Here is a 44663-nt window from a genome sequence, read left to right on the forward strand (position 1 = left end):
CCTGGTCGTCTGCGATGAGGTTGGTGTAGCGCGGATGAAAAAAATCCCGGCTCATGCCGGGATTTTTATTGGGACATCGCGCCCCTGAACGGTAGATCAGTTCAGTTCGTCGACCAGTTGCTTGGCGATACGCTTGGCCGTGTTGGAGGTTGTGGGCTGACCGTTTTCCTTGAGAACGCTCACCAGTGCGCTGGTGCGACTCTGGCCTTGCACCAGCACCTTGTAACGGCTCAGGCCATCCTGATTTTCTGCCTTGGCACCAAACAGGCGCGCGAAGAAGCCTGGCTTGCTCGCATCAGGATCGTTGTCCGAGAGGCGAACTTCAAACGCACCTTGCTTGCGGTCACGGTTCTCAACGGTGAAGCCGCTGCGATCCAGGGCCAGGCCCACGCGGCGCCAGGCCGTGTCGAAGTCGGCATCCACGGTGATGGACAGGCCGTCGGCGTTCATGCGCGCGATGCTGGGGGCTGTGGCCGCAGCCTGAGCGGGCTTGTCGGCCGTCTTGACCGCTTCGGCCGTTTCCTTGCTGGCGCCCAGTTTCACCATCAGTCGAGACAGCATTTCAGCTTCGAGGTTCGGATCGCTGGGGCGGGCGCGCCATTGCGTCCGTTCTTTCTTGCTGTCTTCGTATTCTTCCACCAGGCCCTTGTGGCTGATGTAGATTTCGCTGCCGGTTGCCGTGCGCTCGATGCGCGTGCGGTACAGGTCGCGTTCGCCCGTGTCGTACAGCAGGTCGAAGACGCGGCCCAGTGCCTTGCGGACGGCGCCGTCCTGCGGAACCTTGGCCTTGTTTTCAGACCAGTTGGTTTCCATCACACCTGCTTCTGGTTGGTCGGTGGTCAACTCGAAACCCACTTCGCTCCAGAACGTGCGGACCTGGCTCCAGATTTGCTCGGGAGGCTGGTTGACCGACAGCCAGCGCATCTGGCCCTGGCGTTCCAGCTTGATGCCTTGGCCCTTGTTGGGGGCGATGGCGCTTTGAGGTGCTTCGGCCTTGTCCGTGCGCACCAGGCTGCTGGCCGTCACTGTCGAGGCGGGGGCCTGGCCGAAGCGGGTCTGGCCAGGCAACTGGCTCAGATCGGGCGGCACATCCAGGCGGACGCTTTGCGTACCGCTGGTGCGGTAATCGATCTTGTCGCCCGACAGGGTTTCACTGATGGAGGAGCAGCCGGAGGTGACGAGCGCAGAGGCCAGCGCAGCACTCAGAACGACGGTGGTCTGGTGACGTTGTTTGATCGACATGGGGTAATCAGGTTCTGGCCCCGGCGCTAACCGGGGTTGGTGTCAATAGCCGGGAGTGCTCAGAGCACGCCAACTTCACGCATGGCCGCTTCAACCACTGCTTGCGAGGACTCGCCCAGCGGTGTCAGGGGCAGGCGCAGCGTACCACCAACTTTGCCCATTCTGGCCATGGCCCACTTCACGGGAATCGGGTTGGGCTCGACGAACAGATGTTTGTGCAGCGGCAGCAACTTCATGTGCAGTTCGATGGCGCGCTTCGTGTCCTGCGCCATGGCCGCCTTGCACAGTTCAGCCATATCGCGAGGCGCCACGTTGGCCGTCACGCTGATGTTGCCGTGGCCGCCCAGCAGCATGAGCAAGGCGGCAGTCGGGTCGTCTCCTGAATAGATCGAGAAGCCCTTGGGGGCCTGCTTGATCAGCCAGGCGGCGCGTTCCAGGTTGCCGGTGGCTTCCTTCACGCCGATCACGCCAGGCAACTGGGCCAGGCGCAGGGTGGTTTCGGGCAGCATGTCCGCCACGGTACGACCGGGCACGTTGTAGAGCACCACGGGGATGTCCACGGCTTCCACGATGGCCTTGAAGTGCTGGTACATGCCTTCTTGCGTCGGCTTGTTGTAGTAGGGCACGACCTGGAGGGTGCAATCCGCGCCCACCTTCTTGGCAAACTGGCTCAGCTCGATGGCTTCCTGCGTCGAGTTGGCACCCGCGCCGGCCATGATGGGTACGCGGCCCGCAGCCTGTTCGACCGAGACGCGGATGATTTCGCAGTGCTCTTCAACGTTCACGGTGGGCGATTCGCCCGTGGTGCCGACCACGCCGATGCAGTTGGTGCCTTCGGCGATGTGCCAGTCGATCAGTTTGCGCAGGCCGTCGTAATCGACGCTGCCGTCTGCGTGCATGGGGGTAACCAGTGCAACGATGCTGCCAAAAATGGGTTTCATGCTGATTCCTTCAATCCTGCGATTCTACTGGCCGACTCGGGTATTGCCGGCCTGGCCGGGTACGGGAAAAGCCCCTGAATGCTCTCCCGCGCAACGGCGCAGGCCCTGACGCGTGTTGCGCCTGGCATTCACCCCCTATTCGGGCCGTACTTCGCGCTTGAGTGCCGCCAGGGCCAGTTTGTCGACCAGACGCGGGGCCAGCAGCTTCATCCAGCGGCCCATCTTGCCCTGGAAGGTCATGACGACGTCGCGCTGGCGTCTGGCCATCCCGACACGGATCAGCCGAGCACATGCTTCGACGCTCATGGCCCCGGATTCGTCCAGCCCGCTCTTGCCCGCCGTCTGACCATGGGCGTTGAAACCCCGGTAGCGGATGTCCGTGGCCACAACGCCGGGATAGGCGATCGTCACCGAGACACCTTGCGGCGCCAGTTCCACACGCAGGGCCTCGAAAAAACCGGTCATGGCGAATTTGGTGGCGCTGTAAGCCGTGCGTCCGGGTACGCCCACCAGACCAGCCAGACTGGACACGGCCACGATCCGGCCTCGTGTGACCTTCAGGTAAGGCAAGGCCGCATGCGTGCACCAGGCACTGCCCCACAGGTTGATGCGCATGAGTTGTTCGTACCAGGCCATGTCGCTGACTTCACTCAACAGGGCGTGTGCCGACATGCCGGCGTTGTTGACCAGGGTGTCGATGCGGCCGTATTGGGCGATCGATTCGGCGATCAGCGCGCGGCAATCTGCTTCCTTGCCTACATCGGTGGGGCGCACGAGGACCTTGCTGCCGTGCGTGCGGCATTGCTGGGCCACGTGTTCGAGCTTGTCCTTGCTGCGGGCGGCCAGCACCAGACTGACCTTGCTGCCGCTTTCTTGCGCCAGCTGACGCGCCAGTTCGGCGCCAATGCCCTCCGAGGCCCCCGTGATGATCACCACTCTTGTTGACATGTCAGATGCAACTCCAGATGCGGGTGGCCAGGTCGAAGGCCATGTCGGGTTGCCAATATAGGCAGAAGACGGCGGCCAGTGCGGCCAGCGCCAGAACGAACAGGCCGATTTGCCGCCAACGGTCACGGGTTTTCATGCTGCTTGCAGCCTGGCGCCGGGCTGACGCTGCTCCTGGATGGGCAGATTGACGAGTGCCGCCAGCACGCCCAGCGCGATGGCCAGCCACCATACCACCTGGTAGCTGCCGGTGAAGTCATACAGGCGGCCAGCCAGCCAGACGCCCAGGAAGGAGCCGATCTGGTGGGAGAAGAACACGATGCCACCCAGCATGGACAGGTGCCGCACACCATGCATCTGGGCCACGATGGCATTGGTAGGTGGCACGGTAGACAGCCACAAGGTGCCCATGGCCGCCGCAAAGATGCCCACGCTCCAGGCCGACAGCGGCACCATGATGAACAGCAGCATGGCCAGTGCCCTCAGGCCATAGATGCTCGACAGGATCCAGTTCTTGCGCAGGCGTGCGCCCAGGGCCCCGGCGGCGTAGCTGCCCAGGACATTGAACAGCCCGATCAAGGCCAGGGCGGTGGTTGCGACCTGGGGCGCCAGTTGGTGATCCTTGAGGTAGCTGGGCAGGTGCACCCCGATGAAAGCCAACTGGAAGCCACACACGAAGTAGCCGGCCGTCAGCAGGAGGTAATCGCGGTGGCCGAAGGCTTCCAGCAGGGCCTGCCCGGCGGTCTGCGTGTTCGCCTGTCCACCGGTGGGGCCCATGGCCAGCGCGGCCTTGTTGCCGGGTGCAAAGCGCTTTTCCCGCAATCCGAAAGCCAGGGGGCCGATGATCAGCGCCGTGGCGGCCAGTATCAGCAAGGCAGATGACCAGTCCGTGTTGTGAAGCAGCAGGCTGGCCACGGGCACCATGAGGAACTGCCCGAAAGAGCCGGCGGCGGCCGTGATGCCCATGGCCATGGAGCGCTGTTCCAGCGTGACGTTGCGGCCCACCACACCGAAGATCACCGTGTAGGTGGAACAGGCCTGCCCAAGGCCAATCAGCACACCGGTGGTCAACACGAAGCCGAGGTGCTGGCTGGTGGTGGCCATCCCCACCAGGCCCAGCGCGTAGAGCAGGGCGCCAGACCACAGCACCTTGAAGGCCCCGCTGCGATCCGCCCACCAGCCCACCACAGGGCCGGCCGCCCCCCACACCAGGTTCTGGACGGCCATGGCCAGTGAATAGTCTTCGCGCGTCCAGCCATGCGCCATGGTGATGGGCTGCAGCCACAGGCCGAAGCTGTGCCGGATGCCCATGGACATGGTGACGATCAGGGCGCCGCACAAAAGCAATTGCCCCATCGGGATGGGGCGATCAGGGTGATGCATCTCGGTGTTCCATGGTGGCCAGTGCGCCACCGCCCGTATGAGGCTACTCCAAACCAGCGCGAGGCGTGGCTAGACCTGCATATTCATGATGTCGGTGTACGCCTGAACAAGTTTGTTGCGTACTTGAACAGCCGATTGGAAGCCGAGTTGGGCCTTCTGCATGGCCACCATGGTTTCTTCCAGACTGACAGTAGGGTTATCGAACTGGACCTCGCGCTGCATGGTCGCCGCCGTGGCTTGCGACTTGCTGATCGAGTTCAGCGCGCTGCTGAAACTGGTCTGGAAGCTGGGCTTGTCGACGGCCGAACTTTGGCCAGCCGCCTCGGCGCGGGTCTTGGCCTCAACGCGCCGAGCGACGTCGGCCATGCCTGCCCTGGCGGCGGCTTGCGCGAAATCGAAGGGTTTGAGTTTCAGATCCATGATGCCGATAAGTCCCGACAAGGGTTGATTCAGTTCACCACGTTCTGGAATGTACGCATCCCTGGGCGGTGCCATGCTCGGAAGAGGGCGGCATTTGACTGGCTGTTTCCGGCACTTTTACCTCTCCTGACTCCGAATAATGGGGCTGTTACGGCGGGTTTGTTGCATCGTATGGTTTCGATGCGCGGCCCAACGCTTCGACCGCCCATGGAAGTCACTGTCGCTCAACCCACCTCTGTTGCTGTCGCCTCACCTGGCATGGTGATCGACAACGCTCAACCCCCTGGATTCGTTCAGCGGGTCATGGCCCTGCCGATGCAGCGCAAGCTGATGTTGGCCGGGGGCATCGCTGCGATCTTTGCCATCTTTGTGGCGATGATGATGTGGGGGCGTGACGGTGATTACCGTGTGCTCTACACGAATCTGTCCGACAAGGACGGTGGCGCGATTCTGGCCCAGCTGCAGCAGATGCAGGTCCCCTACAAGCATGCCGATGGCGGTGCGGCTATCCTGGTGCCGGCCGACAAGGTGCACGACGTGCGTCTGAAGCTGGCTTCTGCCGGCCTGCCCAAGGGCTCGGTGGTCGGTTTCGAGCTGATGGAAAACCAGAAGTTCGGCGTGACCCAGTTCCAGGAACGACTGAACTTCCAACGCGGCCTGGAAGGCGAGCTGATTCGTTCCATCCAGGCACTGGCCAGCGTGCAAAGCGCCCGTGTGCACCTGGCGTTGCCCAATCAGAATGGTTTCTTCCGCGAACAGCAGAAGGCTTCGGCTTCCGTGGTGCTCACGCTGTACCCCGGTCGTACGCTCGACCGTGGCCAGATCGCTGGCATCGTGCACCTGGTGTCGTCCAGCGTGCCGGAAATGTCGCCCAAGGCCGTGAGCATCGTCGACCAGAGCGGGGCGCTGCTGTCCGGGTCGCAAGAGGGCGCGGATCAGTCCGGCCTGGACGCCCAGCAACTGCAGTACGTGCGCCAGCTGGAGACCAATTACACCCAGCGCATCCGCGACATCCTGGAGCCCGTGGTCGGCAAGGACAATCTGCGCGCCCAGGTGACGGCCGAGCTGGATTTTTCCCAGGTGGAATCCACCGCCGAGGAGTACAAGCCCAACCAGGGCCAGCAGGCCAGCGCCTCGATTCGCAGCCAGCAGACCACCGAGCAGGTCGGGCAGGGCAGTGCAACGCCTTCTGGCGTGCCTGGTGCCGCCAGCAACCAGCCGCCGGTGCCCGCGACGGCACCTGTCAATGGTGCCTCCCAGCCCCTGCAGGCCGCTCAAGGTGGCAGTACCGGTGGCAGCAGCCGTCGTGAAGCGGTGACCAATTACGAGGTCGACAAGACCGTGCGCGTGGTGCGCAATGCCACCGGTTCGGTCAAGCGACTGAACGCCGCCGTGGTGCTGAACCATCGAACGGTGACCGATGCCAAGGGCAAGACCACCACCCAGCCTATCCCTCAGGAAGAACTGGATCAGCTCACCGCCCTGGTCCGAGAAACCATCGGCTTTGACGAGAAACGCGGCGACTCGATCAAGCTGATCAACACCCCCTTCCAGGTCACCAAGGAAGAGCCTGACAACACGCCCTTCTGGAAGCAGCCCGAGACGGTGGACCTGATCCGCACCCTGGCGGTACCCGGCGCCCTGACCCTGGCTGCCCTGATCGTGGTGTTTGGCGCCATCCGCCCGGCCATCAAGGCAGCGCAACCCGTGCCGCTGACCGAGGAAGAAGCTCAGAAGCAAGGCCTCAACGCCGTGGTCGACGACGCGGAAGAGTTGCCAGTAGCGCATGAGCCCGGTCACATGCCGCAACTGGAAGGCCCCGCTACCGACGAGCGCCTGGAAGCAGCCCGTGCCTTTGCCCGCGATAACCCGATGGCCATGGCCAACGTGATGCGCGGCTGGATGAACAACTGATCGAGAAGGACCCCGAGCCATGGACGAGCAAGGTGTTGAAGACGCTGCCATCCTGTTGATGTCTTTGGGTGAGGAAGAGGCATCCGAGGTGTTCAAGCATCTGGAGCCCAAGGAAGTTCAATGCCTGGGGGAGACCATTGCCAAGCTCAAGACGGTCAACAAGGACCGGGTCGGTTCGGTGCTGGATCGCTTCTCCAAGGAATCGACCGAAATGGGCATGCTGGTGCCCGACACCGACGAGTACATCAAGTCCGTGCTGCGCAAGGCGCTGGGCGATGAAAAGGCCAATCTGCTGATCGACCGCATCATCCAGGGCAGCGATGTCACCGGCATCGAGAGCCTCAAGTGGATGGACCCCGGTTCCGTGGCTGAATTGCTGCGCAACGAGCATCCTCAGATCGTGGCGGCCATCCTGGTTCACCTGGATCCGGACCAGTCTTCCTCGGTGCTCAAGTGTTTCACCGACCGTCACCGCAACGAGGTGATGGTGCGCATCGCCACGCTGGACGGCATCCAGCCTACCGCCCTGAAGGACCTCAACGAGGTGCTGTCACGCGTGCTGGCTGGTGGCACCCAATTGCGAAAGGCCTCTCTGGGTGGCGCCAAGCCCGCAGCGGAAATCATCAACCTGATGGGCTCCAGCCTGGAAACCTCGGTGCTGGATTACATCCGCGAGGCCGATGGCGATCTGGCGCAGAAGATCATGGACAACATGTTCACCTTCGACGACCTGATGAAGCTCGACGACAAGGGCTTCCAGGCCTTGCTCAAGGAAGTGCAGACCGAGTCGCTCATCATCGCGCTCAAGGGGGCGTCGCCCGAAATCCGCGAGAAGGTGTTCAAGAACATGTCCAGCCGTGCGGCGGAAACGCTGCGCGAAGATCTGGAGTCGCGCGGCCCGGTCAAGCTGTCCGAAGTCGAAGGCGAGCAAAAGGAAATGCTCAAGATCGTGAGACGCCTGGCCGACGAAGGCCAGATCACGCTGGCCAGCGGAGGCGACGATGAGTACGTCTAAGCCGACGACGCCGCCCGGTGGGGCAGCGCCACAGGCTGCAGGCAGTGCGGCAGGCGGATCGACGCCCAATCCCTACACGCGCTTCATCCCGCGCGAAGAGCTGGGCTCTTTTTCAGCCTGGGCACCCGAAACATTCGAGCAGCCGAGCAGGGCGGCCAACCCGGAGGAAGGCGGGGTGCGCAAACCCACGCTGGCCGAGCGGGCCGCCGCTGAGATGCGCCCGGCCATGAAGCCCAATCCTGCCCGGCATGCGCCACAGGCGACCGGAGCCCAACCGGCACCTGCCGCCAAGCCGGCCGCGATGGCCAGCAAGCCTGCGGCTGTCAAGCGCCCCATCGTGGGCGGCGTGCCAGGCCAGGCAGAGGCCGAAGCCAAGGCCGCCGAAGCACCGCCACCACCCCCGCCACCCAATGTGGACGAGCTGGTTCGCGAAGCACGCCAGACGGGCTACCAGGACGGTTACCGCAATGGCCTGGCCGCGCTGGAAAGCTACAAGCAGACTCAGGCGGCGCAAATGGCCGCCTACATGAGCGACCAGGTTGGCGCGCTGGCCTCGGATTTCCACCATCGCCTGGAATCGCTGGAGCAGCAGCTCGCGGGCCGCATCGCTGGTGTGGCGCTGGAACTGGCGCGCCAGGTGGTGCGCAGCGAGCTGCAACAGAACCCCGAAGTGGTGGTGGATGTGGCCGAGCAGGCGCTGACCACGCTGCTGGCTTCGGCCCGTCAGATCGTGCTGCGGCTGAACCCCGACGACCATGGCCTGGCTCAGGCACAACTGACGGAAGTCCTGGCTGCACGGGGCGCCCGCATGGTGCCTGACGCAAGCATCACCCGCGGTGGCTGCATCGTGGAATCCGACATCGCGGTGGTGGATGCCTCGGTCGAGGCCCGCTGGGAGCGTGCAGCGGCCTCGATGGGGCACAACGCACCGTGGAACAACGGCGTCGAAGCCCATGGCTCGACCGAGGTGCGCCTGCCCGAAGGCGAAGACGAACTGGATGAATGGCCGGAGAGCGAAACCGAAGCAACGGTGGCGCAACGTGAGGAGGGTGAAGTATGAACATGCCCATTCGCGTCCACAACGATGTGGCGATGGACCGCTGGAACCGTTTTCTGGACGACCTGGATGCCTGTGCCGGTGCGCGCTTGCCGCTGGAAAACCAGGGCAAGCTGGTGCGTGTGGCCGGTCTGGTGCTGGAGGCCGCTGGTTTGCGTCTGCCTGTGGGGGCGGTCTGTGAGATCCACTCCGAGACCCGCCTGGAGTCCACCCCCGTGCTGGCGGAAGTGGTCGGCTTCGCCGGTGACCGCGCCTATCTGATGCCCACGGCCGAAGTGCATGGCCTGTCCAGCGGTGCCCGTGTGGTGCCCCGCACCATCCCGATCAACCCGCCCATCCTGGGCCGCCCCAATCACCCCTGGCGCCGCAGCGAAGACCGCACCCGCCATCTGCCGGTAGGCAGTGGCCTGCTGGGCCGGGTTGTGAACGCCCAAGGCGAGCCTCTGGACCGCAAAGGCCCTCTGCACCATGTGCGCAGCGAGCCACTGGCCCGTCGCCCCATCAATGCGATGGAGCGTGACCCGGTTCGCCAGCCGCTCGATACCGGCGTGCGCGCCATCAACGCGATGCTCACGGTCGGCCGTGGCCAGCGTATCGGTTTGTTCGCCGGCTCTGGCGTTGGCAAGTCGGTGCTGCTGGGCATGATGGCCCGCTACACCCAGGCCGACGTCATCGTGGTGGGCCTCATCGGTGAACGGGGCCGCGAAGTCAAGGAATTCATCGAAGACATCCTGGGCGAGGAAGGCCTGGCGCGCTCGGTGGTGGTGGCTGCACCCGCTGACGCACCGCCGCTGACCCGCATGCAGGGCGCCAGCTACGCTACCGCCGTGGCCGAGCACTTCCGTGACCAGGGCCTGCATGTGCTGTTGCTGATGGATTCGCTCACCCGCTATGCCATGGCCCAGCGCGAAATCGCCCTGGCCATTGGCGAGCCCCCTGCCACCAAGGGCTATCCGCCCTCGTGCTTTGCCAAGCTGCCTCAGCTGGTGGAGCGCAGCGGCAATGGCCTCAACGGCCACGGCTCGATCACGGCGTTTTACACCGTGCTGTCCGAAGGTGATGACCAGCAGGATCCCATTGCGGATGCCGCGCGCGCCATCCTGGACGGCCACATCGTGCTGTCACGCGAGCTGGCCGAATCCGGCCATTTCCCGGCCATCGACATCGAGCGCTCCGCCTCGCGCGTGATGCACAACGTGGCCGAGAGCCAGCACATCGACGACGCGCGGCGCTTCCGGCAGCTGTGGTCGCGCTACAGCAAGGCCCGCGATCTGATTCAACTGGGCGCCTACACGCCTGGTGGCGACCACGATCTGGACCTGGCTGTGCGCCTGCACCCGCACATGGTCAACATGTTGCAGCAGGACATGAGCACGCCGGCTCACATGCACGACAGCGTGGACGAACTCCACCAGATCGTGACCGCTTGATGTTGGTCTGTGCAGTCAAACCCAACCAGTGAAGTAGCCCACCAGGGCAGGGGACAAGGTTCATGAGTGCCAATTCATCGCTGCTTGTAGTACTGGAGTCTGCGGAGAAGGCGAGAGACGAAGCCGTGGCCGAGCTCGAAGGCGGCAAACGGGCCTATGAGGCCGCGCGTCAGCAGGCGCAATCGCTTTTTGACTGGCGCAGCGAGTACCAGAAACGCTGGCAGTCTCAATTTCGCCAGGTGGGTGGAATGGAGATCATGCGGTGTTATCAGGACTTCATGCAGCGATTGGCCGAGGCCATTTCCGATCAGGATAAGAGGGTGGAGCAGGCACGTCTGTATATGGAGCGTTGCAAGGCTCTGCTGATTGAGCGCGAGCGCAAGGTGGCCGCGGTGGCTCAATTGATGGACAGAAGGCTGGTCGAGCTTCAGGCGAAGCAGAACCGGCAGGATCAGAAAGCCACCGACGAAATCGCTTCGCGCGCCGGTCGATCAGGTCTCGGGCTGGGTGCAGGCGGATCGCCGCTGGCGTCCGGTTCGATCGGCTGACAGCGGGTTGGACCGGCTTTTCAGACAAGGATCGCATCATGGCTACACCGATCAAATCGACGAACGCCTCTGCCAATGCGCCCGGCGTGAACGGCGTGTCTCCTGCCATCAGTGATTTGCTGGCGCGCTTTGGCGCACAGGGCGACGGTCAGAATCAACAGGCGGCGTTCTCCCAGTGGATGGAGAAGCACGCCATCGTGTCGCCGGGTGCGACCGCCTCTGGTGCAGGCAATACCACCAGATCCCCGGCGGCGGCGCACAACGGTTTGTCCGCTTCTGCGGCAGAGCAGGCCATGCTGAGAGCACGGCAGCAGGCCGCCATGGCCACACGCCCGGTACAGACACCGGCTCAGCCGACGTCGCAGGCCCGTGTCAACAAGCCGGACGATGAGGGCGCACGCGCCAGCGGGACGCCGCCCAAGTCGGCCTCGACGCTGGCCAACAAGAACACGAAAGCCTCGGACAAGACCGCCAGGTCGGGCAAGGCCGAAGGCAGTGACAAGGCCGAGAACAACAAGGATGCTGATGACAGCGTCAACTTCACGACGGCGCTGGGCGATGGTACGGCTGTGGTGCGTGAACTGACGCCGCCGCCTTCCATTCAACCGGGTGACTCCGCCGGGATGATGGCCTGGCTGGCCAGCCTGACGCACGGTGACCTCGCCCACGGCAAGGCTGCCGACACGGCCAGCGGCAGCACCGATACCGGCGCTCAGGCGGGCAGCGTGCTCAAAGCCGGAGATGGCCAGGCCGCTGATGCCGCCTTGCTGGACGCCAAGGGCGGAGGCGCCCCGGGCGCCGTGGCCCTGGACAATGCCTTGTGGCAAAACGTGAGCGCCAGCGCCGCCACCCAGGTGGAGGCCATGATGAACCAGTCCGGCAAGGGCCTGGAAGGGCGTGGCGATGGCGACCCTCTGGCCGGGCTGCTGCCGAGCGGTGGTCTGCCAGGTGCCGCCCTGGGCAACCCGCTGGAGGCCAAGGCTGGCGTGAGGCATGAATCTGCCACGCTGCCCACACCCGTGAATTCGCCGGATTTTGCCCAAGCCCTGGCTGAAAAAGTCAGCATGTGGGTGGGCGCGACCAAGGCGGATGGCTCGATGACGGCCGAGTTGCACCTCAACCCGGCAGAAATGGGCCCGATCAACGTGAAAATTTCACTGGATGGCCAAACGGCGCAGGTGGATTTCGCTGCCGCGGCGTTAGAAACGAGAAAGGCCATCGAAGCCAGCCTGCCCATGCTGTCGAGCGCCCTGAATGATGTCGGGTTGAACATGACCGGTGGTGACGTCTCCTCGCAGACGGCCCAGCAACAGTTCAGCCAGGGATCGGCACAGGCGCAAGGCGGTGCAGGCCGCGCAAATGGTGCCGCAGGCAGCGGCGACGCCGACACGGGTGTGGATCCCGCCGGCATGCGCCCTGTCAACGCACCTCGTCCCGGCCGCCTGGGCGGTCTGGACCTCTACGCTTGAGGGCATCCGAGGCCGCCGCTGGGAATCAAGCGTGTTTCACATCGTTTATTGATCCATTGCGACGGCGCTGACTTCGAATAATCCACTCATGACCTTGCGCCTTTCTGGCGCTGTGTCATGAACACCAGGAGATACGCGAATGTCAGCAGCCCCCGCCGCCGCCCCGGCTGAAGGCGAAGCCCCTAAAAAGGGTCCCAAGAAGCTCATCATCATCATTGCGGCCGTCGTCCTGCTTCTCGTTCTGGGCGGAGGCGGTGCCTTCTTCATGATGAAGAAGAAGGCCGCCGAGGCTGAAGCTGCTGCGGCAGCCGAAGAAGAGGATGGTGGTGGCCACGCCAAGCCTGCCAAGGAAGCCAAGAAGCCCGAACACGGCAAGGGTGACCACGCCGCTCCGCCGGCTTTTGTTCCGCTGGAACCTTTTGTCGTCAACCTGGCTGACCGCGATTCGGAGCGCTTCGCGCAAGTGGGCATCACGCTGCAGGTAGACGATGCCAAGATGAGCGAAGAGATGAAGGCTTACATGCCCGCCATCCGCAACGCCATCTTGCTGATCCTCTCGCACAAGTCCTCCGAGGAACTGCTGAGTCAGGAAGGCAAGCAGAAGCTGGCTGAGGAAATCCGCCGTGACGCTGCGCGCGCCATGGGCTACGAGATCGAGGATCCTGAAGAAGAGGATGCCGCCGCAGAAGACACGCCCAAGAAAAAGAAGAAGAAAAAGAAGAAGGTCGAGTCCTACAACCCGATTGTGCAAGTGCACTACGCGAACTTCATCATCCAGTGATGTCTTGCTGACCCTTTATTCAACGGTCCCGGAAGTCCTCAGGCCATGAACCAGCAGATCCTTTCTCAAGACGAAGTTGATGCCCTCTTGCAAGGCATCACGGGCGAGAGCCAGAAGCTGGAGCAGGAAGAAGCGCCCAAGGAAGGCATTCGCGACTACAACCTGGCTCAGCAGGAACGCATCGTTCGTGGGCGCATGCCCACGATGGAAATCATCAACGAGCGTTTTGCGCGCAATATCCGCATCGGCTTGTTCAACCTGATTCGCAAGTCCCCGGAAGTGTCCGTGGGCGGCATCAAGGTGCAGAAGTACAGCGCCTTCCTGCGCGAGATCGTGGTGCCCACCAACTTCAACATCATGGCCGTGCGCCCTCTGCGCGGTTCCGGCCTGATCGTGTGCGACCCGACCCTGGTGTTCGGCGTGATCGATGCGCTGTTCGGCGGCGTTGGCAAGTTCCACACCCGCATCGAAGGCCGTGATTTCTCGGCCACCGAGCAGCGCGTGATCCATCGCCTGGTCGAGGTCATCACCGCCGAGTACAAGAAGTCCTGGCACGGCATCTACCCCGTCGAGCTGGACTACCAGCGCTCGGAAATGCAGCCTCAGTTCGCCACCGTGGCCACGCCCAGCGAAATCGTGGTGTGCTGCTCGTTCACGCTGGAAATCGGCGACACCAGCGGCACGATCCACATCTGCATTCCCTACGCCACGCTGGAACCCATCCGCGACATCCTGTTCTCGTCCATTCAGGGCGACTCGGCCGAGCCTGATCGCCGCTGGGTGAAGCTGCTGACCCAACAAATCCAGTCCGCCGAAGTGGACCTGGTGGCCGAGCTGGCTCACGCCCCGGCCACGGTCGAGCAGTTGCTGGCCTTCAAGCCGGGCGACTTCATCGAGCTGGACCTCGAAAAAATCATCAAGGCCAAGGTGGACGGCGTGCCCGTCTTCGATTGCTACTACGGCACATCGAACAACAAGTACTCCTTGCGTATCGACAAGCTTCTGACCGCCGGCAACATGAGTTGGCTTGGAGACCAAAATGTCTGAAGAATTTCCACCTGAAGGCGGCGCGAATGCCGAGCAGGACGCCATGGCGGCCGAATGGGAGGCCGCGCTGGCTCAGCAGGCCTCGACACCTCAGCCAGACATGGATGAGTTCGCCAGCGCCGCGGCCAGCGAAGTGACCAATGCCCAGGCCCAGATGACGCCTGCGGCCTTTGCCAACTTCGCGCCCTCGCAAGCCAGCTCGGCCGGCAACGACATCAGCATGATCCTGGACATCCCGGTTCAGCTGACGGTGGAACTGGGCCGCACCCGCATTCCCATCAAGAACATCCTGCAACTGGCGCAAGGCTCCGTGGTGGAGCTCGACGCCATGGCCGGCGAGCCCATGGACGTGCTGGTCAACGGCTTCCTGATCGCGCAAGGCGAAGTGGTGGTGGTCAACGACAAGTTCGGTATCCGTCTGACCGACATTGTGACGCCGTCCGAACGCATGCGCCGCCTCAGCAAGGGCAACTGAACAGGATCGATCAGAGATGCCTTCTACCGGTTTGACCGTGGTCTGGTTTCTGGGCGTCGTGGCCCTGATCCCCTTGACACTCTGGGTTCTCAAACGCTCCGGCCTGGCCACCGGCACGGTTGGTGGCGCGACAGCGATGATCAAGCCTGTCGGGCAGCTCAACATCGGGCCGGGCCAACGCCTGGTGACCGTGGAAGTGGGCACCGGCGACAGTCGCACCTGGCTGGTACTGGGCGTGACCGCACAGCACATCAACACCCTGCACACGATGGCGCCGCAAAACGCACCCTTGGCCGAACAGGCCACCCCGTCCTTCACCAACCTGCTGCGCCGCTCATTGGGCCAGCAAGACAAGGGGCAGGCTTGATGCGCATCACCGTGAAACGCCTTGCCTGGCTGGGCCGTGTGGCTCTGCTGGCCATGATGCTGGGCAGCTCGGCCGCCATGGCGCAAAGTGCAGGTGGCAGCAGCACCTTGCCGCTGCTCGTGGGGCAGGGCGCGGGGGGCAACAGCTACTCCGTGCCCGTGCAGACCTTGCTGTTCTTCACGGCCCTGAGCTTCCTGCCCGCCGTGTTGCTGATGATGACGGGTTTCACCCGCATTGCGATCGTGCTGAGCCTGATGCGCCAGGCCATTGGCACCCAGGCGGCACCGCCCAACCAGGTGGTGATCGGCCTGTCGCTTTTTCTGACCCTGTTTGTGATGGGCCCCACGCTGGACAAGGTCTACAAGGATGCCTACGAGCCCTTTGCCACCAACCAGATCAGCTTCAACGAAGCACTGGAGCGTGGACAGGGCCCCATGCGCAGCTTCATGCTCAAACAGACCCGCCAGTCCGACCTGGGGCTGTTCGTCAAGCTCGCCAGGCTGGAAGGCGATGTCAAACCCGAGACCGTGCCGTTTCGCGTGCTGGTGCCAGCCTTTGTCACCAGCGAGCTGAAGTCGGCTTTTCAGATCGGCTTTCTGATCTTCATCCCCTTCCTGGTGATCGACATGATCGTGGCCAGCGTGCTCATGAGCCTGGGGATGATGATGTTGTCGCCAGTGATGGTGGCTCTGCCGTTCAAGCTGATGCTGTTCGTGCTGGCCGATGGCTGGAACCTGTTGCTGGGCTCTCTGGCCGCCAGCTTCGTGCAGTAAGGAAGAAGGTAGATCATGGATCCGCAACAAGTATTGACCTTCAGCCGCGATGGCCTGTTGACCCTGTTGACCGTCTGTGGCCCCATCGTGCTGGTGGTGCTGGCCGTGGGCCTGATCGTCTCGATCTTCCAGGCTGCCACGCAGATTCATGAGCAGACCCTTTCCTTCGTGCCCAAGCTGCTGGCGGCTTTTGCCACGCTGGCCGTGGCCGGCCCCTGGATGATGAGCAAACTGGTGGACTACATCCAGCAGGTGCTGCAGTCGATCCCGTCCGTGGTGGGCTGAAAGCCTGCCGCCACACCTGAGCCAGGCACATGGTCAGTTTTTCGGAAGCCCAGGTCCTGGCCTGGATCACGCCCTGGCTCTGGCCCTTTTTCCGCGTGCTGGGCCTGTTCACGTCGGCGCCCGTGCTGTCGATGCGGGTGATTCCCCGCCGGGTTCGCCTGAGCCTGGCCATCCTGATCGTGATCTGCGCACAACCCAGCCTGCCTGAGATGCCGCCCATCGAGCTCAACTCGGCTGGCTCGCTGATGGTGATCGCGCACGAGGTGCTGATCGGCCTGACCATGGGCTTTGCCGCCCGTGTGGTGTTTGCCGCCATCGAATTTGCGGGTGAACTGGTGGGCCTGCAGATGGGCCTGAACTTCGCCAGCTTCTTCGACCCCTTGAGCGGCACGCAGGTGACGGCGGTCAGCCGCTTCTACGGCACCACAGCCGCCTGGCTGTTCGTGGTCATGAACGGGCACCTGATGTTGACGGGTGCCGTGTTGGGCAGCTTTCACGCTTTTCCGGTGTCGCCGGAGCCGTTGGGCTTTCTCAACATCGTCCAGCCTCAGGTCTGGGGTGCCGAGGTGTTCAAGCTGGGTCTGTGGGTGTCACTGCCGGTGGTGTCCATGCTGATTCTGGTCAACCTGGTGATGGGGCTTGTGGCCCGCGTGGCGCCGCAGATGAACATCTTCTCCATCGGCTTTCCGATCACCCTGGCCGTGGGCTTCACCGGCCTGTGGCTGACGCTGCCCATGATGCAGGCGCCGCTGACGATGGCGCTGGAGCGGATGATGGGTTACTTCCAGTGAGCTGAGGCTTTTTTGGCGCTAACCTTGGCGCCCATGAAACTGCCATCACGCCGTCCATCGATTCGCCCTACGCCTGTGGCCAAGCGGGCGTCATCCCATGTTGCCACTCAGATTGAAGGCCCGACGCGCCGCCAAATCCTGGAGGGGCTCGTGGGGGCCGGTGTGGCCGGGGCGGTGGGGTTGCCAGCCTGGGCCGGCAAGGGCGATCAGGCAGACAAGAGCAAACCTGTTGAGCCCGTCTGGAAACCGGATCACACAGTCATCGTGATCCTGGAGAATCTGTCCGCCTTTGATGCCACCTCGGGGCAGCGCAGGGAGCGCAAGGCACCGGTTTTCGACCCAGTGGCGTCTGACTGGAAGTTCTTCAATGAGCTGGCAGACAAGGGTGTGCGTTTCACGAATGCCCATTTCGGCCGCACCCCTTACAACTCGAACCTGCCAACGCGCTCCAGCCAGCCCAACTACCTGTTTCTGTTTTCCGGCCACCACCAGGGCGTGCTGCCGGCGTGGTTCGAAGACGAACGTTCGCCCTACAAAGGTGTGGCCCTGCGTGATCGCCGCGGCCAGTTGCTGCCCTCCAGCAACGAGACCAATGTAGGCGTGGCCAACAGCAATGTGCCCCTCTCATGGCTGCCGTTTACCTCGCCCAACCTGGGGGCGGCCATCCTGCAAAGCGGCGGCACCTTCCTGAGCTTTTCCGAATCCCTGCCGTACCCGAGCTGGAACTGCGGCACGGACTCCAGCGTGGCGCCTTGCAGTGCCAACTTCGCCTTCACGGACGATTACCGCCGCAAGCACAATCCCGCGGTGAACTGGACGGACCAGATCAACCCCACCAGCCCGCGCGGGCTCAAGGGTGATCTGGCCAACCATGTGATGCCGGTGAGCGTCAACCTCGCTTTCGAGCCCACCAAGGACCCTGTGCTCAAGCAGAGCTTTCGCGGATTTGCCAAAGACGCCAACGGCAAGGCCTTGCCCTTTGACAGCCTGCCCAAAGTCTCGATCGTGGTGCCCAACGAGCAGCACGATGCGCACAGCAATTCGGCAAAGGTGGCAGACGACTGGCTGCGCCAGCACATTGGGCCTTACGCCGAGTGGGCGCAGAAGAACAACAGCCTGCTGATCGTCACATTTGACGAAGACGGCAGCACCGATGCCAGTCAGGGTGACGCCTACATGACCGGTACACACCGGATCCCCACGTTTTTCTATGGCGCGGGCGTGAAACAAGGCCTTGTCGAGCAGCGCATCGATCATCTCAACGTGCTGGCCACGGTTCTGTGGCTCAATGGGGCGCTGGACCGTTTCCGGGCCGATTTTCGTCAATTTCACAAGGTGGAAGACGGGTCTGGCTCCGAAGCGGAGAAAGAATGGCTCAATCTGGTGCCGATCACGACTGTGTTCGAGCGCACGCAGGCGAAATCGCTGGACAAGCCCGCGAGATAGTCGCCCGAAAGCCAACCGCCCTCAAATCGCCTGACGAAGTTCGTAGAATCGGCGCCCATGTCATCGAAGCCCCCCTCCAAAGCCTCCAGCACGTCCACCCAGCCCAGCGCCGCCTACGGCGAAGGCTCGATCCGGGTCCTCAAGGGCCTGGAACCCGTCAAACAACGGCCGGGCATGTACACCCGGACGGACAACCCCCTGCACATCATCCAGGAGGTGATCGACAATGCCGCCGACGAAGCGCTGGCCGGCTTCGGCAAACGCATTGCCGTGACGCAACACACCGACGGCTCCGTCAGCGTGGAAGACGACGGGCGCGGCATTCCTTTCGGGCTGCACCCGGAGGAGCAGGTGCCGGTGGTCGAGATCGTGTTCACGCGGCTGCACGCCGGTGGCAAGTTCGACAAGGGGTCGGGCGGCGCCTACAGCTTCTCCGGTGGTTTGCACGGTGTGGGCGTGAGCGTGACCAATGCGCTGTCGACCCGCCTGCAGGTAACGGTATCCCGCGACAAGCAGGTGGCGCAGCTCGCCTTCAGCGGCGGCGACGTGATCGAGCCCGTGACGGTGCGCCCCGCGGCTTCGGGCGACCGCAAGAACGGCACGACCGTGCGCGCCTGGCCGGACGCCAAGTATTTTGAAAGCGCCGAACTGCCCAAGGCCGAGCTGGTGCACATGCTGCGCAGCAAGGCCGTGCTGATGCCGGGCGTGACCATCACGCTGACGAACGAGAAGTCCGGCGAGGTGCAAACCTGGTTGTACAAGGGCGGCCTGCGCGACTACCTGACGCAGTCGCTCAACACCGATCCGATCATCCCGCTGTTCGAAGGTGAGCAGTACGCAGCCAATGCGGACGACAACTTCGCCGAAGGTGAGGGCGCCGCCTGGTGTGTGGCCTTCACGGAAGAAGGCTCGCCCATGCGCGAGAGCTACGTGAACCTGATCCCCACGGTGGCGGGTGGCACGCACGAGGCCGGTTTGAAGGATGGCCTGTTCAATGCCATCAAGGGCTTCATCGAGATGCACTCCTTGCTGCCCAAGGGCGTCAAGCTCATGCCCGATGACGTGTTCAGCCGCGCCAGCTTCGTGCTCAGCGCCAAGGTGCTGGACCCGCAGTTCCAGGGCCAGACCAAGGAGCGCCTCAACAGCCGCGACGCCTTGCGCCTGGTGGGCACCTTTGTGAAGCCAGCCATGGAGCTGTGGCTCAACCAGCATGTCGAGTACGGCAAGAAGCTGGCCGAGCTGGTGATCAAGCAGGCGCAGGCCCGCCAGCGTGCCGGCCAGAAGGTCGAGAAGAAGAAGGGCTCCGGCGTGGCCGTGCTGCCCGGCAAGCTGACCGACTGCGAAAGCCGCGACCTCAGCCTCAATGAAGTCTTCCTGGTCGAAGGGGACTCTGCTGGCGGCAGCGCCAAGATGGGCCGCAACAAGGAAACCCAGGCCATCCTGCCCCTGCGCGGCAAGGTGCTCAATGCCTGGGAGGTCGAGCGCGATCTTTTGTTCAAGAACAACGAAATCCACGACATCTCGGTGGCCATCGGGGTGGACCCCCACGGCCCCAACGATTCACCTGACCTGAGCGGCCTGCGCTACGGCAAGATCTGCATCCTCTCCGATGCGGACGTGGACGGCTCGCACATCCAGGTGCTGCTGCTGACGCTGTTCTTCCGCCATTTCCCCAAGCTCATCGAAGCCGGCAACATCTACATCGCCCGCCCGCCGCTGTTCCGTGTGGACGCGCCCGCACGCGGCAAAAAGCCGGCGGCCAAGTTCTACGCGCTCGACGAAGGTGAGCTGACCGCCATCCTCGACAAGCTGCGCAAGGAGGGCTGCCGCGAAGGTGCCTGGGCCATCAGCCGCTTCAAGGGTCTGGGTGAAATGAACGCCGAGCAGCTGTGGGACACCACACTGAACCCGGACACCCGTCGTCTGCTGCCTGTGGCTTATGGCGAACCCGGCTTTGCCGCCACCGAAGGCTCGTTCAACAAGCTGATGGGCAAGGGTGAAGCCGCGTCGCGCCGCGAGCTGATGGAGCTTCACGGGGACGCGGTCGAAGTCGACGTCTGATGTGATCAGTGCGTCAGTGCCGTGTGGGTGCGGCCTGGGTCGGCAGCGATCCCGGCCTTCACGCGCTCGCTCTTGAGCCAGCCCGTGGTGATGACGCCTGTGAGGGGATGGGTGTAGCGCACCTGAGTCCATCCGGGTAGCTGCGCCAGGATGGCCACCTTGTCGCCCTCCACAATGTGCTTGCCCATGAGACAGCCCTGATCAGGTGCCGTGTGGAGCAGGCTTCTGCCTGGCATGGCCACCACGCCAGGGCCAGGGGGCTTGCTGTCGCCTGAGCCCGTGGACGTGTCGTGGCAGGCGGGGGTGGCCGACGGTTGCCCGGTCTTGATGCCGGCCGTTGGCGGGTGATCTTCCAGCACCTTGATCGCATCGGCCATGATGGCGTCGGGTGACCGTTGCTGGCAGGCGGTATCGATCGTCATCTTCGGGCCCAACACGAGCCGCTCGGCGCGATCGACGCCCCATCTGGTACCGCGCTTGCTCAGTTGCACGCGCTTCATTTGCAGGCGGCCGTCCTGGATCAGCAAATCACCGTTTGCCTGGCGCGCGACCGCGCAGACCTTCGCTTGTGTGCCGTCCACCCAGGCACGACTCAGCGTGATGCGGGAATCGTCTGGCAGGCCTGAGGCGGGTGTGTTGCGGGCCAGATCGACCAGCGTGGCGCGAACCGGATCGCGTTGAGACAGTTCGCGGGCCTGGGTGAGGGGTGACACAGCCCACAGCAGGCCGGTCATCAGGGGGATGAACAGACGAGACATGCTTGTAGTACGGCCAGACACGCCGCGAACAGAGTTCAGGAGACTGCAAGATAGCCCGATGCTCAACCTCGCCATGTGCGCAGTCGACATGGTTCCTGCACCCTTTTCCCGCGATCAGGCCACGGGTGTGATGCTCACAAACGGTCCAGCCGCGCCTTGATGTCTTGCGACCGAGATTGAATGGCGTCGATGTCTGCCGGAGGCATCCTGTCGATCTGTTTGTAGACCATGCCAATACGTGGGTTGCGTCGCAGCCTGTCCGCATGGCGGATGTGGAAGTCCCAATACAGCGCGTTGTACGGGCAGGCGCGTTCGCCGAGTCGATCCTTCTTCCGGTAGTGACAGCCCGCGCAGTGATCCCCCATGCGGTCCAGGTAGGCGGCGCTGGACACATAGGGCTTGGTGGCCATCAGGCCGCCATCGGCAAACTGGCTCATGCCCAGTGTATTGGGCAGCTCGACCCACTCGAAGGCGTCGATGTACACGCCCAGGTACCAACGGTGCACGGCTTGCGGATCCAGGCCAGCCAGCAGGGCGAAGTTGCCGATCACCATCAGGCGCTGGATGTGGTGGGCATAGGCCTGCTCCAGCGATTGACCGATGGCCTGCGCCATGCAGGCCATGCGGGTGTCGCCCGTCCAGAACCACTCAGGCAGGGGCAGCTCGTGGGCCAGTTTGTTGTGCTGCACGTAGCCTGGCATGTGGTGCCAGTACACGCCACGAACGTACTCTCGCCACCCCAGAATCTGCCGTATGAAACCTTCGGCGGCGGCCAGTGGTGCGTGCCCCGCCTGCCAGGCCTCTTGCGCGCGCATCACAACCTCGCGAGGGCCGAGCATCTTCACGTTCAGCGCAAATGACAGCAGGGAGTGGAAGAGCCGCCAGTTGTGCTGGCTGATGGCGTCCTGAAACTGCCCGAAGTGAGGCAAGGCGCGCTGGATGAAGGCATCCAGATGCTGCAAGGCCTCTGCCCGGTTCAGGGGCCAGGCCAGTTGGCTGGCTTGAGGGTTGCCAAAGCTGGGAACGCCGCAGGCCACGATGGTGTGCCACAGCGCGCTGTGATCGTGTTGACGGCGCCAGTCGAGTGGTGCAGGCGGGGTGCCATGCCAGGCTTGCCGGTTGTCGTGGTCGAAGTTCCACTGGCCGCCGGCTGGCTTTTGAGGAGTGGCCATGAGCACGCCGTGCAGCCGGCGCATATGGCGGTAGAAGTGCTCCATCAACCAGCCACGCCGATCACCGAAGAGCCGAGCTGCTTCATCGCGTTGCGTGTAGAAGTGCTGGCTGCAGACCATTTCGCAGTGCACGCCGCGTTCCATGCATGCCTGGCGCCAGGCAGCGAGTTGGGCATCCAGGCGCCATTCGTCTGGTGCCTGGTATTGCACGATCTTGGCGCCGTAGTGGGTGATCAAGGCATCGAGGTTGTCGGTGATCGACTGGCGGTTGCTGGGCGAATCGATGGGCACATATCGAACCCGATGGCCCGTTTCGCGCAATTGCCGACTGAAATCCCGCATGGCTGCAAGGATGGCCAGGATCTTCTGGGCGTGGTGGCGTACGTAGTCGGTTTCCTGGCGCACCTCCATGAGCACGTAGACCACATCGTCGCGGACCTCGTCAAACCAGCTGTGCAGCGAGTTGAGCTGGTCGCCCAGAATGAGGCGGAGTGTGGGGTCGGCGGCTGCGGGCATGACCCAGTATTGACGCGGTCTGACGGCCAGGAAGGCGAGAATTCGGCGTCAAAGGCTGGTCGCCAGGATGTGCCCAGGACGCCAACTCTTCGCCTCAGGGCGGGCGGGAGGGGCGCCGGCACCCACTACACTCGGCACCGCAGATTTCCGTTTCTGATCCTGTTTTTTCCCGATGACCCAACAAACCATCGATTTCAACCCTCCGCCACCCAGTGACGGCGGCGAATCCCTGACCCTGGCCCATTACGCCGAGCGCGCCTACCTGGAATACGCCCTGAGCGTGGTCAAGGGCCGTGCCTTGCCCGATGTGTGCGACGGCCAGAAGCCTGTGCAGCGCCGCATCCTGTACGCGATGGACCGCATGGGCCTGAGTTTTTCGGGCAACAGTGGCGCCAAGCCGGTCAAGAGCGCCCGCGTGGTGGGGGATGTGCTGGGTCGCTACCACCCGCATGGTGACTCCGCTGCATACGAGGCCATGGTGCGCATGGCGCAGGACTTTGCGCTGCGCTACCCGCTGATCGACGGCCAGGGCAACTTCGGCTCGCGCGATGGAGACGGCGCAGCCGCGATGCGTTACACCGAAGCGCGTCTGGCACCGATTGCCCGCCTGCTGCTCGACGAAATCGACATGGGTACGGTGGATTTCATCCCCAACTACGACGGCTCGACCGAAGAGCCCAGGCAGTTGCCGGCCCGCCTGCCTTTCGTGCTGCTCAACGGCGCCAGCGGCATTGCCGTGGGCCTGGCTACCGAGATCCCCAGCCACAACCTGCGTGAAGTGGCTGCGGCCACGGTGGCACTGATCAAGAACGAAAAGTTGCCCGATGAAGAACTGTTCGAGCTGATCCAGGGCCCGGACTTCCCTGGTGGCGGCCAGATCATCTCCACCCAGAAGGAGATTCAGGATGCTTACGGCACCGGCCGTGGCAGCCTGAAGGTGCGCGCCCGCTGGAAGATCGAAGATCTGGCGCGTGGCCAGTGGCAACTGGTGGTGACCGAGCTGCCTCACGGCACGAGCGCGGCCAAGGTGCTGGAAGAAATCGAAGAGCTGACCAATCCCAAGGTCAAGGCCGGCAAGAAGGCGCTGACCGCCGAGCAGACCCAACTCAAGACCACGGTGCTGTCCGTGCTGGATGCCGTGCGCGACGAATCCAGCAAGGACGCTGCCGTGCGCCTGGTGTTCGAGCCCAAGACCCGCACGGTCGAGCAGCAGGAGCTGATCACGACCTTGCTGGCGCACACCAGCCTGGAGACGTCCGCCTCCATCAACCTGACCATGGTGGGCTCGGATGGCCGCCCCACGCAGAAGAGCCTGCGTCAGATGCTCACGGAGTGGATCGGTTTCCGCATGGAGACGGTCACGCGGCGTACGCGCCACCGCCTGGGCAAGGTGCTGGACCGCATCCACATTCTGGAAGGCCGCCAGCTCGTCTTGCTCAACATCGACGAGGTCATCCACATCATCCGCAACAGCGACGAGCCCAAGGCCGCGCTGATCGAGCGCTTCAAGCTCAGTGACCGGCAGGCCGAGGACATCCTCGAAATCCGCCTGCGTCAACTGGCGCGGCTGGAAGCCATCAAGATCGAGCAGGAACTCTCCGAGCTGCGCGCCGAACAGGCCAAGCTGGAAGACATCCTGAACAACCCCAGCGTGCTCAAGCGCACGGTGGTCAAGGAAATCGAAGCCGACGCCAAGCAGTTCGGTGACGAGCGCCGCACCCTGATCCAGGCTGAAAAGCGCGCCGTGGCCGAAGTCAAGGTGATCGACGAGCCGGTGACGGTCGTGATCAGCCTCAAGGGCTGGGTGCGCGCACGTACCGGCCATGGCCATGACCCTGCTGGCTTTGCCTTCAAGGCCGGTGATGGTCTGTATGGCACGTTCGAGTGTCGTACGGTTGATCCGCTGATCGTGGTGGGCAGCAATGGGCGCGTGTACAGCGTGCCGGTGGCGGCCTTGCCAGGCGCCCGAGGCGACGGGGCTCCGATCACCACCATGATCGAACTGGAATCGGGCACGCAGCCTGTGCACTACCTCGCTGGCAGCGTCGATCAGACCTTGCTGTTTGCCAATACGGGTGGTTTCGGCCTTTTGGCCAAGCTCGGTGACCTGATCACACGTCAGAAGGGTGGCAAGGGTTTCCTGACGCTGGACGAAGGTGACCTGGTGCTGCCGCCCGTGCTGGTACAGGCAGCGCATACCCATGTGGCCTGCCTGGCCCAGGGTGGGCGCATGCTGGTCTTCGGGCTCGATGAGCTCAAGCTGCAATCCAACGGTGGCCGAGGCCTGACCCTGATGGAAGTGGATGCCAAGAAGGATCCGCTGATCTCGGTGGCCACGGTGGCCGGCGGCGTGAAGGTCATTGGTGCGGGTCGCGGTGGCAAGGCCAAGGAAGATGATGTGCGCAACTCCGCCTACCTGGCCCACATCGGCAAGCGTGCCCGCAAGGGCAAGGCGGTCGACGCCTTCCAGAAGGTGATGCGCGTGCTGCCGCTGGCCTGATGGACCTGATGGACTTGGCGGCTGCGTTCAGTGAAAGATCACGGCCAGGGCTTTGAACTGATTCGGCTGCTCTGGCCCGGTCACGCTGATGAGCGTCTGGCTGGGCGATTCGACCTTGAAGCCGGCTTTTTGCAGGTCGGCGAGCAGGGCCTGGGCTGACTGCCCGGCCAGGGGCGCGATGTCGCTGATTGGCGCGTTCAACACCGCCATCGTGGCGCGCCGTCCTGGGTTGCCGCCCTTGCCATTTTCCTCTTCCTGGATGAGGGCAGAGCCCAGCAGGATCACCATGAACACGCCGATGATGGCCAGCGCCGCTGGCTTGGCGAAATAGCGTTTGAACGAAGCGAAGTTGGCCAGTGCGTGTGCGATCACGCCCGCCACCAGGGCCCAGCCCAGCCATTCGTGCACTTCCTTGTGGAGGCCCAGATCGGCATGGAAGAACATCAGGATGCCGGTACAAGCCATCAGCACGAAGGCGCCGATGGTGAGTGGGGTGGCCCAGTCGCGTGAAATCTGCATGATCTTGTTCCTGCTGAATGCGGAACCTCGTTGTTGGTGACGTGTTCAGTGTGTGGGGTTTGTGTTGCCGGTTTGTTGCCCGGTCAGCGCCGGGATTGATCGACCTCAAACCTGCTGCGCATTTGCCGCGTCAGCTCGGGTTGTGTCATTGCTTGACGTAAGCGTCATTGAAGGGCATGGGGGTGTTGGCGCTGGCAAGCAGGAAAACGCCAGCACAGCCTCACGCGCAGCCTGGGTTAGTCTTCCTGACATCGTTGACGCGTCTTTCAGGAGCCCACATGACGTCCCTCGCCGGCAAAACACTTTTCATCACCGGTGCCAGTCGCGGCATTGGCAAGGCCATTGCACTGAGGGCTGCGCGTGACGGTGCCAACATCGTCGTGGCGGCCAAGACATCCGAGCCCGACCCGCGTCTGCCTGGCACCATTCACTCGGCTGCGGCGGAGATCGAAGCCGCTGGCGGGCGTGCCTTGCCGCTGGTGCTGGATGTGCGCGACGAGGATCAGGTGCGGGATGTGGTGGCCAAGGCCGCCGCGCACTTTGGCGGCATCGACATCCTCGTCAACAACGCCAGCGCCATCAACCTCACGAAGACCCCCGAGGTCGCCGCCAAGCGCTACGACCTGATGATGGACATCAACGTGCGCGGCACCTTCATGTGCTCCCAGGCCTGCCTGCCGCACCTGGAGAAGGCGGCCAACCCGCACATCCTGGTGCTGTCACCACCCATCAATCTGCAGGAAAAGTGGTTCGAGTCGCACGCGGCCTACACCGTGTCCAAGTACAGCATGAGCATGGTCGCCTTCGGGCTGGCGGCCGAGTTGCGCAGCAAGGGCATTGCCGTGAATGCCTTGTGGCCACGCACGCTGATTGCCACATCCGCCTTGAATGTGGCCGGCTCACAGCTTGGCACCCTGGGGCGCACGCCGGACATCATGGCGGACGCAGCCTACCGGATCCTGACGCGTGCCAGCCGCGACGTGACGGGGCAATTCTTCATCGACGAGCAGGTGCTGCGGGACGCAGGCGTGACCGATTTCGACCGCTACCTGGTGACGCCGGGCTCGACACCCATGCTGGATCTCTACGTGGATGAGTGAGCAGCGAGTTTCAGTCCACCAGCCCGTGTGACACCGCGAATCGCGTCAGGCTGGCCACGTCGTGCAGATCCAGTCGCTGGATCAGCTCGGCGCGGTGGTATTCGACCGTCTTGATGCTCACGGCCAGATCGCGGGCGATTTCCTTGTTGGACTGGCCTTTGGCGATGCAGCGCAGCACATCCTTCTGCCGCGGGGTGAGCTTGTCGCTGGCGTCCTTTTCCTTGACGGACGCCAGGGCGATGTCCGGACTCAGGTAAACGCGGCCTTCACGCAGGCAGTGCAGCGCCATCGCCAGTTCGGCCAGCACGAAATCCTTGGACACGAAGCCTGAGACGCCCATGTCGATCGCGCGTTTGGCGATCTCGGCGTCCGTGCTGCTCGTGAGGATGATGATGCGGATGTCCGGCTGGGTCTGCCGCAGCACCCTGGCCACGTCCAGGCCGTTCGCGCCGGGCATGTTCAGGTCCAGCAACAGGATGTCCGGTGGGGTGGCGGCACACGCCTTCAGGCACCGGGGACCGTCGTCGACGGCGGCAATGCATTCAAAGCCGCCCAGATCTTCCAGAATGGCGACAATTCCGGCCCGAACCAGTATCTGATCGTCAGCTACGATGACCCGCATTGCTTGCATGATGCATTGTCGGCATCCTCGCCTCAAGCCTTCGGCTGGAATTTGTGACTTTGTCCCGTCGCGATCGCTCATCTATTCGGAGTCCGTCGCCGAACGCCTGTGTTCAGGCTGCGGGGGCGGGCTGCTTTGCGCTGAGCAAACAGACCTTGTGCGTGGATGCCGCAGCGCAGCACCTGCTGTTGCTGGAGGCCTGCACGGTGCCTGCCGATGCGTGGCTCTCGACCTTGCCTGAGCCGGCTGCGGCGCAGATGCGGCAGTTGCTGGCGAAAGAGCAAGAGCGAGACGATGCCCTGGCCAGCGATGCGGGTGCCCCGACTTTCGCCTTTGAGCTGAACAAGCCGGGGCAGATCCTGTTGATGCGCGGCAGCCTGCGAGCGCCCGGTCGTCTGGAGGGGATGATCGTGCCCCTGGCCTTGCCGGACATGCCTGCTGAAGTCGCCGCGTCACGACCCGCCGTGGATGCTCGGGATCAGTTCGTGGCGTCGATCAGTCATGAACTGCGCACGCCGCTGAACGCGATTCTGGGCTTTGCCCGGCTGGCCCGTGCCGATTGGCCGGACGGCGCAGACAGCCTGCATCTGGACCACATCGAACAAGCCTCGGGTCTGATGCTCCGGGTGGTCAACGATCTGCTGGACCTGACACGGCTGGAGTCAGGCAAGCTGGACATCGAGCCAGACCAGCCGCTGTTCATGGCGGCGGTTGTGTCGCGGGTGGGGGCGGTGGCCGCCAGCCTCAGGCAGGACAAGGCTGTGCGGCTCTATGCCACTGTGGACCCAGCCTGCCCGCGCAAGCTTCGGGGCGATGTCGGGCGCATCGAGCAGATCCTGCTCAACCTGGTGGCCAACGCCCTGAAGTTCACCGACCGAGGGCGGGTGGTGATCGACGTCAAGCGACGGGCCTTGCGCGAGCACAGCGTGGTGTTGCGCATGTCGGTGTCAGACACCGGCGCAGGCATCACGCTCGATCAGATCGAGCGCATCGGCCAGCCGTTCGAGCGTGCGACGGACCTGTCCTTGCCGCGGGTGGGTGGCACGGGCCTGGGCCTGGCGGTGGTCAATCGCTTGCTCGAATTGCATGGCACCGCCTTGCGCGTGGCCTCGGTGCCCGGTGGTGGCTCCATCTTCTGGTTCGACATCGAACTGCCGTTCGACGTGGACGAAGCCCCGTCTGCGCCAGTGGCCGACACCGTGGTGATCAGCGATGACGAGCGCCTTGTGCAGACGGTGGCCACGCAGTGGGCCGCGCAGGGGCGAGCGCTTCTGCCTGCAGGCCAGCTGGTGCTGGCCGATCGTGTGGTGATCGATACCGACTGCGCCACCGCGCAGGCTGCGATGGCGCAGGCCGCGCAAGCCGGCTGCACGGTGTACTGGGTGAGTGCGGGCCAGATGCTGCCGGGCAGCGATGTACAACCCTTGCCCTTGCTGGCAGAAGCAGTGTTCAGGACGCGTCGAGACGATACCCTCAAGGTCGATCCTGCCTTGCAGGGGCTCAAGGTGTTGGCCGTCGAGGACAACGCGCTCAACCAGCACGTGTTGCGCGAGTTTCTGCACCGCCTCGGTGTGGACGTCGCGATGTTGGGGGAGGGGCGATCGGTGGCCGAGCTCATCGGGCAGCGTCACTTCGACTTGATTCTGCTGGACATCCAGCTACCTGATCTGAGCGGATGGGAGATCGCGCGGGCCATCAGATCCTTGCCCAATGGCAAGGATCTGCCCATCGTGTTCCTGAGCGCGCACATTGATGCGTCGGACCAACTGGCCGCGGCCGCGCTGGGGGCCCTGGCCTGTCTGACCAAACCTTTCGACGCGGCACGGTTGCATGCCTTGCTCCGCGACGTGGCCGTCAAGGCCGGTGTGGCACGGCGCGCATTTCAGCCGGCCAAGCCTGTGAGCGAGCCAGCCCGGCAGGCAGGCAAGCCGCAGCTGGTACGCCTGTTTGCCAGCCAGTGGCCATCTCTCAAGCAGGGTATCGAGCACGCGCCAGATACGGCCGCCTTGCGCCAGGCCGTCCATGCGCTGCGTGGTTCTCTGGCCGTATTGGGCTTGCCCAGCCTGGTCGCCCAGGCTCGCGCCATCGAAGAGGCCATCCTGGCTGGCCAAAGCGTGACTTCCGACACCTGTGCGGCCTTGCTCCTGGCCATCGATCAGCATCTGCAAGGCTGAACGTGCCGCGTTTCCCGGGTCCAGACCCGGGGCGACCCCAAGGTGAGGCGCCGATGGGCACCCTGCGTGCCGCTCTCCACAATGGGAGCCATCGAATCGCACTGGAGAGCAAGCATGATCATCACCAGGTCCCGCAAGGACAGCGCCAAGGCCAGCAGAGCCGACGCCGCCGCAGCAGAAGTGATGGTCTACAGCGGCGGCATTCCCTATCTGACGTTCAGCGCCGGTCACACGACTTATGCGCTTTACATCGCGTCGACGACAGCCATCGTCGATTCACCCCTGATCGCATCCGATCCCCGCATGCCGGAATTCGTGAAGGGCGCGCTGCACCTGGATGGCCAGGTGATCCCTGTGATCGACCTGGCCAGCCGTCTGGGCTTTCCTGCCGCCAGGCCGGGACGCCGCAGCTGTGTGGTGCTGGTAGAGGCTCATCTGGCCGAGCAGGTGATTCACATCGGTGTGGAGGTTGATGCGGTTCACGAGGTGTTGAACCTCAGTGAGCCGGGCCTGGAAGCCCCACCCATCTGTGGTGCCAATCTCAACAGCCATTTCGTCGATGTCATGGCCAAGCGGCCGGGGCATTACGCCATGGTGATGCACGTGGAGCAGTTGCTCTTCAGCGAGGAGTTGACGGAGCTGGCCTGCCTGGGGGAGTTGCACGATGACCTCGTTCATCACTGATCTCCTGTCGGCGGATGTGGGCATCAGGGCGCCCATGCCCCTGTCTGGCGGTCATCAAACACCGCACGCCGATCTGCCCGGTTTCCTGGAGAGCAGCGGTGTGGTGAGTACCGACCCTCTGGGTGGACGCAGCGTGATGCTTCGTCCGGGAGACTGGCTGTTCGGACGAGGCAGCCTGCGTGTGACGGCCATGCTGGGCTCCAGCCTGGCATTGGTCATGTGGGTCCCCAGGTTTCGGCTGGGGGCCGTGTGCTGTTTTGCCCATCCCCAGCGCCCTGGCGGCGTCTACGGTCTGGAGGGGGCCACAGGCATGTATGGTGAAGACGCGGTGCGCTGGCTCGACGAACGCCTGCAAAGGACGTCTTGCGACTGGTCGGATGTGGAGCTCTCGCTGGCCGGCGGGGCTCAACAGCAGGATGGTTGCGCCGGCGAGCGCAATGTCAGGTGGGCTCAGACATGGGCCACCGACCAGGACATCGAGCCTGTGCAGCAGGACGTGGGTGGCCGCGTCTTGCGCAAGCTGAGCTTCAACCTGACTGACGGCAGCGTGACCATTGCCCATGGCGGGCGTCTGGGTTCACCTGAAGTCTGAGTGCCCCTTGCGCTGAGGGCGCATCAGACCCTCACCACGGTCACCGAGCAGTCGGCCTCGGCCACCACCTGTGCGCTCACGCTTCCCAGGTAGCGCCGCAAGGCCGAGTTGCCGCGCGCGCCCATCACGATGTGATCCACCTGGTTCTTGTTGGCAAACTCGACCAGGGCGTGGGCCGTATCCGGCGCTTCCAGTACATGGAAAGTCAGGCGGTGCTCGTCGAGCTCCAGTTGCTGCTGCAAGGGCCGGGCCCAGTGCTTGATCGCCACCAGTTGTTGCACATGCAGACTGTTGCCTTCTTCGTCGGTCAGCTTGTCCATGCCGACGCGGTTGATCTTCATGATGCTGACGCATGCCAGACGCGCGCCCGGCTCGATCTGCAGGATGCGCCGCACGGTGGCCAGCAGTTTCTTGTCCAGTTCGGGCGTGCTGCCCTTGGTGGCGATCGCCACCATGATGATCGGGCTGTGCTCGACGTGCTGCGTCGCATTGGCCTCTGCCTCCGGCTCCGCGCCCATGGCCTTGAACCAGCGCCGGATGCTGCTGATGCTGCCGCGAGGCGCCATGTGGTCAGCCCGTTTGGTCAGGGGAATCTGATCGGGGTGTTGCAAGTCCAGCGCGAGCTGCGCCCCGGTCTGGTAGCGCTTGGCCGGGTCCACTTCCAGGCAGCGCAGGATCACCTCCTGCAGCCATGGCGGGGTATCGGCTCTGTGGGCACGAGGCGGAATCGGGTCGGTATATAGCCGCTTGCGCAGGCCGGATACGGTGCTGGGGCTGCCGAAGGGGCGCTCGCCCGTGGTGAGGTGATAGAGCATCACGCCCAGGGCGAACAGGTCGCTGCGTGGGTCGTTGCGGATGAACTGCACCTGCTCGGGCGACATATAGGGCCCCGTGCCCATGGGCAGCGAAAACTCCTCTTCCAGCAGATCAGGCAGTTGCGCGTGCCGTGACAGACCGAAATCGATCAGCACGGCCTCCCCGCCAGGCCGGAACATGATGTTGCTGGGCTTGACGTCCAGGTGCACCAGGTGCTGCTTGTGCAGTTCATGCAGCGCAAAGGCGACACGCTGGCCAATCTCGGCCACCTCGTCAAACGGCAAGGGGGCCTTGTCCAGCCTGGGGCGCAGGGATTCGCCCTGGATGTGCTCCATCACGATGTAGGGCTGTTTGATGAAGTCACCCTTGGTGAGAAAGCGCGGCACGTGAGGCCCCTTGAGCATGGGCATCACCATCTGCTCGACCTCGAAGCCCACGATCGTGGCCGGATCCTCGCCGCCTTTGATGCGCGGGATCTTCATGATCAGCGCGTGGCCGACGTCTCCGTCCAGCGGTTCCACGTCCCACAAGGTGGCCATGCCACCCTGGTGCAGCTTTTCCTTGAGGCGAAACTGGTCAATCACATCGCCGGCTTGCAGTTTTCCTGGCGGGGTCATCATGCGCGGCTCCTGTTGAGCGTGGTGCGGTAGCTAGCGGCCGTCGCGCAGGCGATCGGCCAGGTGGCGGGGCAGACCCGCGTCGATGATGCGTTGCGCGGCACCTTCATGGTTGTACGGCACCCGGTGAAAGGTGATGTGGTGGCTGACGGTGTCGAACACCAGGTAGCAGGCCGCCGGGTTGCCATCGCGGGGTTGCCCGACCGAGCCGGGAATGGCCAGCCAGCGTCGCATGGGCGACAGGATGATCGGCGTGCCGTCCACCGGAGAGAACTCGCCTGCCTTGCCCGCCCCGGACAGGTGATACAGACACGGCTGATGCATGTGCCCGCAAAACACGAAGGGGTGCTGGCTGACCTGCATGCTGCGCACGGCTTCCATGCGGCCATCGAGGTAGCCCCACTGGGAGGGCGCGTGCAGATTCGCATGGGCGAACTGGCATTCCTCCAGCTCGGCGACCAGTGGCAGGGATTCGATGAAGGCCACGTGGGCCGAGCTCAGTTGCTGGCGCGTCCAGGCCAGTGATTCCTGGACGTGCCCGGCCATGTTGTGCGCGCCCTCGTGTCGAACGGCGTCGTCGTGGTTGCCCTTGATGGCAATGGCGCCTTCCTTGACACGTGCCTGCACGAAATCCAGGACCCAGACCGGATCGGCGCCGTAGTCGACATAGTCACCCAGCAGCACGGTCTGATCACAGGCCTGTTGCCTGGCGTGCTCCCAGACGGCTTCGGTGGCCTGGCGGTTGGCGTGCAGATCGGAGAGAACGGCGAGTTTCATGACGGGAGGACTTCTGGAATAAGCCAGTTTAGGCCTGGCTGCCCGCACGCCTCTACCGGGAGTATCAGGACTTGTGCATTTTCATTTCTTTTGCAGTTTTCTCGAAAATGCGAATTGGCGCGATGGGCGCCGGTGTTTGATACCATTGTGCGCAACGGCATGCCCGGATTCCCGGGTTCGATACCGAAGAGACACCATGAGATCAGCAGAACAAGAAGCCGTGCTGCGCTCGGTGCGCAAGCTCGTCGCATTCTGGCAAATCACAGCCGATGAACTTTCCGGTATTCCCGAACCTGAAAAGGTGGTGGAAGAGGTGAAGCCGCCTGCCGGGCCCAAATACAGGCATCCCCGTAGCGGAGAAACCTGGGACGGTGAGGGCTCTCAGCCTGACTGGCTGCGCGATGCCCTGACTCGCCAGGGGTATACCGTCGAGGAATTGCGCCTTCCTCAAGGCGCCAGCCCGGCCGAACAGGCCTGATTCTGTCAGGCGGCGGCCGTGAATGGTGCCTGGGCGCCCGGGGTTTGCTCGTCCTGGGCTGGCTCGGTGGTTTGTGGATCCCTGTAAGGCGTGACTCGACCCCGGCCGGATTGCTTGGCTACATAAAGCGCCGCGTCGGCCTGCTTGACCAGCATGTCCGATGGGTCTTCCATGCCGGGTACCTGGGCTGACACCCCGATGCTGCAACTCAGCAACACCGAATGACCATCCTGGCTGATGAAGGTTTGCTTGATCTTGTCGAGCATGGCCTGGGCCACCTTGAGCGCGCCCGCTTCGTCGGTGTTGGGCAGCAGGACCACGAACTCTTCGCCACCAAAGCGCGCCACCATGTCGACCGGGCGACGCAGCACGGACGACAGACCTTTGGCCGCCGCCTGCAGGCAGACGTCGCCGAAGGGGTGGCCGTGGTTGTCATTGATGTGCTTGAAGTAGTCCAGATCGACCATGGCGATCGCCAGCGGCTCGCGACGGCGGCGGGCATCGCGCCAGGCCACGCTGAGTGACTCCTGAAACTTCAGGCGGTTGGGAATCTGGGTGAGAGCATCCGTGCGGCTCAAGGCTTCGAGCTCGCGCGCACGTTGTTCAAGCAGCGCCTGGGAGCGTTGCCGAGCCCAATACTCGCGCCCGACCAGCCGGGAAATGCTCAGCGAGTACAGAAAGAACACGCCGATCAGCGCGGCCAGGGCCAGGTTCACCGACCCACCGCGAGGCAGAACGGCCAGCACGGTGGGCCCCAGCGTGCAAAACGGGTAGAGCAAGGGCAACACGGATTCGATGGCCACGATCACGGTGCCGCCCGCCGTGATGCCGACGGTGCTCATGAGCATCAGCCAGCGCAGGTTTTCGGCATCGGGTGCCACCAGCACGATGGCGCAGAGTGTTCCCCAATAGGCGTTGTAGGCCAGCGACTGCGCCCGAAAGACCAGTTGGGTGCGCCGGAAGTTGCGCTCCAGCCTTTCCTTCAAGCCCTGGTTGTAGCCCAGCCTCAGGGCAGCACCCGCCAGCAGCACCAGGCCATTGATCAGGGCGAAGTAGGGGTGGCGGGTGACGAAGTTGTCTGCCTGCATCAGCACGGCCCAGATGGCCGAATAGAGCAGCACGCCCTTGCGCATGCGCTGGGCGGCATCCAGAACACATTGCTTCTGGAAGGACAGTGGCACGTGCGTACCGGCATGCAAGGCATCGGTATCGTCGGATGTGTGTGTGGTGTGGGCAACCATATGGACCTTGGCTCGAAACGCGCCAGGCCACATCCGAAAGGCCTGACGTCTGAGCCGTTTTCGGATGATGGTGTCCGAACTTGAGGTGCAGGTGCTCATTTCTGAGCGCCTCAAGTGATCTCGCCGCCCGCACCGGGTGATGCAGTGGTCCCTCCGACAGGAATCGAACCTGTATTTGCCGCTTAGGAGGCGGCCGTTCTATCCATTGAACTACGGAGAGACGTGCGTGAAGGCGGCATTATGCCTTGAGCATGCCCTTGGTTTCGATGAAGGCGATGACGTCGGCCAGGCCCTGTTGTGTCTTCAGGTTGGTCATCACGAAGGGGCGGGTGGGGCGCATGCGCTTCGTGTCGGCTTCCATGATCTCCAGATTGGCGCCGACGTAGGGGGCCAGATCTGTCTTGTTGATGACGAACAGGTCGCTCTTGGTGATGCCGGGGCCGCCTTTGCGCGGAATCTTTTCACCGGCCGCGACGTCGATCACGTAGATGGTGAGGTCGCTGAGCTCGGGGCTGAAGGTGGCCGCCAGGTTGTCGCCGCCGGATTCGATGAAGACGATGTCCGCATTGGGGTACTTGGTCAGCATGCGGTCCACGGCTTCCAGGTTGATGGAGGCGTCTTCGCGGATGGCGGTGTGCGGGCAGCCGCCGGTTTCGACACCCATGATGCGGTCCGGATCCAGGGCGCCGGCCACGGTCAGCAGGCGCTGGTCTTCCTTGGTATAGATGTCATTGGTGATGACGACCAGGTCGTACTGCTCGCGCATGGTCTTGCACAGCATTTCCAGCAAGGTGGTCTTGCCGGAGCCCACGGGGCCACCGACGCCCACGCGCAGGGGAGGAAGTTTCTTGGTGCGGCCGGGGATGTTGTGCAGGTTGCTCATGATCGGAACAGACGTGAGTATTGGGTTTCATGCTGGGCGCTGAGGATGGCCAGCATGGGGGTGAAAGCCTGGCGCTGCGTATCGGGCAGGCTCATGGCGTGGTCGATGGCAGCCGGGATCTGGTCGATCAGGCTTTGCAGGATGCGTTGGCCGGCACTTTGGCCCAGGGGGACCACCTTGATGGCGGCCTGGGCCATGTTTTCGGCCCAGCCAAAGGCGAAGCTCAGCAGCGCCTCGCGGATGGCCTCGGCGTTGCCGCGCGGGCCGGGTGTGGGCAGGCAGTGCGCCACAGCGAGTGCGAAGGCGATGGGCCAGGTGGGGGTGGGCGTGAGGGCGGCACACTGGGTCAGTCGCTCGTCGCTGACTTGCAAGGTGGCCGCGCCCGTGCGGTTGCGCAGCCACTCCACCAGCGAGCGGCCCATCTGCTCGGTCTGCAGGCGCAGTTCAGTGGTCTCGCGCGTTTGCGTGACCCAGTTGTTGAGCTCGTTGAGGCGGGGCAGGTCGCCACGTTGCCAGGCCGGGATGGCGCGGGCCACCACGGCCAGATCGGCGCGGGCCACGCTCAGATGGAGCTGGTCAACCAGCCAGGCGGCGGCGTGATGCTCGTTGGTGACGCGACCTGACTCGACGGCGGCCTCCAACCCTTCCGAGTAGCTGAATCCACCTACCGGCAAGGCAGGGGAGGCCAGCCACATCAGTTGCAAGCGGGCGGCTGGGCTCAAAGGTTCACTGCGGGGAACAACGCGGGGCATGGATGGGGTCAGTGGTGGTGACCGTGGTCGTCGTCGTGGCCATGGTTGCAGCCAGGGCCATGAACATGGGGGGCCGCTGGTGCCGACTTGATGGCAATGCCGATGGGCTTGCCGCGTACAGGCGCTTGAGTCGCTTCAGCCGTTTGGGTGGTGGCCTGGGCCGGGGCCTCATGCGCATGCCCGTGGCTGCAGCCTGGGCCGTGTACATGGCCTGGCTCGCCATGAGCGGGGTTCGAGTGATCGTGGTCATGGCCGTGGGCATGGCCTCCGCCAGAATAAGCACCGCCTTCCGGCTCGAACGCCGCCGACGTCTCCTTGACCGTCAGGTGCATGGCGCGCAGCATGTCGGCCAGCACATGATCGGGCTCGATCTTGAGGTGATCGGGTTGCAGCTCGATCTGCACGTGGCGGTTGCCCAGGTGGTAGGCCGCGCGCACCAGGTCGAAAGGCGTGCCATGCTCGGCGCAAGGCGTGATCACCAGCACAGGTTGAGGTGCTGCCAGCACGCGAATCATCGAGCCGTCTTCGGCTACCAGCACGTCACCGCCGCGCACCAGCGTGCCGCGAGGCAGAAAGACACCCAGCGAGCGGCCCACGCTGTCAGTGGCGTCGAAGCGGCTCTTCTGGCGTACGTCCCAGTCGAGCTCGACAGACGAGGCGCGCTTGAGCAGCACGGTGGCCAGACCTTGGCCTTGGGGAAGGAGCTTGTTGACGGTCAGCATGGTGGCGGATGTGGCGCGATGGATGGGGTACTGGTTACTACGAGTATGTAGGGCAGGGTGACATGCTATCTTCAGAGTTGGTCCAGCCAAACTGGTGGCCCGACGGACTATTCACAAATAAATTCAGGAAGGGGCATCTTATGTCGTCACATCGACGGATTCTGATTTGCGCAACGTTGCTGCTGGGTGCGCTCGGCACATCAGCTCGAGCTTACGAGTCGATCGCTTTGCCTCAGCTAGAGGAAGGCAACATGCTGGGGCTGGCATATCGTCAATCGGATGGTCATTTCTTTGTGACTCAGGAAGCACTTGATTCAAGTACCTGGCCGCCAAAAGGTTTGGTGTATGAACTCGATCGTTCGGGGCGTCTGCTCCAAACTGTCAATTTGGGAACGCTGGTGCCTGGCGTTGCCGGCGCATCCGTGTTGCTTAACAACGCCTCCATGGACGGCTTCTATGTCTCTGCGAGCTCGTACCAGCAATCGACAGACACTTTTTCCCACAAGGTCTACAAGCTCTCGGCCGACTTGAAATCCATGACCGCCAGCGGCGTCCCGGAACTGCTGCAAAGCACTTATCCCCAAACGCCTTACATGATCACCGGCATGACGGATTCCGATTTTTACGCACATGATCATTGGGGTGGCACTGGCACAGGGGTCTTCATGATGTCGCGTGCGACCGGGACGGTCAGAGCTGTTGACCTGTCTGCTTACAAAGGGGCGGTCGCTGGATGCAGGGAGTGGGATGGGGCGCTCAGCATTTGTATCAACAGTGTTGCGCCATCCTGGAACGGCGGTTTCTTCGTGATCAATGAGGGGCGTACTACCGAAGACGATAACAGCTACGTTTCCAGACTGCTGGAGTTTGACAGTGAAGGCAAGTTGCTGCACGGCATGGAGTTCGATCCATCTGTATATGACTATCACCCACTTGCCATGGCGGTGGACCCCAGCACGCACTCCGTCTTCGTCAGTTTCAACAATCATTTCATCGCAACGGTGACGGAACAGGATCTCAAGGCTGGTGTCTTGTCCGTGCCTGAGCCTGGTACCTGGAGTCTGTGGCTGCTTGGTGGATTGATGATGATTGGCTCAGGTCGTCGCTGGGCTGGGCACCGCGTCGCTTGAGTTGGATGCCCCGATCTTGAGTTGTCGGGGCATGTAGAAGGCTGCTCAAAACAGGAAGTAGCGTTGCGTCATGGGCAGCGACGCGGCAGGCTCGCACACCAGCAACTGGCCGTCGGCGCGCACTTGGTAGGTCTGGGCGTCGATCTCCATCTTCGGCATGTAGTTGTTGAGCACCATGTCGCGCTTGGTGACGCTGCGGTTGCCCTTGACCCCCACTACCTGCTTCTTCAGACCGTATTCCTGGTGCTTGCCCGTGGCGATGGCCGCCTGGCTCATGAAGGTGATTGACGAGCGCGATAGCGCGCCGCCGAAGCTGCCGAACATCGGGCGGTAGTGCACCGGCTGCGGCGTCGGGATGGAGGCGTTCGGGTCGCCCATGGCGGCGGCGGCGATGAAGCCGCCCTTCATGATGATGCTGGGCTTGATGCCGAAGAAGGCTGGGCGCCAGATGACCAGATCAGCCCACTTGCCCACTTCGACGCTGCCCACTTCATGCGAGATGCCGTGCGAGAGCGCCGGGTTGATCGTGTACTTGGCGATGTAGCGCTTGACGCGGTTGTTGTCCGAGCGAGCGGTGTCGCCCGGCAGGCTGCCGCGCTGGGCCTTCATCTTGTGCGCCGTCTGCCAGGTGCGGATGATGACCTCACCCACGCGGCCCATGGCCTGCGAGTCGGAGCTGAACATGCTGATGGCGCCCAGGTCGTGCAGCACGTCTTCGGCGGCGATGGTTTCGCGGCGGATGCGGCTTTCCGCGAAGGCCAGGTCCTCGGCAATGGATGCATCAAGGTGATGGCACACCATGAGCATGTCGAGGTGCTCGTCCACCGTGTTGACCGTGAAGGGCATGGTCGGGTTGGTGGACGAGGGCAGGAAGTTGGCTTCACCCACCACGCGCATGATGTCCGGCGCGTGGCCACCGCCAGCGCCTTCAGTGTGGAAGGCGCACAGCGTGCGGCCCTTGGTCGCGGCCATGGTGTCTTCGACGAAGCCTGATTCGTTGAGCGTGTCGGAGTGGATGGAGACCTGGGTGTCGGTCTCTTCGGCCACGCTCAGGCAGCAGTCGATGGCCGAGGGCGTGGTGCCCCAGTCCTCGTGCAGCTTCAGGCCGACAACCCCGGCATCGATTTGCTGGCGCAGTGCCTGCGGCTGGCTGGCGTTGCCCTTGCCCAGGAAGCCGACGTTCATCGGGAAGGCCTCGGCGGCTTTCAGCATCAGTGCGATGTTGTCAGGGCCGGGCGTGCAAGTGGTGGCAAACGTACCGGTGGCCGGGCCCGTGCCACCGCCCATCATGGTGGTGACACCGCTCATGAGCGCCTCTTCGATCTGCTGCGGGCAGATGAAGTGGATGTGCGTGTCGATGCCGCCAGCGGTGACGATCATGCCTTCAGCGGCGACGATCTCGGTGCCCGGGCCGATGACGATGTCCACGCCGTGCTGCACGTCGGGGTTGCCTGCCTTGCCGATCTTCACGATGCGGCCGGCCTTGATGCCGATGTCGGCCTTGACGATCCCCCAGTGGTCGACGATCACGGCATTGGTGAGCACGCAGTCGCACGCGTCCATGGGGCCGGGGCCGTTGGGCACCTGGCTTTGGCCCATGCCGTCACGGATGGTCTTGCCGCCTCCAAACTTGACTTCTTCACCGTAGCCGCCAGCGCGCAGGGTCAGATCCTGCTCGACCTCGATGACCAGATTGGTGTCAGCCAGGCGCAGTCGGTCGCCCACGGTGGGGCCGAACATCTCGGCATAGGCGCGTCGGGGAATGCTTGCCATCTTGCTTTGTCCTTCTTGTTCGGGATGGGCGCTTCAGAGCTTGCCCTGGGTCAGTCCACGGAAGCCATACACCACACGTTCGCCTGCGTAGTCGACCAGTTCGACGGTGCGCTGCTGGCCGGGCTCGAAGCGCACAGCCGTGCCTGACGCGATGTTCAGGCGCATGCCTTTGGCGGCCTCCCGATCAAAGCGCAAAGCGGCGTTGGTCTCGGCAAAGTGGTAGTGCGAGCCCACCTGAATGGGGCGATTGCCCGCGTTCTCGACCACCATGGTCAAGGTGCGGCGGCCTGGATTGATGTTCAGGTCAGGGCCATCGGTGAGGAGTTCGCCTGGGATCATGGCGGGGTCTTTCCTGTTGGTGCGGGCTTCTGTAGGCGTCTGCAGGCTTCAGATGGCTGCGGCGATGGCTGGTGTGAGCATGCTCAGACCCAGCATGGTGACAGCGCCACCAGCAAGGCGGGACGCCCAGCGCTTGCTGCGATGGCCCTCATCACGCAAAACCAGGCCTGCTGCCATGCCAATGCCATGCAGCAAGGCCGTGCTGGCGACCATGCCGGTCAGGGCCGCAGCGGCGTGGCCACCAAGTTCGGCCCCGTGGGCGAGGCCATGGAACAAGGCGAACATGGCCACCAGGGCGCTGCCTGCTGACTGACCCAATTGCAGGCGGGTGGCCAACAGCAGACCCAGCACCAGCAAGGAGGCCGCGATCATGGGTTCGACACCTGGCAGGGTGATGCCGGCCAGGCCAGCCAGGGCGCCCACGAGCAAGGTGCCTGCAAAAGCGGCGGGTGCGCGGGCGATGGTCTTGATGTCAGGCTTGCGACCTGCTGGCGCCAGACTCAGGGCACTCCAGGCCCCCACGCTCACCATGGCGGCCAGGTGGTCCAGGCCGGTCAGCGGGTGCAGTGCGCCATCGATCAGGCTGCCGAGGATCTGATCATCATGAATATGGGGCGCGCCATCTGCGCCGAGGTGCGCCATGGCCATTGGGGATGCGAGGGCGATGGCGGCGCCCGCGGTGGCCATGATGGTGCGACGAGTCTGAGTGCTGAACATGGTCATTGTTCCAATCTGGTGAGAGGACGATAAATAGGCTGACGAGAGTGATGCTTTGATTGCACTTATATGGTGCGTAACTGCCGGCACCCAGAGGCTCATGCAATTGGTTGGTGCACTGTCACCAACTTGGTGCCATCCGGGAAGGTGGCTTCGACCTGGATGTCAGGGATCATGTCCGGCACGCCTTCCATGACCTGTTCGCGTGTGAGCACCGTTTTGCCTTCGCTCATGAGCGCAGCGACGCTCTTGCCGTCACGGGCGCCTTCCATGATGAAAGCGGTGATCAGGGCAACGGCTTCCGGGTAATTGAGCTTGAGCCCTCGCGCCATGCGGCGTTCGGCCAGCAATGCAGCCGTGAAAATCAGGAGCTTGTCTTTTTCGCGTGGCGTCAGTTCCATCGTGTGTCTCGGTGTGGACCGGGGCCTTTGGGTATGTGGGGCAGCGGCTTGGGCTGGGCAGGCGCCATCGGCATCGAAATTGCGATGACAAGGGCAGACGAATCCACACTATGCAAGAGCCAGACCAAAATCGTCCAGAGCTGATAAGCCGTTCGACGTATGCGCATGACGAACCCGCAGGGGAAGCCCTGCAGCGGGTGGTCAAAGTGCGTCGTGACTACAACACCTGGGTGGCCTCGGAGACCCTGGAAGACTATGCCTTGCGCTTCACGCCGCGTTCGGCCCGGCGCTGGAGCGACTGGCGAGTGGCCAATACCGCTTTCGGGGCAGCTGCGTTTCTGGTGCTGGAGGCGGTGGGGGCCACCCTGCTGGTGGATTACGGCTTCATCAATGCGTTCTGGGCCATTCTGGCAACCGGTCTGATCATCCTGCTGGCCGGTTGGCCCATCAGCGTGTATGCCGCTCGCCATGGCCTGGACATGGATCTGCTCACGCGCGGTGCGGGGTTTGGCTACATCGGCTCGACCATCACCTCGCTGATTTACGCGTCCTTCACCTTCATCTTCTTTGCGCTGGAGGCCGCCATCATGGCCTACGCGCTGGAGCTGGCTTTCGACATCCCGCCTGCCTGGGGCTACCTGATCTGCGCCCTGGTGGTCGTGCCGCTGGTGACGCATGGCGTGACCATCATCAGCCGCCTGCAGTTGATCACGCAGCCCTTGTGGCTGGTGATGCTGGTGCTGCCCTTCATCTATGTGTTCAAGGAGCACCCTGGCATCTTGCATGACCTGGCGGCCTACCCCGGCGAATCAGGTGAACACAAGGGCTTTGATTTGCTCTCTTTTGGCTCAGCCATGACCGTGGGGATCGCGCTGATCACGCAGATGGGCGAGCAGGCTGATTACCTGCGTTTCATGCCGGAGTACCGCGCCGGGCACCGAGCGCGATGGTTGACGGCCGTGTTCGTGGGCGGCCCGGGTTGGGTGATCCCGGGCGTGTTGAAGATGCTGGGGGGGGCCTTGCTGGCCTATCTGGCCATCAGCTTTTCCGTGCCGGTGGACCGCGCCCTGGATCCCAATCAGATGTACCTGGTGGCCTGGGAAAAGATCTTTCCCCATCAGTCCTGGGCGATTGCCGCGGTGGCCTTGTTCGTGGTGATCTCGCAGCTCAAGATCAACGTGACCAACGCCTACGCCGGCTCGCTCGCCTGGTCGAACTTCTTTGCGCGGGTCACGCACAGCCACCCCGGCCGTGTGGTCTGGGTGGTGTTCAACGCCGTGATCGCCTTGCTGCTGATGGAGCTCAATCTGTTCCAGGCGCTGGGCAAGGTGCTGGGGCTGTACTCCAACATCGCGATCGCCTGGATCATGGCGGTCGTGGCTGACCTCGTGATCAGCAAGCCAATGGGTTGGTCGCCCAAGGGGATCGAGTTCAAGCGCGCCTACCTGTATGACGTGAACCCGGTTGGCGTGGGGGCGATGGGCCTGGCCTCGCTGATCTCCGTGCTGGCCTATGTGGGCTGGCTGGGTGAGTTGGCGCAGGCGTTTTCGGCCGTGATCGCCATGATTGTGGCCTTCGTGACGGCGCCTTTGATTGCCTGGGCGACCAAGGGGCGCTACTACCTGGCGCGTTCGCCTTTGAAGCAGCCGCACGTGGGGCGCCCACCCTTCGTGCATGACGCCCCCGCCGAAGAGGCCGGCACACCCTTGAGCAAGGTGATCCGCTTGCGTGCGCTGCATCGCTGCACGGTTTGCGAGCGGGAGTACGAGGCCGACGATGTGGCCCATTGCCCTGCCTACCAGGGCTTCATCTGCTCCTTGTGCTGCTCGCTCGATGCCCGTTGTCAGGACCTCTGCAAGCCTGAAGCGCGCTGGGCTGAGCAGTGGCGTGGCCTGGGGCGCAAGCTGATGCCGGCGTTCATCTGGCGCCGCATGGACACGGAGTTGGGGCAGTTCATGCTGATCATGCTGGTCCTGGCGCCCCTGCTGGCTGGTGTGTTCGGCCTGGTCTATCAGCAGCAATTGCGGGATCTGGATGTGCTGGATCTCACCAACACCGGTGCGGCGGCCGACATGCTGCAAGCCGCCTTCATCAAGGTGTTTGCGGCCTTGCTGCTGGTGGCTGGCGTGGTGGCCTGGTGGGTGGTGCTCACGCACAAGAGCCGTCAGGTGGCGCAGGAGGAGTCCAACCGCCAGACCCATCTGCTGGTGCGTGAGATCGAGTCCCATCGCATCACCGATGAGAAGCTGCAGCAGGCCAAGCAAACGGCGGAGCAGGCCAACCAGGCCAAGAGCCGCTACATCACCACCATCAGCCACGAGTTGCGCACGCCTTTGAATGGCATCCTGGGCTATGCGCAACTGCTGGATGAAGATCAGCAACTGCCCGAGCATGTCAAGCACGGGGTGGGGGTGATCAAGCGCGGTGGCGATCACCTGTTGTCGCTGATCGAAGGCACGCTGGACATCGCCCGCATCGAAAGCGGCAAGCTGACGCTGGACGTCAAGCCCGTTCGCCTGGGCGAATTGCTGCAGCAGATCACGGGCTTGATCGAAAACGAGGCACGCGCCAAACACCTGCGTTTCGAGGCCGACATTGACCCTGCGCTGCCGGAGGCCGTGCGTGCCGACGAGCGACGCGTGCGCCAGATCCTCATCAACGTGCTGGGCAATGCCGTGAAGTTCACCAGCACAGGACAGGTGACCTTCAAGGTGCGCTATGCCCGTGAGATCGCCCAGATTGACATCACGGACACGGGGCCAGGCATTGCGCAGGCCGAACTGGACAAGATCTTCGAGCCCTTTGCGCGAGGCTCATCTGCAGCAGGCAACTCCGCTGCCGGGACCGGACTGGGCCTGACCATCAGCAAGATGCTCACCGACCTGATGGGCGGTGAAATGAGCGTGCAAAGCAAGCTGGGCCTGGGCACCACCTTCCGCATTCGCCTGTTCCTGCCGCAGGTGCGTGCCGCAGAGGTGCAACGCGCCAGA

43 protein-coding genes and 1 tRNA gene are annotated in these 44663 nt (G+C 63.5%); 23 read left to right on the top strand and 21 right to left on the bottom strand.

Annotation, left to right across the window (positions count from 1 at the left end):
- Positions 1–96: 96 nt before the first annotated feature.
- The 6 genes from bamC to fliE form a co-directional block, all read right to left on the bottom strand.
- Positions 97–1242: an outer membrane protein assembly factor BamC gene (gene bamC / locus VFW93_RS09495; protein WP_329693755.1), complete on the bottom strand. Its 1146-nt coding sequence runs from the start codon at positions 1240–1242 to the stop codon at positions 97–99.
- A 59-nt stretch (positions 1243–1301) separates the two neighbouring features.
- A complete protein-coding gene (dapA, locus tag VFW93_RS09500) occupies positions 1302–2183 on the bottom strand; it encodes a 4-hydroxy-tetrahydrodipicolinate synthase (protein ID WP_329693756.1) in 882 nt (293 codons plus the stop codon).
- A 135-nt stretch (positions 2184–2318) separates the two neighbouring features.
- Positions 2319–3131, bottom strand: coding sequence for an SDR family oxidoreductase (locus VFW93_RS09505; protein WP_329693757.1), 813 nt, complete (start codon positions 3129–3131; stop codon positions 2319–2321).
- Position 3132: 1 nt separating this feature from the next.
- Positions 3133–3267 carry a hypothetical protein gene (locus VFW93_RS09510; protein WP_329693758.1) on the bottom strand — a complete coding sequence of 45 codons (135 nt, stop codon included), beginning with the start codon at positions 3265–3267 and terminating at the stop codon, positions 3133–3135.
- Positions 3264–4511, bottom strand: coding sequence for an MFS transporter (locus VFW93_RS09515; RefSeq protein WP_329693759.1), 1248 nt, complete (start codon positions 4509–4511; stop codon positions 3264–3266). The genes VFW93_RS09510 and VFW93_RS09515 overlap by 4 nt, the downstream gene beginning before the upstream one ends.
- 69 nt (positions 4512–4580) lie before the next feature.
- Positions 4581–4931 (bottom strand): flagellar hook-basal body complex protein FliE, encoded by a 351-nt coding sequence (gene fliE / locus VFW93_RS09520; protein ID WP_329693795.1) that lies wholly within the window; start codon positions 4929–4931, stop codon positions 4581–4583.
- Between the two features lie 207 nt (positions 4932–5138).
- Here fliE and fliF point away from each other — a divergent pair, with 207 nt between their 5' ends.
- The 15 genes from fliF to VFW93_RS09595 all read left to right on the top strand — a co-directional run bounded on the left by fliF (position 5139) and on the right by VFW93_RS09595 (position 20390).
- Positions 5139–6845: a flagellar basal-body MS-ring/collar protein FliF gene (gene fliF / locus VFW93_RS09525; protein ID WP_414639635.1), complete on the top strand. Its 1707-nt coding sequence runs from the start codon at positions 5139–5141 to the stop codon at positions 6843–6845.
- A 19-nt stretch (positions 6846–6864) separates the two neighbouring features.
- On the top strand, positions 6865–7860 hold the full coding sequence (gene fliG, locus VFW93_RS09530; protein ID WP_329693760.1) for a flagellar motor switch protein FliG: 996 nt from the start codon (positions 6865–6867) through the stop codon (positions 7858–7860).
- Positions 7847–8920 carry a FliH/SctL family protein gene (locus tag VFW93_RS09535; RefSeq protein WP_329693761.1) on the top strand — a complete coding sequence of 358 codons (1074 nt, stop codon included), beginning with the start codon at positions 7847–7849 and terminating at the stop codon, positions 8918–8920. Before fliG ends, VFW93_RS09535 begins: the two co-directional genes overlap by 14 nt.
- On the top strand, positions 8917–10347 hold the full coding sequence (gene fliI / locus VFW93_RS09540; RefSeq protein ID WP_414639636.1) for a flagellar protein export ATPase FliI: 1431 nt from the start codon (positions 8917–8919) through the stop codon (positions 10345–10347). Before VFW93_RS09535 ends, fliI begins: the two co-directional genes overlap by 4 nt.
- A gap of 62 nt (positions 10348–10409) precedes the next feature.
- Positions 10410–10895 carry a flagellar export protein FliJ gene (gene fliJ, locus VFW93_RS09545; protein WP_329693762.1) on the top strand — a complete coding sequence of 162 codons (486 nt, stop codon included), beginning with the start codon at positions 10410–10412 and terminating at the stop codon, positions 10893–10895.
- 38 nt (positions 10896–10933) lie between these two features.
- On the top strand, positions 10934–12364 hold the full coding sequence (locus VFW93_RS09550) for a flagellar hook-length control protein FliK (RefSeq protein ID WP_329693763.1): 1431 nt from the start codon (positions 10934–10936) through the stop codon (positions 12362–12364).
- 139 nt (positions 12365–12503) lie between these two features.
- Positions 12504–13145 (top strand): flagellar basal body-associated FliL family protein, encoded by a 642-nt coding sequence (locus tag VFW93_RS09555; RefSeq protein ID WP_329693764.1) that lies wholly within the window; start codon positions 12504–12506, stop codon positions 13143–13145.
- Between the two features lie 45 nt (positions 13146–13190).
- Entirely contained in the window at positions 13191–14192 is a 1002-nt protein-coding gene (gene fliM / locus VFW93_RS09560) for a flagellar motor switch protein FliM (protein ID WP_290639550.1), read from the top strand.
- Positions 14185–14667 (top strand): flagellar motor switch protein FliN, encoded by a 483-nt coding sequence (gene fliN, locus VFW93_RS09565; protein ID WP_329693765.1) that lies wholly within the window; start codon positions 14185–14187, stop codon positions 14665–14667. The genes fliM and fliN overlap by 8 nt, the downstream gene beginning before the upstream one ends.
- 16 nt (positions 14668–14683) lie before the next feature.
- On the top strand, positions 14684–15034 hold the full coding sequence (locus VFW93_RS09570; protein WP_329693766.1) for a flagellar biosynthetic protein FliO: 351 nt from the start codon (positions 14684–14686) through the stop codon (positions 15032–15034).
- Between the two features lie 53 nt (positions 15035–15087).
- Complete coding sequence (gene fliP / locus VFW93_RS09575) at positions 15088–15807, top strand: flagellar type III secretion system pore protein FliP (protein ID WP_414639638.1); 720 nt, start codon at positions 15088–15090, stop codon at positions 15805–15807.
- Between the two features lie 15 nt (positions 15808–15822).
- A complete protein-coding gene (fliQ, locus tag VFW93_RS09580; protein ID WP_329693768.1) occupies positions 15823–16092 on the top strand; it encodes a flagellar biosynthesis protein FliQ in 270 nt (89 codons plus the stop codon).
- Positions 16093–16121: 29 nt separating this feature from the next.
- Complete coding sequence (gene fliR, locus VFW93_RS09585) at positions 16122–16883, top strand: flagellar biosynthetic protein FliR (RefSeq protein WP_329693769.1); 762 nt, start codon at positions 16122–16124, stop codon at positions 16881–16883.
- Positions 16884–16916: 33 nt separating this feature from the next.
- Positions 16917–18329: an alkaline phosphatase family protein gene (locus VFW93_RS09590; protein ID WP_329693770.1), complete on the top strand. Its 1413-nt coding sequence runs from the start codon at positions 16917–16919 to the stop codon at positions 18327–18329.
- A 57-nt stretch (positions 18330–18386) separates the two neighbouring features.
- Positions 18387–20390 (top strand): DNA topoisomerase IV subunit B, encoded by a 2004-nt coding sequence (locus VFW93_RS09595; protein WP_329693771.1) that lies wholly within the window; start codon positions 18387–18389, stop codon positions 20388–20390.
- Positions 20391–20395: 5 nt separating this feature from the next.
- On the opposite strand, the gene VFW93_RS09600 is transcribed toward VFW93_RS09595, so the two are convergent.
- Both VFW93_RS09600 and VFW93_RS09605 read right to left on the bottom strand, forming a co-directional pair.
- The gene (locus tag VFW93_RS09600; RefSeq protein WP_329693772.1) at positions 20396–21148 is read right to left on the bottom strand and encodes a hypothetical protein; all 753 of its coding nucleotides are present in this window, start codon (positions 21146–21148) and stop codon (positions 20396–20398) included.
- A 134-nt stretch (positions 21149–21282) separates the two neighbouring features.
- On the bottom strand, positions 21283–22836 hold the full coding sequence (locus tag VFW93_RS09605; RefSeq protein ID WP_329693773.1) for a cryptochrome/photolyase family protein: 1554 nt from the start codon (positions 22834–22836) through the stop codon (positions 21283–21285).
- Between the two features lie 172 nt (positions 22837–23008).
- On the opposite strand from VFW93_RS09605, the gene parC reads away from it, so the two are divergent.
- Positions 23009–25336 carry a DNA topoisomerase IV subunit A gene (gene parC / locus VFW93_RS09610; RefSeq protein WP_329693774.1) on the top strand — a complete coding sequence of 776 codons (2328 nt, stop codon included), beginning with the start codon at positions 23009–23011 and terminating at the stop codon, positions 25334–25336.
- Between the two features lie 27 nt (positions 25337–25363).
- Here parC and VFW93_RS09615 read toward each other — a convergent pair whose 3' ends face one another.
- Positions 25364–25855 (bottom strand): cytochrome b/b6 domain-containing protein, encoded by a 492-nt coding sequence (locus VFW93_RS09615; RefSeq protein WP_329693775.1) that lies wholly within the window; start codon positions 25853–25855, stop codon positions 25364–25366.
- Between the two features lie 278 nt (positions 25856–26133).
- Here VFW93_RS09615 and VFW93_RS09620 point away from each other — a divergent pair, with 278 nt between their 5' ends.
- The gene (locus VFW93_RS09620) at positions 26134–26955 is read left to right on the top strand and encodes an NAD(P)-dependent oxidoreductase (protein WP_329693776.1); all 822 of its coding nucleotides are present in this window, start codon (positions 26134–26136) and stop codon (positions 26953–26955) included.
- Positions 26956–26965: 10 nt separating this feature from the next.
- On the opposite strand, the gene VFW93_RS09625 is transcribed toward VFW93_RS09620, so the two are convergent.
- Positions 26966–27658 carry a response regulator transcription factor gene (locus VFW93_RS09625; protein ID WP_329693777.1) on the bottom strand — a complete coding sequence of 231 codons (693 nt, stop codon included), beginning with the start codon at positions 27656–27658 and terminating at the stop codon, positions 26966–26968.
- Positions 27659–27738: 80 nt separating this feature from the next.
- On the opposite strand from VFW93_RS09625, the gene VFW93_RS09630 reads away from it, so the two are divergent.
- From VFW93_RS09630 to VFW93_RS09640, 3 genes are all read left to right on the top strand, one after another.
- On the top strand, positions 27739–29751 hold the full coding sequence (locus VFW93_RS09630) for a hybrid sensor histidine kinase/response regulator (protein WP_329693778.1): 2013 nt from the start codon (positions 27739–27741) through the stop codon (positions 29749–29751).
- A gap of 114 nt (positions 29752–29865) precedes the next feature.
- Positions 29866–30435, top strand: coding sequence for a chemotaxis protein CheW (locus VFW93_RS09635; protein ID WP_329693779.1), 570 nt, complete (start codon positions 29866–29868; stop codon positions 30433–30435).
- Positions 30416–31027: a chemotaxis protein CheD gene (locus VFW93_RS09640; RefSeq protein WP_329693780.1), complete on the top strand. Its 612-nt coding sequence runs from the start codon at positions 30416–30418 to the stop codon at positions 31025–31027. Before VFW93_RS09635 ends, VFW93_RS09640 begins: the two co-directional genes overlap by 20 nt.
- 23 nt (positions 31028–31050) lie before the next feature.
- Here the strand turns inward: VFW93_RS09640 and VFW93_RS09645 are convergent, their stop codons facing one another.
- The gene (locus tag VFW93_RS09645; protein WP_329693781.1) at positions 31051–32463 is read right to left on the bottom strand and encodes a bifunctional serine/threonine-protein kinase/universal stress protein; all 1413 of its coding nucleotides are present in this window, start codon (positions 32461–32463) and stop codon (positions 31051–31053) included.
- 30 nt (positions 32464–32493) lie between these two features.
- A complete protein-coding gene (locus VFW93_RS09650; RefSeq protein ID WP_329693782.1) occupies positions 32494–33237 on the bottom strand; it encodes a metallophosphoesterase family protein in 744 nt (247 codons plus the stop codon).
- Positions 33238–33433: 196 nt separating this feature from the next.
- Between VFW93_RS09650 and VFW93_RS09655 the strand changes: the two genes are divergently transcribed.
- Complete coding sequence (locus VFW93_RS09655) at positions 33434–33715, top strand: H-NS histone family protein (RefSeq protein ID WP_329693783.1); 282 nt, start codon at positions 33434–33436, stop codon at positions 33713–33715.
- Positions 33716–33720: 5 nt separating this feature from the next.
- Here VFW93_RS09655 and VFW93_RS09660 read toward each other — a convergent pair whose 3' ends face one another.
- The 5 genes from VFW93_RS09660 to ureE all read right to left on the bottom strand — a co-directional run bounded on the left by VFW93_RS09660 (position 33721) and on the right by ureE (position 37313).
- Entirely contained in the window at positions 33721–34956 is a 1236-nt protein-coding gene (locus VFW93_RS09660) for a GGDEF domain-containing protein (RefSeq protein ID WP_329693784.1), read from the bottom strand.
- A 145-nt stretch (positions 34957–35101) separates the two neighbouring features.
- Positions 35102–35176 (bottom strand) — tRNA-Arg (locus VFW93_RS09665).
- Positions 35177–35194: 18 nt separating this feature from the next.
- Positions 35195–35839, bottom strand: a complete 645-nt coding sequence (gene ureG, locus VFW93_RS09670) for an urease accessory protein UreG (protein WP_329693785.1) — start codon at positions 35837–35839, stop codon at positions 35195–35197.
- Positions 35836–36591 (bottom strand): urease accessory protein UreF, encoded by a 756-nt coding sequence (locus VFW93_RS09675; RefSeq protein WP_329693786.1) that lies wholly within the window; start codon positions 36589–36591, stop codon positions 35836–35838. Before VFW93_RS09675 ends, ureG begins: the two co-directional genes overlap by 4 nt.
- Before the next feature lie 8 nt (positions 36592–36599).
- Entirely contained in the window at positions 36600–37313 is a 714-nt protein-coding gene (gene ureE, locus VFW93_RS09680) for an urease accessory protein UreE (protein ID WP_329693787.1), read from the bottom strand.
- 62 nt (positions 37314–37375) lie between these two features.
- On the opposite strand from ureE, the gene VFW93_RS09685 reads away from it, so the two are divergent.
- On the top strand, positions 37376–38443 hold the full coding sequence (locus VFW93_RS09685) for a hypothetical protein (protein WP_329693788.1): 1068 nt from the start codon (positions 37376–37378) through the stop codon (positions 38441–38443).
- Positions 38444–38488: 45 nt separating this feature from the next.
- Here VFW93_RS09685 and ureC read toward each other — a convergent pair whose 3' ends face one another.
- From ureC to VFW93_RS09705, 4 genes are all read right to left on the bottom strand, one after another.
- A complete protein-coding gene (ureC, locus tag VFW93_RS09690; RefSeq protein ID WP_329693789.1) occupies positions 38489–40216 on the bottom strand; it encodes an urease subunit alpha in 1728 nt (575 codons plus the stop codon).
- Between the two features lie 33 nt (positions 40217–40249).
- Positions 40250–40555, bottom strand: a complete 306-nt coding sequence (locus tag VFW93_RS09695; protein WP_329693790.1) for an urease subunit beta — start codon at positions 40553–40555, stop codon at positions 40250–40252.
- Between the two features lie 48 nt (positions 40556–40603).
- On the bottom strand, positions 40604–41272 hold the full coding sequence (locus VFW93_RS09700) for a HupE/UreJ family protein (RefSeq protein WP_329693791.1): 669 nt from the start codon (positions 41270–41272) through the stop codon (positions 40604–40606).
- 98 nt (positions 41273–41370) lie between these two features.
- On the bottom strand, positions 41371–41673 hold the full coding sequence (locus VFW93_RS09705; protein WP_290672401.1) for an urease subunit gamma: 303 nt from the start codon (positions 41671–41673) through the stop codon (positions 41371–41373).
- 110 nt (positions 41674–41783) lie between these two features.
- Between VFW93_RS09705 and VFW93_RS09710 the strand changes: the two genes are divergently transcribed.
- Positions 41784–44663 (top strand): ATP-binding protein (locus tag VFW93_RS09710; RefSeq protein WP_329693792.1); only part of this gene is annotated, 2880 nt, incomplete at its 3' end.

The sequence above is a fragment of the Aquabacterium sp. genome (assembly GCF_036279675.1).
GTDB lineage: Bacteria > Pseudomonadota > Gammaproteobacteria > Burkholderiales > Burkholderiaceae_C > Aquabacterium.

What these genes read in the sequence shown, in the direction of transcription:
- bamC (WP_329693755.1), bottom strand. Translation starts at nt 1,242, where the DNA reads ATGTCGATCAAACAACGTCACCAGACCACCGTCGTTCTGAGTGCTGCG.
- dapA (WP_329693756.1), bottom strand. Translation starts at nt 2,183, where the DNA reads ATGAAACCCATTTTTGGCAGCATCGTTGCACTGGTTACCCCCATGCAC.
- VFW93_RS09505 (WP_329693757.1), bottom strand. Translation starts at nt 3,131, where the DNA reads ATGTCAACAAGAGTGGTGATCATCACGGGGGCCTCGGAGGGCATTGGC.
- VFW93_RS09510 (WP_329693758.1), bottom strand. Translation starts at nt 3,267, where the DNA reads ATGAAAACCCGTGACCGTTGGCGGCAAATCGGCCTGTTCGTTCTGGCG.
- VFW93_RS09515 (WP_329693759.1), bottom strand. Translation starts at nt 4,511, where the DNA reads ATGCATCACCCTGATCGCCCCATCCCGATGGGGCAATTGCTTTTGTGC.
- fliE (WP_329693795.1), bottom strand. Translation starts at nt 4,931, where the DNA reads ATGGATCTGAAACTCAAACCCTTCGATTTCGCGCAAGCCGCCGCCAGG.
- fliF (WP_414639635.1), top strand. Translation starts at nt 5,139, where the DNA reads ATGGAAGTCACTGTCGCTCAACCCACCTCTGTTGCTGTCGCCTCACCT.
- fliG (WP_329693760.1), top strand. Translation starts at nt 6,865, where the DNA reads ATGGACGAGCAAGGTGTTGAAGACGCTGCCATCCTGTTGATGTCTTTG.
- VFW93_RS09535 (WP_329693761.1), top strand. Translation starts at nt 7,847, where the DNA reads ATGAGTACGTCTAAGCCGACGACGCCGCCCGGTGGGGCAGCGCCACAG.
- fliI (WP_414639636.1), top strand. Translation starts at nt 8,917, where the DNA reads ATGAACATGCCCATTCGCGTCCACAACGATGTGGCGATGGACCGCTGG.
- fliJ (WP_329693762.1), top strand. Translation starts at nt 10,410, where the DNA reads ATGAGTGCCAATTCATCGCTGCTTGTAGTACTGGAGTCTGCGGAGAAG.
- VFW93_RS09550 (WP_329693763.1), top strand. Translation starts at nt 10,934, where the DNA reads ATGGCTACACCGATCAAATCGACGAACGCCTCTGCCAATGCGCCCGGC.
- VFW93_RS09555 (WP_329693764.1), top strand. Translation starts at nt 12,504, where the DNA reads ATGTCAGCAGCCCCCGCCGCCGCCCCGGCTGAAGGCGAAGCCCCTAAA.
- fliM (WP_290639550.1), top strand. Translation starts at nt 13,191, where the DNA reads ATGAACCAGCAGATCCTTTCTCAAGACGAAGTTGATGCCCTCTTGCAA.
- fliN (WP_329693765.1), top strand. Translation starts at nt 14,185, where the DNA reads ATGTCTGAAGAATTTCCACCTGAAGGCGGCGCGAATGCCGAGCAGGAC.
- VFW93_RS09570 (WP_329693766.1), top strand. Translation starts at nt 14,684, where the DNA reads ATGCCTTCTACCGGTTTGACCGTGGTCTGGTTTCTGGGCGTCGTGGCC.
- fliP (WP_414639638.1), top strand. Translation starts at nt 15,088, where the DNA reads ATGATGCTGGGCAGCTCGGCCGCCATGGCGCAAAGTGCAGGTGGCAGC.
- fliQ (WP_329693768.1), top strand. Translation starts at nt 15,823, where the DNA reads ATGGATCCGCAACAAGTATTGACCTTCAGCCGCGATGGCCTGTTGACC.
- fliR (WP_329693769.1), top strand. Translation starts at nt 16,122, where the DNA reads ATGGTCAGTTTTTCGGAAGCCCAGGTCCTGGCCTGGATCACGCCCTGG.
- VFW93_RS09590 (WP_329693770.1), top strand. Translation starts at nt 16,917, where the DNA reads ATGAAACTGCCATCACGCCGTCCATCGATTCGCCCTACGCCTGTGGCC.
- VFW93_RS09595 (WP_329693771.1), top strand. Translation starts at nt 18,387, where the DNA reads ATGTCATCGAAGCCCCCCTCCAAAGCCTCCAGCACGTCCACCCAGCCC.
- VFW93_RS09600 (WP_329693772.1), bottom strand. Translation starts at nt 21,148, where the DNA reads ATGTCTCGTCTGTTCATCCCCCTGATGACCGGCCTGCTGTGGGCTGTG.
- VFW93_RS09605 (WP_329693773.1), bottom strand. Translation starts at nt 22,836, where the DNA reads ATGCCCGCAGCCGCCGACCCCACACTCCGCCTCATTCTGGGCGACCAG.
- parC (WP_329693774.1), top strand. Translation starts at nt 23,009, where the DNA reads ATGACCCAACAAACCATCGATTTCAACCCTCCGCCACCCAGTGACGGC.
- VFW93_RS09615 (WP_329693775.1), bottom strand. Translation starts at nt 25,855, where the DNA reads ATGCAGATTTCACGCGACTGGGCCACCCCACTCACCATCGGCGCCTTC.
- VFW93_RS09620 (WP_329693776.1), top strand. Translation starts at nt 26,134, where the DNA reads ATGACGTCCCTCGCCGGCAAAACACTTTTCATCACCGGTGCCAGTCGC.
- VFW93_RS09625 (WP_329693777.1), bottom strand. Translation starts at nt 27,658, where the DNA reads ATGAGCGATCGCGACGGGACAAAGTCACAAATTCCAGCCGAAGGCTTG.
- VFW93_RS09635 (WP_329693779.1), top strand. Translation starts at nt 29,866, where the DNA reads ATGATCATCACCAGGTCCCGCAAGGACAGCGCCAAGGCCAGCAGAGCC.
- VFW93_RS09640 (WP_329693780.1), top strand. Translation starts at nt 30,416, where the DNA reads ATGACCTCGTTCATCACTGATCTCCTGTCGGCGGATGTGGGCATCAGG.
- VFW93_RS09645 (WP_329693781.1), bottom strand. Translation starts at nt 32,463, where the DNA reads ATGATGACCCCGCCAGGAAAACTGCAAGCCGGCGATGTGATTGACCAG.
- VFW93_RS09650 (WP_329693782.1), bottom strand. Translation starts at nt 33,237, where the DNA reads ATGAAACTCGCCGTTCTCTCCGATCTGCACGCCAACCGCCAGGCCACC.
- VFW93_RS09655 (WP_329693783.1), top strand. Translation starts at nt 33,434, where the DNA reads ATGAGATCAGCAGAACAAGAAGCCGTGCTGCGCTCGGTGCGCAAGCTC.
- VFW93_RS09660 (WP_329693784.1), bottom strand. Translation starts at nt 34,956, where the DNA reads ATGGTTGCCCACACCACACACACATCCGACGATACCGATGCCTTGCAT.
- ureG (WP_329693785.1), bottom strand. Translation starts at nt 35,839, where the DNA reads ATGAGCAACCTGCACAACATCCCCGGCCGCACCAAGAAACTTCCTCCC.
- VFW93_RS09675 (WP_329693786.1), bottom strand. Translation starts at nt 36,591, where the DNA reads ATGCCCCGCGTTGTTCCCCGCAGTGAACCTTTGAGCCCAGCCGCCCGC.
- ureE (WP_329693787.1), bottom strand. Translation starts at nt 37,313, where the DNA reads ATGCTGACCGTCAACAAGCTCCTTCCCCAAGGCCAAGGTCTGGCCACC.
- VFW93_RS09685 (WP_329693788.1), top strand. Translation starts at nt 37,376, where the DNA reads ATGCTATCTTCAGAGTTGGTCCAGCCAAACTGGTGGCCCGACGGACTA.
- ureC (WP_329693789.1), bottom strand. Translation starts at nt 40,216, where the DNA reads ATGGCAAGCATTCCCCGACGCGCCTATGCCGAGATGTTCGGCCCCACC.
- VFW93_RS09695 (WP_329693790.1), bottom strand. Translation starts at nt 40,555, where the DNA reads ATGATCCCAGGCGAACTCCTCACCGATGGCCCTGACCTGAACATCAAT.
- VFW93_RS09700 (WP_329693791.1), bottom strand. Translation starts at nt 41,272, where the DNA reads ATGTTCAGCACTCAGACTCGTCGCACCATCATGGCCACCGCGGGCGCC.
- VFW93_RS09705 (WP_290672401.1), bottom strand. Translation starts at nt 41,673, where the DNA reads ATGGAACTGACGCCACGCGAAAAAGACAAGCTCCTGATTTTCACGGCT.